This is a genomic window from Bradyrhizobium sp. BR 10289 (assembly GCF_019455385.1).
Classification (GTDB): domain Bacteria; phylum Pseudomonadota; class Alphaproteobacteria; order Rhizobiales; family Xanthobacteraceae; genus Bradyrhizobium.
On the sequence record NZ_JACOFR010000007.1, the window covers coordinates 173015 to 230363 of the forward strand.

At 65.3% G+C, this 57349-nt stretch carries 50 protein-coding genes (2 of these 50 cut by a window edge); 23 read left to right on the forward strand and 27 right to left on the reverse strand.

Annotated elements, in window-relative coordinates; translation table 11 throughout:
- Window positions 1–435, forward strand: the 3' portion of a protein-coding gene (locus tag HYH08_RS14855) for an enoyl-CoA hydratase-related protein (RefSeq protein ID WP_220010556.1). 345 nt of this gene lie to the left of the window's left edge; 435 of the gene's 780 nt are visible here — the last part of the coding sequence; its start codon lies off the left edge, out of view; the stop codon is at window positions 433–435.
- Between the two features lie 168 nt (window positions 436–603).
- Here the strand turns inward: HYH08_RS14855 and HYH08_RS14860 are convergent, their stop codons facing one another.
- Genes HYH08_RS14860 through HYH08_RS14870 form a run of 3 tightly spaced genes read right to left on the reverse strand, consistent with a single transcriptional unit; the run spans window position 604 to window position 2756 of the window.
- A complete protein-coding gene (locus HYH08_RS14860) occupies window positions 604–981 on the reverse strand; it encodes a DUF6285 domain-containing protein (protein ID WP_220010557.1) in 378 nt (125 codons plus the stop codon).
- Window positions 982–984: 3 nt separating this feature from the next.
- The gene (locus HYH08_RS14865; RefSeq protein ID WP_220010558.1) at window positions 985–1971 is read right to left on the reverse strand and encodes a phosphotransferase family protein; all 987 of its coding nucleotides are present in this window, start codon (window positions 1969–1971) and stop codon (window positions 985–987) included.
- Window positions 1968–2756 carry an enoyl-CoA hydratase/isomerase gene (locus tag HYH08_RS14870; RefSeq protein WP_220010559.1) on the reverse strand — a complete coding sequence of 263 codons (789 nt, stop codon included), beginning with the start codon at window positions 2754–2756 and terminating at the stop codon, window positions 1968–1970. Before HYH08_RS14870 ends, HYH08_RS14865 begins: the two co-directional genes overlap by 4 nt.
- 193 nt (window positions 2757–2949) lie before the next feature.
- Here HYH08_RS14870 and HYH08_RS14875 point away from each other — a divergent pair, with 193 nt between their 5' ends.
- The 3 genes from HYH08_RS14875 to HYH08_RS14885 all read left to right on the forward strand — a co-directional run bounded on the left by HYH08_RS14875 (window position 2950) and on the right by HYH08_RS14885 (window position 5794).
- Entirely contained in the window at window positions 2950–3729 is a 780-nt protein-coding gene (locus HYH08_RS14875; protein WP_220010560.1) for an SDR family NAD(P)-dependent oxidoreductase, read from the forward strand.
- 108 nt (window positions 3730–3837) lie between these two features.
- The gene (locus HYH08_RS14880; protein WP_220010561.1) at window positions 3838–4218 is read left to right on the forward strand and encodes a VOC family protein; all 381 of its coding nucleotides are present in this window, start codon (window positions 3838–3840) and stop codon (window positions 4216–4218) included.
- A 298-nt stretch (window positions 4219–4516) separates the two neighbouring features.
- Window positions 4517–5794, forward strand: a complete 1278-nt coding sequence (locus HYH08_RS14885) for an acyl-CoA dehydrogenase family protein (RefSeq protein WP_220010562.1) — start codon at window positions 4517–4519, stop codon at window positions 5792–5794.
- A gap of 196 nt (window positions 5795–5990) precedes the next feature.
- Here the strand turns inward: HYH08_RS14885 and yghU are convergent, their stop codons facing one another.
- Both yghU and HYH08_RS14895 read right to left on the reverse strand, forming a co-directional pair.
- Complete coding sequence (gene yghU / locus HYH08_RS14890) at window positions 5991–6866, reverse strand: glutathione-dependent disulfide-bond oxidoreductase (protein ID WP_220010563.1); 876 nt, start codon at window positions 6864–6866, stop codon at window positions 5991–5993.
- A 101-nt stretch (window positions 6867–6967) separates the two neighbouring features.
- Window positions 6968–8635: a flavin-containing monooxygenase gene (locus HYH08_RS14895; RefSeq protein ID WP_220010564.1), complete on the reverse strand. Its 1668-nt coding sequence runs from the start codon at window positions 8633–8635 to the stop codon at window positions 6968–6970.
- Window positions 8636–8857: 222 nt separating this feature from the next.
- Between HYH08_RS14895 and HYH08_RS14900 the strand changes: the two genes are divergently transcribed.
- Together HYH08_RS14900 and HYH08_RS14905 are read left to right on the forward strand one after the other, a co-directional pair.
- On the forward strand, window positions 8858–9991 hold the full coding sequence (locus tag HYH08_RS14900) for a nitronate monooxygenase (RefSeq protein ID WP_220010565.1): 1134 nt from the start codon (window positions 8858–8860) through the stop codon (window positions 9989–9991).
- A gap of 202 nt (window positions 9992–10193) precedes the next feature.
- Entirely contained in the window at window positions 10194–11708 is a 1515-nt protein-coding gene (locus tag HYH08_RS14905; RefSeq protein ID WP_220010566.1) for an acetyl-CoA acetyltransferase, read from the forward strand.
- A 151-nt stretch (window positions 11709–11859) separates the two neighbouring features.
- On the opposite strand, the gene HYH08_RS14910 is transcribed toward HYH08_RS14905, so the two are convergent.
- From HYH08_RS14910 to ltnD, 8 genes are all read right to left on the reverse strand, one after another.
- Entirely contained in the window at window positions 11860–13062 is a 1203-nt protein-coding gene (locus tag HYH08_RS14910; protein ID WP_220010567.1) for an efflux RND transporter periplasmic adaptor subunit, read from the reverse strand.
- The gene (locus tag HYH08_RS14915; RefSeq protein ID WP_220010568.1) at window positions 13049–16228 is read right to left on the reverse strand and encodes an efflux RND transporter permease subunit; all 3180 of its coding nucleotides are present in this window, start codon (window positions 16226–16228) and stop codon (window positions 13049–13051) included. The genes HYH08_RS14910 and HYH08_RS14915 overlap by 14 nt, the downstream gene beginning before the upstream one ends.
- A 166-nt stretch (window positions 16229–16394) precedes the next feature.
- Entirely contained in the window at window positions 16395–18089 is a 1695-nt protein-coding gene (locus HYH08_RS14920) for a methyl-accepting chemotaxis protein (RefSeq protein WP_220010569.1), read from the reverse strand.
- Window positions 18090–18324: 235 nt separating this feature from the next.
- Window positions 18325–20013, reverse strand: a complete 1689-nt coding sequence (locus HYH08_RS14925) for a methyl-accepting chemotaxis protein (RefSeq protein ID WP_220010570.1) — start codon at window positions 20011–20013, stop codon at window positions 18325–18327.
- 371 nt (window positions 20014–20384) lie between these two features.
- Window positions 20385–22076 (reverse strand): methyl-accepting chemotaxis protein, encoded by a 1692-nt coding sequence (locus tag HYH08_RS14930; RefSeq protein WP_220010571.1) that lies wholly within the window; start codon window positions 22074–22076, stop codon window positions 20385–20387.
- 167 nt (window positions 22077–22243) lie between these two features.
- A complete protein-coding gene (gene otnK / locus HYH08_RS14935; protein ID WP_220010572.1) occupies window positions 22244–23518 on the reverse strand; it encodes a 3-oxo-tetronate kinase in 1275 nt (424 codons plus the stop codon).
- Window positions 23515–24297 (reverse strand): 2-oxo-tetronate isomerase, encoded by a 783-nt coding sequence (otnI, locus tag HYH08_RS14940; RefSeq protein WP_220010573.1) that lies wholly within the window; start codon window positions 24295–24297, stop codon window positions 23515–23517. The genes otnK and otnI overlap by 4 nt, the downstream gene beginning before the upstream one ends.
- A gap of 11 nt (window positions 24298–24308) precedes the next feature.
- The gene (gene ltnD / locus HYH08_RS14945; RefSeq protein WP_220010574.1) at window positions 24309–25226 is read right to left on the reverse strand and encodes an L-threonate dehydrogenase; all 918 of its coding nucleotides are present in this window, start codon (window positions 25224–25226) and stop codon (window positions 24309–24311) included.
- Between the two features lie 105 nt (window positions 25227–25331).
- Between ltnD and otnC the strand changes: the two genes are divergently transcribed.
- The gene (gene otnC, locus HYH08_RS14950; protein ID WP_220010575.1) at window positions 25332–26012 is read left to right on the forward strand and encodes a 3-oxo-tetronate 4-phosphate decarboxylase; all 681 of its coding nucleotides are present in this window, start codon (window positions 25332–25334) and stop codon (window positions 26010–26012) included.
- 165 nt (window positions 26013–26177) lie between these two features.
- Here otnC and HYH08_RS14955 read toward each other — a convergent pair whose 3' ends face one another.
- The 6 genes from HYH08_RS14955 to HYH08_RS14980 form a co-directional block, all read right to left on the reverse strand.
- Complete coding sequence (locus tag HYH08_RS14955; RefSeq protein ID WP_220010576.1) at window positions 26178–26882, reverse strand: ABC transporter ATP-binding protein; 705 nt, start codon at window positions 26880–26882, stop codon at window positions 26178–26180.
- Window positions 26866–27597: an ABC transporter ATP-binding protein gene (locus tag HYH08_RS14960; protein ID WP_220010577.1), complete on the reverse strand. Its 732-nt coding sequence runs from the start codon at window positions 27595–27597 to the stop codon at window positions 26866–26868. Before HYH08_RS14960 ends, HYH08_RS14955 begins: the two co-directional genes overlap by 17 nt.
- Window positions 27594–28577: a branched-chain amino acid ABC transporter permease gene (locus HYH08_RS14965; RefSeq protein ID WP_220010578.1), complete on the reverse strand. Its 984-nt coding sequence runs from the start codon at window positions 28575–28577 to the stop codon at window positions 27594–27596. Before HYH08_RS14965 ends, HYH08_RS14960 begins: the two co-directional genes overlap by 4 nt.
- Entirely contained in the window at window positions 28577–29455 is an 879-nt protein-coding gene (locus HYH08_RS14970; protein WP_220010657.1) for a branched-chain amino acid ABC transporter permease, read from the reverse strand. The genes HYH08_RS14965 and HYH08_RS14970 overlap by 1 nt, the downstream gene beginning before the upstream one ends.
- 147 nt (window positions 29456–29602) lie before the next feature.
- Window positions 29603–30847 carry an ABC transporter substrate-binding protein gene (locus HYH08_RS14975; protein WP_220010579.1) on the reverse strand — a complete coding sequence of 415 codons (1245 nt, stop codon included), beginning with the start codon at window positions 30845–30847 and terminating at the stop codon, window positions 29603–29605.
- A gap of 91 nt (window positions 30848–30938) precedes the next feature.
- A complete protein-coding gene (locus HYH08_RS14980; protein WP_220010580.1) occupies window positions 30939–31754 on the reverse strand; it encodes a putative hydro-lyase in 816 nt (271 codons plus the stop codon).
- 120 nt (window positions 31755–31874) lie between these two features.
- Between HYH08_RS14980 and HYH08_RS14985 the strand changes: the two genes are divergently transcribed.
- Genes HYH08_RS14985 through HYH08_RS15000 form a run of 4 tightly spaced genes read left to right on the forward strand, consistent with a single transcriptional unit; the run spans window position 31875 to window position 36098 of the window.
- On the forward strand, window positions 31875–32792 hold the full coding sequence (locus tag HYH08_RS14985) for a LysR family transcriptional regulator (RefSeq protein WP_220010581.1): 918 nt from the start codon (window positions 31875–31877) through the stop codon (window positions 32790–32792).
- A gap of 46 nt (window positions 32793–32838) precedes the next feature.
- On the forward strand, window positions 32839–34089 hold the full coding sequence (locus HYH08_RS14990) for a Zn-dependent hydrolase (RefSeq protein WP_220010582.1): 1251 nt from the start codon (window positions 32839–32841) through the stop codon (window positions 34087–34089).
- Between the two features lie 12 nt (window positions 34090–34101).
- Window positions 34102–35013 (forward strand): NAD(P)-dependent oxidoreductase, encoded by a 912-nt coding sequence (locus HYH08_RS14995; protein ID WP_220010583.1) that lies wholly within the window; start codon window positions 34102–34104, stop codon window positions 35011–35013.
- Between the two features lie 11 nt (window positions 35014–35024).
- Window positions 35025–36098, forward strand: coding sequence for a malate/lactate/ureidoglycolate dehydrogenase (locus tag HYH08_RS15000; protein WP_220010584.1), 1074 nt, complete (start codon window positions 35025–35027; stop codon window positions 36096–36098).
- A gap of 207 nt (window positions 36099–36305) precedes the next feature.
- Here HYH08_RS15000 and HYH08_RS15005 read toward each other — a convergent pair whose 3' ends face one another.
- Window positions 36306–37379: a tartrate dehydrogenase gene (locus HYH08_RS15005; protein WP_220010585.1), complete on the reverse strand. Its 1074-nt coding sequence runs from the start codon at window positions 37377–37379 to the stop codon at window positions 36306–36308.
- A 160-nt stretch (window positions 37380–37539) separates the two neighbouring features.
- On the opposite strand from HYH08_RS15005, the gene HYH08_RS15010 reads away from it, so the two are divergent.
- Together HYH08_RS15010 and HYH08_RS15015 are read left to right on the forward strand one after the other, a co-directional pair.
- Complete coding sequence (locus HYH08_RS15010; RefSeq protein ID WP_220010586.1) at window positions 37540–38316, forward strand: SDR family oxidoreductase; 777 nt, start codon at window positions 37540–37542, stop codon at window positions 38314–38316.
- Between the two features lie 147 nt (window positions 38317–38463).
- A complete protein-coding gene (locus HYH08_RS15015; protein WP_228747837.1) occupies window positions 38464–39882 on the forward strand; it encodes an amidase in 1419 nt (472 codons plus the stop codon).
- A gap of 143 nt (window positions 39883–40025) precedes the next feature.
- On the opposite strand, the gene HYH08_RS15020 is transcribed toward HYH08_RS15015, so the two are convergent.
- Window positions 40026–41132 carry an amino acid ABC transporter permease gene (locus tag HYH08_RS15020; RefSeq protein ID WP_220010588.1) on the reverse strand — a complete coding sequence of 369 codons (1107 nt, stop codon included), beginning with the start codon at window positions 41130–41132 and terminating at the stop codon, window positions 40026–40028.
- Between the two features lie 2 nt (window positions 41133–41134).
- On the reverse strand, window positions 41135–42319 hold the full coding sequence (locus HYH08_RS15025; protein ID WP_220010589.1) for an amino acid ABC transporter permease: 1185 nt from the start codon (window positions 42317–42319) through the stop codon (window positions 41135–41137).
- A gap of 88 nt (window positions 42320–42407) precedes the next feature.
- On the opposite strand from HYH08_RS15025, the gene HYH08_RS15030 reads away from it, so the two are divergent.
- The 4 genes from HYH08_RS15030 to HYH08_RS15045 all read left to right on the forward strand — a co-directional run bounded on the left by HYH08_RS15030 (window position 42408) and on the right by HYH08_RS15045 (window position 46478).
- Window positions 42408–43280: a MurR/RpiR family transcriptional regulator gene (locus HYH08_RS15030; protein ID WP_220010590.1), complete on the forward strand. Its 873-nt coding sequence runs from the start codon at window positions 42408–42410 to the stop codon at window positions 43278–43280.
- A 4-nt stretch (window positions 43281–43284) separates the two neighbouring features.
- Complete coding sequence (locus HYH08_RS15035; RefSeq protein WP_220010591.1) at window positions 43285–44634, forward strand: aspartate aminotransferase family protein; 1350 nt, start codon at window positions 43285–43287, stop codon at window positions 44632–44634.
- Window positions 44635–44644: 10 nt separating this feature from the next.
- Entirely contained in the window at window positions 44645–45658 is a 1014-nt protein-coding gene (locus HYH08_RS15040) for an amino acid ABC transporter substrate-binding protein (RefSeq protein ID WP_220010658.1), read from the forward strand.
- Window positions 45659–45827: 169 nt separating this feature from the next.
- Window positions 45828–46478: an aspartate/glutamate racemase family protein gene (locus tag HYH08_RS15045; protein WP_220010592.1), complete on the forward strand. Its 651-nt coding sequence runs from the start codon at window positions 45828–45830 to the stop codon at window positions 46476–46478.
- A gap of 44 nt (window positions 46479–46522) precedes the next feature.
- On the opposite strand, the gene HYH08_RS15050 is transcribed toward HYH08_RS15045, so the two are convergent.
- Window positions 46523–47170 carry a TetR/AcrR family transcriptional regulator gene (locus HYH08_RS15050; protein WP_220010593.1) on the reverse strand — a complete coding sequence of 216 codons (648 nt, stop codon included), beginning with the start codon at window positions 47168–47170 and terminating at the stop codon, window positions 46523–46525.
- Window positions 47171–47305: 135 nt separating this feature from the next.
- On the opposite strand from HYH08_RS15050, the gene HYH08_RS15055 reads away from it, so the two are divergent.
- The 5 genes from HYH08_RS15055 to HYH08_RS15075 are packed head-to-tail and all read left to right on the forward strand — an operon-like array spanning window position 47306 to window position 52073.
- Complete coding sequence (locus tag HYH08_RS15055) at window positions 47306–47515, forward strand: ferredoxin (RefSeq protein WP_063196194.1); 210 nt, start codon at window positions 47306–47308, stop codon at window positions 47513–47515.
- 58 nt (window positions 47516–47573) lie between these two features.
- Window positions 47574–48794, forward strand: a complete 1221-nt coding sequence (locus tag HYH08_RS15060) for a cytochrome P450 (RefSeq protein WP_220010594.1) — start codon at window positions 47574–47576, stop codon at window positions 48792–48794.
- Window positions 48795–48822: 28 nt separating this feature from the next.
- On the forward strand, window positions 48823–50145 hold the full coding sequence (locus HYH08_RS15065; protein WP_220010595.1) for an MFS transporter: 1323 nt from the start codon (window positions 48823–48825) through the stop codon (window positions 50143–50145).
- 18 nt (window positions 50146–50163) lie between these two features.
- Entirely contained in the window at window positions 50164–50823 is a 660-nt protein-coding gene (locus tag HYH08_RS15070; RefSeq protein ID WP_220010596.1) for a sulfite oxidase-like oxidoreductase, read from the forward strand.
- Between the two features lie 26 nt (window positions 50824–50849).
- Window positions 50850–52073, forward strand: a complete 1224-nt coding sequence (locus HYH08_RS15075; RefSeq protein WP_220010597.1) for a bifunctional alpha/beta hydrolase/OsmC family protein — start codon at window positions 50850–50852, stop codon at window positions 52071–52073.
- A 10-nt stretch (window positions 52074–52083) separates the two neighbouring features.
- On the opposite strand, the gene pdxR is transcribed toward HYH08_RS15075, so the two are convergent.
- Complete coding sequence (pdxR, locus tag HYH08_RS15080; RefSeq protein WP_220010660.1) at window positions 52084–53514, reverse strand: MocR-like pyridoxine biosynthesis transcription factor PdxR; 1431 nt, start codon at window positions 53512–53514, stop codon at window positions 52084–52086.
- 100 nt (window positions 53515–53614) lie between these two features.
- Here pdxR and HYH08_RS15085 point away from each other — a divergent pair, with 100 nt between their 5' ends.
- The gene (locus tag HYH08_RS15085; protein WP_220010598.1) at window positions 53615–54529 is read left to right on the forward strand and encodes a DMT family transporter; all 915 of its coding nucleotides are present in this window, start codon (window positions 53615–53617) and stop codon (window positions 54527–54529) included.
- Here the strand turns inward: HYH08_RS15085 and HYH08_RS15090 are convergent.
- The 3 genes from HYH08_RS15090 to paaK all read right to left on the reverse strand — a co-directional run.
- Window positions 54508–55563, reverse strand: coding sequence for a YeeE/YedE family protein (locus tag HYH08_RS15090; RefSeq protein ID WP_220010659.1), 1056 nt, complete (start codon window positions 55561–55563; stop codon window positions 54508–54510). The two genes, HYH08_RS15085 and HYH08_RS15090, sit on opposite strands and share 22 nt — an antisense overlap.
- Before the next feature lie 2 nt (window positions 55564–55565).
- Window positions 55566–56570 (reverse strand): quinone oxidoreductase family protein, encoded by a 1005-nt coding sequence (locus tag HYH08_RS15095; RefSeq protein ID WP_220010599.1) that lies wholly within the window; start codon window positions 56568–56570, stop codon window positions 55566–55568.
- 230 nt (window positions 56571–56800) lie between these two features.
- Window positions 56801–57349 carry the 3' end of a phenylacetate--CoA ligase PaaK gene (gene paaK, locus HYH08_RS15100; protein ID WP_220010600.1) on the reverse strand. Its footprint extends 783 nt past the window's final position, so only the last 549 of its 1332 coding nucleotides appear in the window; its start codon lies beyond the right edge, outside the window; it ends in the stop codon at window positions 56801–56803.

Below are 57349 nucleotides of genomic sequence, written 5' to 3' on the forward strand. Positions count from 1 at the left end.
TGCGACCTCATCATCGCCGCGGAGAATGCGACCTTCGCCCTGCCCGAGCCGCGCGTTGGCCTGGCGGCGCTCGCCGGCGGCCTGCACCGGCTGCCGCGCCAGATCGGGCTGAAGCGCGCCATGGGCATGATCCTCACCGCGCGCCATGTCGGCGCCAAGGAAGGCTTTGAGCTTGGCTTCGTCAACGAGGTGGTGCCGCAGGGCGAGGCGCTGTCGGGCGCGCTGCGCTGGGCCGAGATGATCACCAAGAACTCGCCGATGTCGATCCGCGCCTCCAAGCAGACCATCCAGAAGGGGCTTGCCGTGTCGCTGGAGCAGGCGATCGCGGAGCAGCGGGACTATCCGGCGGTGAAGGCGATGGTGGCCTCGCAGGATTACATCGAGGGGCCGAAGGCGTTCTCGGAGAAGCGGCCGCCGAAATGGGTGGGGAAGTAAGGGCGGTCTCTCCGTTTCGCAAGCGAGACGCCGCAACACCACCGGTGTCATGCCCCGGCTTGACCGGGGCATCCAGTACGCCGCAGCTTCTCCGTATCTCACTACGGCCTCTGGGATACTGGATCGCCCGCCTTCGCGGGCGATGACAGCGGAGAGTAAGGCGTCAGCCTACCCCTCTCGCCCCAGCTCTCGCTTGTACGAGGCATAATTCGGCTGGTCCACGGCGAGCTTGTCCATCGTGGTTGCCCACAGGTGCTCGGCAAGGCCTGGCGTGGCCAGATCGACCTCGCCCTTGGCGATACGGTCCGCCAGCGCGCGGTTCAGCTCGGTGACTGAGCCGTCCATCCCGAGCAACGCGCGCAGCCGTTCCACCTCCCTCGCATCACTCCCCTCCTCCTGCGTCAATTGCCGCGTGACGAGGTCGAGGATGTTGATGGCGACGCGCAGCTTGAAGGACTGATGGCCCGAGATCAGCGGCGTGATGTCGTTCCGGAGGAAGTCGGCCACCGCCTTGGTCAGCTCGACCGGTGTCGGTTCGTCCTGCATGTGTCAGCTCCCGCGCGGCGACAGCAGCCGCAACAGATCGATCTCGGTTTCGCTGGCGCGCCGGCCGATCATGGCGCGTTCCATGGAGTGATCGGGGCTCTCGCGAAAACGCTGCATCATGCCGCCGCACATGATGCCCCAGCGCAGCGTCCCCATCACTTCCCAGAACTTGACGCGCGCGGGATCGACCTTGCGGCCGGCGGCCTCGTAGCCCGCGAACAGTTCATCGCGCGTGCCAAAACCGCCGACGGGCTTGTCGATCTCGCCAAAGCGCCAGGAGTTGACGCAGACCCAGCCGAGATCCTCCATGGGGTCGCCGAGATGAGCGAGCTCCCAGTCGAGCACAGCGCGCACGCCGTCCGGACCGATGATGAGATTGCCGTTGCGGAAATCGCCGTGCACCAGCGTGGTCTCGACTGAGGGGCCGGGATCGTGATCGCGCAGCCAGCGCAAGGCCAGCTCGAACACGGGCTTTGGCCAGTTCAGGCTGCGGTAGTCGCGGTCGAACTCGGAGATCTCCTGGGTCGCTCCGCGACTCCGCAGCTCCGGCAATTTGTCTTGCGGCAGCCTGTGCAAGCCCGCGAGAATGCCGCCGATCTGCCGCGCGAGCAGTGGCCGCGCCGCCGCAAACTCCTCATCGCGAAGAATCTTGCGCGCGATGGTCTCGCCTTCCACCCGCTGCATGATGAAGCCGGTGCCGAGATCATCCTCAGCGCTCAGCACATGCATCACGCGCGGCGACGGCACGCCCGCCTCGAAGGCGAGCTGCATCAATTGCGCTTCGGCGGCAAGGCCCGCCGCACGCGTTGGTGCTGCACCATATCCCTTCGGCGAGCGCCGCAGGATCGCGCCGATCGGCCCGTCGGGATGGGTGATGTCGAAGCGCCACGTCTCCTGGCTGGCGCCGCCGGACAGCTTTGCCGCACCAGTGACGCCGGTCGCGCCCGGACACCAGCGCTGAACGCTGCGCGAAAGCTCCGCCTCGATCATTTTCCTTGGAACTGCGCGGGCCGCTTCTCCAGGAAGGCGCCGACACCCTCGCGGAAATCCTGGGTGTCACCGGCGCGAAGCTGGCACTGGAATTCGAGATTGAGCTGGTCCTCGAAGGAATTTTCCGGGCTATCCCAATAGAGCTTGCGAATCAGCGACAGCGCCACCGTCGGACCGCTGGCGAGATCACGCGCGAGCTTCATCGCCTCCTCCATCAGCACGCCGTCGTCATAGACGCGATTGACGAGGCCCCATTCCAGCGCCTTCTCGGCCGGCAGCCGCTCGCCCATCAGCGACAATTCGATCGAACGGGCGCGGCCGACCAGGCGCGGCAGCAGCCAGGTCGAGCCGCAATCCGGCACGAGACCGATGCGGCGGAACGCCTGCAGGAAGTAAGAGGAACGCGCGCACAAGATCATGTCGCCGAGCAGCGCGAAGCTCATGCCGGCGCCCGCCGCCGGGCCATTGACCGCGGTGATGATCGGGCAATGCAGATTGCGGATGCGGCGCAGGAACGGATGAAAGCCGGTTTCCAGTGTCAGGCCGGCCTTTGTCTTCTTCGATTGATTGTTGCGACCTTGCAGATTCGCACCCGTGCAGAACGCCCGCCCCGCGCCGGTCAGCACGACGCAGCGCACCTCGTCCTTCTTTTCCTCGATCGTGTCGAGCGCCTCGGCGAGGCCGCCGAGCATGTCCACGGAAACCGCGTTCATCACCTCCTGATGGTCCAGCCGGAGGATCGCGACCGAGCCATCGAAATCGAGCGTGACATGTTTGAACTGCATGGTTTCCTCGTCGGTTGCGGCCGGCGATGTTTCGCAGACCGGAATTTAGTTTTGCCGGCCCGCATATTTGATTTTTGGCGCGGTCTTGTCCATGGTGGGACAAGCATACCCCACCGTCATATCGCATGATCTTGCGCGCACCGGCTGATGCGCGGCATACGAAAAGCCTCACCAAAAACACGGGAGACGCGCCATGAACCTTTTCGATCTCTCCGGCCGCGTCGCCGTGGTCACCGGCGGCAATGGTGGCATCGGGCTCGGCATCGCGCAGGCCCTCGCCGGCCAGGGCTGCAACGTCTCGATCTGGGGCCGCAATGCTGACAAGAACAAGACTGCTGCCGCGAGCATGGCGGGGCTTTCAGGCAAGGTCGAGACCCGCGTCTGCGACGTCACCGATCCCGCCTCCGTCAACGCGGCCATGAAGGCAACGATCGATGCCTTCGGCCGGGTCGACGGCTGCTTCGCCAATGCCGGCATCGGCGGCGGCGGACGGCGCTCCTTCATCGACCGCACCGAGGAGGAATGGAGCTCGATGTTCGCGACCAATCTGGACGGTGTGTTTCACGCGTTCCAGGCGGCCGCGCGACATATGGTCGACCGGGCCGGCGCCGGCGATCCCTTCGGCCGGCTGGTTGCGACTTCGAGCCTCGCCTCGATCTTCGGCACCGCGCGCAACGAGCATTATGCGGCGACCAAGGCCGCGATCAACGCGCTGGTGCGCGCGCTCGGCGTCGAGCTGGCGCGCCACGGCGTCACCGCGAATGCGATCCTGCCCGGCTGGATCAAGAGCGACATGACCGCGGGTCTCATGGGCAACGAGAAATTCGTCGCCAACGTGATGCCGCGCATTCCGCAGCGCCGCTTCGGTGAGCCGAGCGATTTCGGCGGCATCGCGGTGTATCTGATGAGCAAGGCCTCGTCGTATCACACCGCCGATACGTTCGTGATCGACGGCGGCTATACGGCGTTCTGATTCTTGTAGCCCGGATGGAGCGCAGCGCAATCCGGGGCTTTCTGTAAGTAAGCAAGACCCGGATTTCGCTACGCTCCATCCGGGCTACAGAATGAGGGGAATGGGCAAATGTTCTCACACGTCATGATCGGCACCAACGACCTCGACAAGGCCAAGACGTTCTACGACCAGCTGCTGAGCACGCTCGAAGTTCGCCCGGCCAAAGTCGACGGCCACCGCATCTTCTACATCACCAGGACCGGTGTGTTCTCGGTGACGAAACCGATCAACGGCGAGCCGGCAACCTGCGCGAACGGCGGTACCATCGGCTTCGCCGCCAACTCGCCCGAGCAGGTCGACAGATGGCACGCCGCGGGCGTTGCCGCCGGCGGAACGCCGATCGAAAATCCGCCCGGCATCCGCGAGGGCGCGGGCAACAAGCTGTATCTCGCCTATTTGCGCGACCTCGACGGCAACAAGATCTGCGCGATGCACCGGATGGCGAACTAGCTGAGCGGCAACCACCGCTGTCATGCCCCGGCCTGACCGGGGCATCCAGTACGCCGAGACCTATCGGCTCAATCGCTGCTGTCTCGGAGTACTGGATCGCCCGGTCTTCGCCGGGCGATGACAGCGGAGAATGCGGCCCGAACGCCGCGTCCCTTCATCACCATTCAAACAACATTTCAAACGCCTCGCGAAATTCCATCGCATGGCATGGCTCGCGCGGGAAAATACGCGCTCGCACTTTCGTGGCGCTGCGACTATTCTCACCTTCAACGCGATCTCAGTGCCCCCGGGAGGAACAATGACAAAACACGCCTACATTCCCCGCACCACCAACTACACCCTCAACCCCGGCGACGAGCTCAACGACCTCAGGATGTCGGACCAGGTCCGGCCGCTCTACGACCACGTAAAAAAATTCATCCGCGACACCGTCGAGCCGATGTCGATCGAGTTCGCCAAGGCGGGCGAAGGCAAGCAGGATCGCTGGAGCTTCACGCCGAAGCAGCTGGAGGTGCTCGAGGTCGCCAAGAACAAGGCCAAGAAGGAAGGTCTCTGGAACTTCTTCCTGCCCGACGACGAGACCGGCCAGGGCCTGAAGAATCTCGACTATGCCTATATCGCCGCCGAGCTCGGCAAGAGCCCACTGGCCTCCGAGACCATGAACTGCTCGGCGCCTGATACCGGCAACATGGAGGTGCTGGAGCGTGTCGGCACCAAGGAGCAGAAGGATAAGTGGCTGAAGCCGCTGCTCAACGGCGAGATCCGCTCCGCCTATGTCATGACCGAGCCGAACGTCGCCTCCTCGGACGCCAAGAACATCTCGACCACCGCAAAGCTGGTCGGCGACGAATGGGTCATCAACGGCGAGAAGTACTACATCTCCGGCGTCGGCGATCCCCGCTGTAAGATCCTCATCGTGATGGTGAAGACCAATCCGGACGCGCCGCCGAGCAAGCAGCAATCGCAGATCCTGGTGCCGCGCGATACGCCGGGCGTCGAGGTGCTCGGGCCGATGTACGTGTTCGGCCAGGATCATGCGCCGCGCGGCCACATGCACATGCGCTTCAACAATGTGCGCGTGCCGAAGGAGAACATGCTGCTCGGCGAAGGTCGCGGCTTCGAGATCTCGCAGCTCCGCCTCGGCCCGGGCCGCATCCATCACTGCATGCGCACCATCGGCAAGGCCGAGAAGGCGCTCGACCTGATGGTGCAGCGTGGCCTCACCCGCGAAGCCTTCGGCAAGAAGATCGCCCATCTCGGCGGCAACATGCAGATCATCGCGCAGGCGCGCTGCGAGATCGAGGCGATGCGGCTGATGGTGCTGAAGGCGGCGAAGGCCATGGACGTGCTCGGCAACAAGGAGGCCCGCGTCTGGGTCTCCATGGTCAAGGCCATGGTGCCCGAGCGGGCCTGCAAGATCATCGACCAGTCGATCCAGATGCACGGCGCCACCGGCATCTCGCACTGGACCCCGCTCGCCGAGATGTACCAGGACGTGCGGCATCTGCGCTTTGCCGACGGTCCGGACGAGGTGCACTGGATGGTGGTGGGACGCCATGAGCTGAGCATGGCGTGAGGCTTCGCCTCTTCCCTGCTCGGGAGGATCGGTAGGGTGGGCAAAGGCGCGTTTGCGCCGTGCCCACCAATCTTGCCAGGTCACATGATTTTCGTGGGCACGCTTCGCTTTGCCCACCCTGCGATATCTGCTCCCCCTCACCCGCCGCACGCGCGCGCGTCGGCCTCTCTCCGCAAGCGGGGAGCGGCGAAAGCAATTACGTCGCGGGCGCGATCTTGTCCTGGGTCTTCGTCTCGAAATCGGAGGCGTCGTGGCGCTCGTGGAGCTGGCTGGCGGGATCGCCGGAGATGCGGTTGACCATGCGGCCGCGCTTCACGGCGGGGCGCTGCGCGATCTGGTCGGTCCAGCGCTGCACGTTCTTGTAATCCTGCACCGACAGGAATTCGCCGGCGCCGTAGACCAGCCCCTTGGCGAGCGCGCCGTACCACGGCCACACCGCCATGTCGGCGATCGTGTAGTCCTTGCCGGCGAGGTACTCGTTGTCGGCGAGGCGACGGTCGAGCACGTCGAGCTGGCGCTTGACCTCCATCGCGAAGCGATCGATGGCGTATTCGATCTTGAACGGCGCGTAGGCGTAGAAATGGCCAAAGCCGCCGCCGAGATAGGGCGCGCTGCCCATCTGCCAGAACAGCCAGGACATGGCCTCCGTGCGGGCCTTGATCTCCTTCGGCAGGAAGGCGCCGAACTTCTCGGCGAGGTAGAACAGGATCGAGCCGGATTCGAATACCCGGATCGGCTCCGGCCCCGAACGATCCATCAGCGCGGGGATTTTCGAGTTCGGGTTGATCTCGACAAAGCCGCTGCCGAACTGGTCGCCGTTGCCGATCTTGATCAGCCAGGCGTCGTATTCGGCCCCCTTGTGGCCGAGCGCCAGCAGCTCCTCCAGCATCACCGTCACCTTCACGCCGTTCGGCGTCGCCAGCGAATAGAGCTGGAGGGGATGCTTGCCGACCGGCAGCTCCTTGTCGTGGGTGGGGCCGGCGATGGGGCGGTTGATGCTGGCGAACTGCCCGCCATTCTCCTTGTTCCAGGTCCAGACTTTGGGCGGCACGTAGGCGGGGGCGTCGGTCATGCGGGGGCTCCGGCGGAAAGATGCGTCTGCATTAATTAGCCCGCCAGCGGAAGATGGCAAGCCCCGCCGGCTCTGCGTCCGGCGCGGGCCTGAAGGCGGCGTCATGCAACCTGGCCTGTGGCCAGCCGGAGCGGCGGCGCCTCGGCCTCCATCACAAACCCCTCATATCCCTTGGCGGCGACCTCGTTGCAGATCCGGCGGTAGACGCCGACGCCGCCGATATAGGGCATGAAGATGCGTGGCTTGCCGGGGATGTTGGCGCCCATGTACCAGGAATTGGCCTGCGGATAGAGCGTGCCGCTGGCGACCTCGTTGACATGCGCCACCCACTTCTCCTCGGCCTCCCGGCCCGCCTCCATCGTGGCAAGGCCGTTCTGGCGCATATGGAGAAGGCAGTCGGCGATCCAGTCGACATGCTGCTCGATCGAGACGATCATGTTCGACAGCACCGACGGGCTGCCGGGGCCGGTGATGATGAAGAGGTTGGGAAAGCCCGCACTCATCAGGCCGAGATAGGTCTTTGGCCCCTCCTCCCATTTCCGGTTCAGCGTTAGCCCGCCGCGGCCGGTGATGTCGATCTTGGCGACCGAGCCGGTCATGGCGTCAAAACCCGTCGCCATCACCAGCGCATCGACCTCGTGGTCCACGCCTGCAACGCGGACGGCATTCGCAGTGATCTCCTCGATCGGATTTGCCTTGATGTCGACCAGCGAGACGTTCGGGCGGTTGAAGGTCGCGAAATAATCGGTGTCGACGCAGATGCGCTTGGTGCCGATCGGATGGCTGTTCGGCTGCAGCAGCTTTGCGGTTGCGGGATCCTTCACGATCTCCGCGATCTTGCCGCGCACGAAGTTGGCCGCCGTGTCGTTCGCGGTCCGGTCGAGGCCGAGATTGTTGTAGACATACATGAAGGTCAGCCCGCCGCGCTCCCAGCGCGCCGCGTACTTGCCGGCCCTGACATCGTCACTGTCGTCGAGCGCGCCGCGATCGGGCTGCTCGGCATAGATGCCGTTGCGCGCGACCTCGCGCGCGAACCGGCGGATCTCCGGATATTTCTTGCGGAATGTCTCGCGCTCCTCGTCGGTCAACGCGGCGTTGCGGGCGGGGATCGAGAAATTCGCCGTGCGCTGGAACACCGTGAGATGCTTTGCCTGCCCGGCGATGACGGGCGCAGACTGGATGCCCGACGATCCCGTGCCGATCAGGCCGACGCGCAAGCCCGTGAAGTCGACGTCTTCGTGCGGCCAGTTGCCGGTGTGATAGACGGGGCCCTTGAATTTCTCGAGGCCCTTGATGTCGGGCTTGCGCGCGTTGGACAGGCAGCCGGTGGCGAGCACGACGAATTGCGCCTGCACCGTCTTGCCGCCGGATGTTGTCACCGACCAGCGTTTTGCATGTTCATCGAACATCGCGCGCTCCACGCGCGTGTCGAACTGGATGTCGCGGCGGAGATCGAAACGGTCGGCGACGTGGTTGGCGTATTTCAAGATCTCCGGTTGCGGCGCGTAGCGCTCGCTCCAGTCCCATTCCTGCTGGAGCTCCTCCGAGAACGAGTAGGAATATTGCATGCTCTCGACGTCGCAGCGCGCACCCGGATAGCGATTCCAGTACCAGGTGCCGCCGACGCCGCCGCCCTGCTCGTAGACGCGCGCCGAAAAGCCGAGACCGCGCAGGCGGTGCAGCATGTACATGCCGGCAAACCCTGCGCCGACGACGACCACGTCGTAGGCTTCGGTGGCCTCGGACCGACCCGCTTGTGCTGGCGACATCGCTTGGCGCTCCCTTTTCTGCTTTCTGTTGTTGGATGCGAGCATTCTCTCAAGGCTGCGAAAGCGCAAGAGGCAAATCGGACGAGGTCCGCCGGCTTATTTTGTGCAGCGGAATGGCTGGTTGCCGCGTGGCGTCTACACGCAAGATGCACGGCCGAATCCGGCGTGGCATCGCGGATGACGATGGACTAGCGTCGTCGCAACGGCCGCCGGGAGAGAGCCATGAAATCGCCGATCTGCGACATGCTGGGCATCGAGTTCCCGCTGCTCGCCTTCAGCCATTGCCGCGACGTCGTTGCCGCGGTCAGCCGCGCCGGCGGATTTGGTGTGCTGGGCGCCACCGCGCACACGCCCGATACGCTCGAACGCGAATTGAAATGGATCGACGACCACGTCGACGGAAAACCGTACGGCATCGACGTGCTGATCCCCGAGAACATCTCGACCGCGGGCGAGAAGGACGTCACTTGGAAGAGCCTGGAAGCGCGGGTGCCGCAGCAGCACCGCGACTACACGCGAGATCTCCTCAAGAAGTACGATATCGAGCTGACCACCACTGAAGTGGCCGATAACCAGCCGCAGCCGTTCGATGCCAAGACGGCGCTGGAGCTGCTCGAGGTCTCCTTCAATCATCCGATCCGCCTGATCGCCAATGCGCTGGGCGTGCCGCCGAAGGCGATGATCGAGATGGGGAAAAAGCACAACGTACCGGTGGCTGCGCTAGTCGGCGCCAAGGAGCACGCGCTGCGCCAGGTCGCGGCCGGCGTCGACATCCTCGTGGTGCAAGGCACCGAGGCCGGCGGCCATTGCGGCGAGGTCTCGACCATGGTGCTGGTGCCGGAGGTGATCAAGGCGATCAAGCCGATCCGCGACGTGCCGGTGCTGGCCGCCGGCGGCATCATGACCGGGCGGCAGATGGCGGCCTGCATGGCGATGGGCGCGGCCGGTGCCTGGACCGGCTCGGTATGGCTCGCCACCGTCGAGGCCGAGACCACGGAGATTTTTCGCGAGAAGATGATCGCGGCGTCCTCGCGCGATGCGATCCGCTCGAAGGGCCGCACCGGCAAGCCGGCGCGGCAGCTCCGTTCGGTCTGGACCGATGCCTGGGACCGCGCGCCCGACAGCCCCGGCGCGCTGCCGATGCCGCTGCAAAGCATCATCAGCCGCGACGCCTTCCACGCGATCGATCGTGCGGCCGCAAGCGGCAACGCGAGGGCGCGCGACCTCGTCGGCTACTTCGTGGGCCAGGGCGTCGGGCTCATTGACAGCGTGAAGTCGGCCGGCGCGGTGGTGCAGGAATTCAAGGAGGAGTTCGCCGAAGCCGTCGAGCACATGAATGCGCTGGTGGCGGAGTGACTGTGTGTGTGGCTGGCGGCGTGTTCGCGGCCCATCCTTCGAGGCTCGCCAAGCGCCGCAAGCGTGGCTCGGCTCGCACCTCAGGATGACGTTTACTCCGTAGCCGTCATCCTGAGGTGCGAGCAGCGCGGTGCATAGCACGGCGCAGCGAGCCTCGAAGGACGACGGCGTGGCTGAGGTTCAAATCGTAAAGCAAGAAGCAATGACCAAGACCAAAATCCCCGAAGACCGCATCCCCGTCATCGTTGGAATCGGCGAGATCGTCGACCGCCCCACGGAGATCACCATCGGCCTCGAGCCGCTCGATCTGCTCGAACAGGCCTTACTGCGTGCCGAGGCAGACGCGGGCGCAAAGCTGCTCGGCGAGGTGCAGTCGCTCGACGTCGTCAACTTCCTCAGCTGGCGCTATCGCGATCCGGAGAAGCTGCTGGCGCAGCGCCTCGGCGTCACGCCGGCGCATTGCTATTACGGCCCGGTCGGCGGCGAGAGCCCGATCCGCTACATCCACGAAGCCGCAAAACGCATCGCGCGCGGCGAATGCAGCGTCGCGGCGGTCTGCGGCGCCGAGGCGCAGTCGACCGCGACCAAGGCCGAGCGCACCGGCACCAAGCTGCCATGGACGCCGTTCGCCCATGACGTCGAGGAGCCCAAGCGCGGCGCGGCGTTCCAGAAGCCCCTCGCCGTGAAGCTCGGCGTGTTCCGGCCCGTCACGGTCTATCCGTTCTATGAGGCCGCCTCCTCCGCGCATTGGGGCCAGACGCCGCGCGAAGCCATGGCGGAATCAGGCATGCTGTGGTCGCGCTATTCGGACGCCGCCGCGCGAAATCCAAACGCCTGGCTGAAGCGGCGTTACGCGCCGGAGGAGATCACGACGCCGACGGCGGACAACCGGCTGATCGCATGGCCCTACAACAAGCTGATGGTCGCCAACCCCAGCGTCAACATGGGCGGCGCGCTGCTGCTCACGAGCCTCGCCAAGGCGCGCGCGCTCGGCATTGCCGAGGAGAAGGTGGTCTATCCGCTCGGCGGCGCCTCGGCGGAGGAGCCGCGCGACTACCTCTTGCGCGACCAGTTTTACGAGAGCCACGCGCAGAACGCGGTGCTGAAGGCCGTGATGGATCTCGCCGGCGGCGATGGCAAGATATTCGATGCGATCGAACTCTACAGCTGCTTTCCTTGCGTGCCCAAGATGGCACGGCGGACGCTCGGCCTTTCCGCCGACGTGCAGCCGACGGTGACCGGCGGCCTCACCTTCTTCGGCGCGCCGCTCAACACCTACATGACGCATGCGGCCTGCGCGATGGTGCGGCGGGTGCGTGGTGGCGACAAGCTCGGCCTGCTCTACGGACAGGGCGGCTTCGTCACCAAGCACCATGCGCTGGTTGTGTCGAAGGCGCCGCCGCGCGAGGCGCTGGCGCAGGAGACGAGCGTGCAAGGCGAGGCTGATCGTAACAAGCGCGCGGCGCCGGAGTTCGTTGACGAGGCCTCGGGCAAGGGCAAGGTGGAGAGCTTTACCGTGCTCTATGGCCGTGGCGGCGATGTCGAGCACGGCGTGGTGATGCTGCGCACGGAAGCCGACCAGCGGACGCTGGCGCGGATTCCGGCGGGCGATAGTGCGACGCTGGCGCACCTGCTGAACATGGATCGCACGCCGGTGGGCTCGCTCGGCGAGATCGCGATGGCCGCGGACGGCGTGCCGGAGTGGCGGGTGGCGTAGCTCGCTACTCGTGTCCCGGACGCGATGCGGCATGCAATGCCGCTTCGCAGAGCCGGGACCCAGAAAGCTATAGGATTCAGCGAGGAGAGATGGGCCCCGGCTCAGCAGCGCATCACTTCGTGCCGCGCTGCGTCCGGGGCACGAGAGCGCTCTAGCTCTTCGGCGGCTGCTTCTCCGACGCGGTCGCGGGCTTGCCCTTGGTACCGGGGCCAACCACACGCACCGCATCGCCGTCGGAGAGGCCGTCCGGCGGGGCGGAGATGACGCGGTCATCGGGCGCAATGCCGGAAGCAAGCTCGATTTCCTTGCCGAGGTCGCGGGCGATCGTCACGGTCTTGAACAGCACCTTGTCGTCGGCACCGACGGTGGCAACGCGCAGGCCGCTGCCGTTAAAGATCAACGCACTGGCGGGAATGCTGAGCGGCGCGGAGTCGCGTTGCAGGTTGAGCTTCACGCTGGCATAGCCGCCGGGCATCAGCTCGCCATTTGAATTGTCCAGGACAAGCTGCATCCGGGTGGTGCCGGAGGCGACGTCCACAGCTTGTGAAGACGCCTCCACCGTCGCCTGGAAATTCCGGTTCGGATATTCCGGCAGCGTGATGGTGGCCTTGGCGCCCATCTTGATGGCGGGCACGTAGTTCTGGGGCACGTTGATGTAGACGCGCAGCTTGGTGATGTCGGAGACCACGAACATCGCCGGGCCCGAGCCGCCGCCGGAATTGATCAGCGCGCCGACGTCGGTGTCGCGCGCGGTGACGACGCCGTCGAACGGCGCGGTGATCTTCTTGTAGCCGGCGAGTGCCTCCAGCCGCTCGACATTGGCCTGGCCCGAGCGGACCGCGGCGTTCTTGTTGGAGAGATCGGCGGTGCGCTCGTCGATCTCCTGGGCGGAGACGAAATTGGAGGCGACCAGCGTCTTGCGGCGATTGAGGGTCGCTTCCGACAGCCGCGCGCTGGCCTGCTGGCTGGCGAGGTCGGCTCTAGCCTGCAACAGCTGCTGGTCGAGGTCCGGCGCCTCGATCTCGGCGATCACCTGGCCGGCCTTGACGCGGGCGCCGATATCGGCGCTCCAGCTTTTGAGATAGCCGGGAACGCGGGCGAAGATCGGCGCGCGATAATAGGCCTCGAGCCGCCCCGGCAGGTCGATGGTCGAGTTGAGCGCCTTGGCGTTGGGCTGGGTCACTGCGACGCTGGGAACGGCTTGGTCGTCGGTCCATTCCTTCAGCTTGGAGCCCTGCTCCTCGCGGGCCCGGATGCCGGTGCCGACGACGAGGCCTGCCGCAATCAGCGCCACCACGCCGAAAATGCCCAGTTTCCGGTGCGACACCGGGACGCGGGATTCAGTGGGCGACATGCGGAGTCTCCAATAAGGCGGCACCTTTGGCGCCCTGTTTCTTGTGGACCATGCTGAACACCACGGGAACAAACATCAGCGTGGCGAAGGTTGCAAAGATCAGGCCGCCGATCACGGCGCGGCCGAGCGGTGCGTTCTGCTCGCCGCCCTCGCCCAGCCCCAAGGCCATCGGCGCCATGCCGATGATCATGGCGAGCGCGGTCATCAGCACCGGGCGGAACCGGACGAAGCCGGCTTCGAGCGCCGCGGCAATGGGATCGCCGAGTTCCTCGTAACGCTCGCGGGCAAACGAGATCACCAGCACGCTGTTGGCGGTGGCAACGCCCATGCACATGATGGCGCCGGTCAGCGCGGGCACCGAGAGCGTGGTCTGGGTGGTGAAGAGCATCCAGACGATGCCGGCGAGCGCCGCCGGCAATGCGCTGATGATCACGAACGGATCGGACCAGGACTGGAAGTTCACGACGATCAGCAAGTAGATCAGCACGACGGCGCCGAGCAGGCCGAACAGAAGGCCGGTGAAGGCGCTGTTCATGGTCTGCACCTGGCCCAGCAGCACCACGGACGAGCCCTTCGGCACCTCTTTGGCGGTGTCGGCGATCAGCTGGCGGATGTCGTTGGAGACGGCACCGAGATCGCGGCCCGAGGTCGTGGCAAAGATCTGCACCATCGACTGGATGTCGTATTGCGACACCACGGCGCTCGAGATCGAGCGCTTGATGTCGGCGATGCCGCCGAGGATCGGCGACTGGGCATTGCCTGCCGCCGTGATCGGCAGCGTCTGCAGCGCGCTGAGCGAATCGATCTGGTATTGCGGCGTCTGCATCACGATCGAGTAGGACACGCCGTTATCCGGATTGAGATAATAGGTGGGCGCGACCTGCGAGGAGCCCGCGAGATTGACCACGAGGCTGTTGGTAACGTCGCGCTCGGTCAGGCCGACATATTGCGCGCGGGTGCGGTCGACATCGATGTTGAAGGTCGGATTGCTCGGCGATTGCTGGATGCGCGCGTCGGCGACGCCGGGAATGCGCCGGACCTTTGCCAGCAGATTGTTGGCGTAAGCGAAGTTCGCGCTGATGTTGGCGCCGCGGATCTGAAGGTCGATCGGCGCCGGCGCGCCGAAATTCAGGATCTGGCTGACGATGTCGGCGGGGAGGAACGAGAAGCTGACGCCCGGGAACAGCCGCGGCAGCTGCTCGCGCAGCACCTTCACGTGCTCCTCAGTCGGCTTGTGGCCTTCCTTCAGCTTGATTTGGATGTCGCCGTCCTGCGGGCCGATCACGCCGGTGTTGTTGTAGGTCATGTTGATGCCGGAGATCGGCATGCCGATGTTGTCGGTCATGGTCTCGATCTCGCCCGGGACGAGCTTGCGCACCGCCTTCTGCACGTCGGCAAGCTGGTTGGCGGTCTCCTCGACGCGCGTGCCCACTTGCGTGCGGACATGCATCAGGATGTTGCCGGCATCGACCGCGGGGAAGAAGTTGCGCCCGAGAAACGGCACCAGCGCGAACGACGCGCCGACCACGCAGAGGAATCCGATCACGAAGATTCCGCGGTGCGCCAGCGCCAGCCCGAGAAAATCATGATAGCCGCCGCGAATGCGCTCGAACCGCTTCTCGAAGCCGCGCTGGAACCAGACCAAGGGATTGCGCGATTTCGGCGGCTCGCCCTCGTGATGGACGTGCGGCTGCAGCAGATATTTCGCCATGGTCGGCACCAGCGTGCGCGACAGGATGAACGACCAGATCATCGCGAACATCACCGCTTCCGCCATCGGCACGAACAGGAAGCGCGCAACGCCGGTGAGGAAGAACATCGGCACGAACACGATGCAGATGCAGAGCAGCGAGACGAAGGCCGGCGTCACGATCTGGTTGGCGCCGTCGAGGATCGACTGCTCGACCGGCTTGCCCTGCTCGAGATGGTAGTTGATGTTCTCGATCGTCACGGTGGCGTCGTCGACGAGGATGCCGACCGCCAGCGCAAGGCCGCCGAGCGTCATGATGTTCAGCGTCTCGCCGATCGCTGACAGCATGATGATGGCCCCTAGCACCGAGAGCGGGATCGAGACCGCGATGATGATGGTCGAGCGCCAGCTGCCGAGGAACAGGAGGATCATGACGCTGGTCAGCAGCGCCGCGATCACGCCTTCGAAGGCAACACCCTGGATCGCGCCGCGGACGAACACCGACTGGTCGCCGATGAAGCCGATCTTCAGCGCATCCGGCATCTGGTCCTTGACGTCGATGACCTTTTGCTTGATGCCGGCGATGATATCGAGCGTCGAGGTCGCGCCCGCTTTCAGCACCATCATCAGCACCGAACGATTGCCGTCGACGTGGACGATATTGGTTTGCGGCGGATTGCCGTCACGCACGGTCGCGACGTCGCGCACATAGACCATGGCGCCGTTGACGGTCCTGATCGGCAGATTGCCGAGCTCGTCGATCCGAAGCGGCGAGTTGTTGAGCTGGATGTTGTATTCGAACTGGCCGATCTTCTGGGTGCCGACCGGCGTGATCAGGTTCTGCGCGGCCAGCGCATTGGCAACGTCCTGGCCGGACAGGCCGCGGGCCTGGAGCGCGGTGGGGTCAAGGTCGATCTGGACCTGGCGCTGCTTGCCGCCGAACGGATAGGGGATCGCAGCTCCCGGTACGGTGACCAGCGGCGTGCGCAGCTGGTTGATGCCGATGTCGGCGAGGTTCTGCTCGGTCAGCCCCTCGCCCGACAGCGCCACTTGGATGATCGGCACGGTCGAGGCGGAGTAGTTCAGGATCAAGGGCGGCGTCGCGCCGGGCGGCAGCTGCTTCAAGAGCGTCTGCGAGATCGCGGTGACCTGGGCGTTGGCGGTACGGATGTCGACGGTCGGCTGGAAGAAGATCTTGACGATGCCAAAGCCGTTGTAGGAATTGGCCGTGATGTGCTCGATGTCGTTGACCGTGGTCGTCAGCGAGCGCTCGAACGGCGTGGTGATGCGGCCCGACATCTGGTCCGGCGGCAAGCCGGTATACTGCCAGACCACGCCGATCACGGGGATGCGGATCTCGGGAAAGATGTCCGTCGGCGTCCGCAGCGCCGCCAGCGGTCCGATGATCAGGAGCAGCAGCGCGAGCACGACAAACGTGTAGGGCCGGCTCAGGGCAATACGGACCAGAGCAATCATTCGTCAGGCAATTCCAGCTCAGGCAGGGATACGGAATCCGCCCCCACGGGGATCCTGTTTCCCCTTTACCCGAGCACCGCAGGAAAGGCTAATAACCAGAACTATCCTGCATTCAATTCCCTGCTACCGCACTGCAAAACCGACATCGCAGCCATGCGAACGGCCGCTAGGCCGCCCGGACCGAATTCAGGAACTTGCCGACCTCGAGCTTGAGCCGGTCGGAATCGCGCGACAGCATCTGCGCTGCCGACAGCACCTGCGAGGAGGCCGAGCCGGTCTCGGACGCGCCACGCTGGACGTCGCCGACATTGGACGACACCTGTTGGGTGCCCTGGGCGGCCTGCTGCACGTTGCGGGCAATCTCCTGGGTGGCCGCGCCCTGCTCTTCCACCGCTGCCGCGATCGCCGAGGAGATCTCGGACAGACGCGCGATCGTGCCGCTGATCTCGCTGATGGCGCTGACCGACTCCTCGGTCGCCGCCTGGATGCCGCCGACCTGCTGGCCGATCTCGCCGGTGGCCTTGGCGGTCTGCTCGGCGAGCGCCTTCACCTCGGAGGCAACCACCGCGAAGCCGCGGCCGGCTTCGCCGGCCCGCGCCGCTTCGATGGTCGCGTTCAGCGCCAGCAGGTTGGTCTGGCCGGCGATGGCGTTGATGAGCTCGACGACGTCGCCGATCCGGGATGCTGCTCGCGACAATTCGCTGACGCGTTCGGTGGTGGCGTGCGCCTGATTGACCGCCTCACTGGCGATCCGGGACGAATCCTGCACCTGCCGGCTTATCTCGCGCACCGAAGACGACATCTCCTCGGCCGCCGACGCCACCGAATGCACGTTGGCAGAAGCCTCCTCGGACCCCGATGCCACCACCGTGGCCAGTTCCTGCGCCCGGCCTGCGGTCGAGGACAGGGTCGAGGCCGACGCTTCGAGCTCGGTCGCGGCCGACGAAACGGTCTCGACGATCTCGCCGATCGCGGCCTCGAAGCCGTCGGCGAGCCTGGTCATGTCGGCCTTGCGCTGGGTCTCGGCGCGGCGCTGGACCGCCTGCACCTCGTCGCGGCTGAAGCGGACGATGGTTTGCACGGTCTGGAGGTTGCGCAACGCTTCCCCGATCTCGTCGTCGCGCTCGATGACGATGCGATTGTCGAGCTTGTCCTGCACGAGGTTGACCAGCGTGTCATTGAGCTGCTGCATCGGGCCCTGGATCGCCCGCATGGTGGCAAGGCCGGCAAAGCCGACCATGGCCGCGCCGACGAGGGCCAGCAGCGCCAGCGTCAAGCTGGTCGAACCGGAGGTGAACAGCGCACCGCCGACGCCGAGCGCCAGCATGAACAGCGCCTGGAGCGCCATCGTTGTGACGAGACGCGCCCTCAGCGTCTTGGTGAAGACGCCGAAGCGGTCGAGCCACGAGCGGCGGCGGATGATGCCGGCATCGATGCGATAGCCGTGCGACTTCTTCTCGCGGATCGCCGCGTAGACTTCTTCAGCGAGCTTGCGCTGGTCGGCCGGCAGCCTGGTGCGGATCGAGGTATAGCCCTTGACCTCGCCGTTCTCGCGGATCGGCGAGGCCGTCGCCAGCACCCAGTAGAAGTCGCCGTTCTTGCGGCGGTTCTTCACCGCGCCGAGCCAGGGCTTCCCCGCCTTCAGCGTGTCCCAGAGATTGTCGAACGCCTCCGGCGGCATGTCGGGATGACGGACGATGTTGTGCGGCTGGCCCATCAGCTCGTCCGAGGTGAAGCCGGCGGCGGCGAGGAAGTCCTCGTTGAAATAGGTGAGCTTGCCCTTGAGGTCGGTGCGGGAGACGATCAGCGTCTCGTCGCTGACAGGATATTCAACCTGGGTAACAGGGAAATTCTTGCGCATTGGGGCCTCCCAAATGAATTGACTACGTGTTCATTCCAATTCGGACGGCCGCTGTTCGAGTCGTCTTTGCGCCATTCTCATAAAGTGAATTTAACTATCCATGAAACCGGGTTCCCGTAGCTATACGGGTACTTCCCCATGATGCTACCTGTAAGGGACACCCCGATACCGAGGCCGAAAATAAAAGAGCGGCGCTTTTGGCGCCGCTCTTCGTGAGGGATGGCTCTGCGGATGGCTACGCCGCTCGGACGTTGGTCAGGAATTTGCTGACCTCGGTCTTCAGGCGCGTGCTGTCGTTCGACAGCATCTGCGCCGCCGAAAGCACCTGCGAGGACGCCGTGCCGGTCTCGGTCGCGCCGCGCTGCACGTCGGTGATGTTGGAGGAGACCTGTTGCGTGCCCTGCGCGGCCTGCTGAACGTTGCGGGCGATCTCCTGGGTCGCGGCGCCCTGCTCTTCCACCGCCGCGGCGATCGCCGAGGAGATTTCCGACAGACGCTCGATGGTCGAGGAGATCTCCTTGATGGCGCCGACCGAGTCGTTGGTCGCAAGCTGGATACCAGAGATCTGCTGGCCGATCTCGCCGGTGGCTTTCGCGGTCTGCTCGGCGAGCGCCTTCACCTCGGAGGCGACCACCGCGAAACCACGCCCGGCTTCACCGGCGCGCGCCGCCTCGATGGTGGCGTTCAGCGCCAGGAGGTTGGTCTGGCCGGCGATGGTGTTGATCAGTTCGACCACATCGCCGATGCGTGCGGCAGCCTTGGACAGCTCGCTGACGCGCTCGGTGGTGGCGCGGGCCTGACCGACGGCGTCGCCGGCCATGCGGGCCGATTCCTGCACCTGACGGCTGATCTCACCGACGGAGGAGGCCATCTCCTCGGTGGCCGAGGCCACCGACTGCACGTTGGTCGAGGCTTCCTCGGAGGCGGCAGCAACCGTGGTGGCCAGCTGCTGGGAGCGTTCGGCCGTACCAGTCAGCGTGCCGGCGGAAGCTTCCAGCTGGCTCGACGCGGACGATACCGTTCCGATGATCTGGCCGACAGCTCCTTCGAAATCATCGGCGAGGCGGATCATGTCCGCCTTTCGCTGTTCAGCGTTGCGGCGCTCGGTGGCCTCTTGCTCGGCCTTGAGGCGTTCGACCTCAATGGCATTCGTCTTGAAGACTTGAACCGCCGCAGCCATGTGCCCGATCTCGTCCAATCGGCCGACGCCTGAGATCTCCACGCTTGTGTCGCCCTTGGCGAGAACGCCCATCTCGCCGGTGATCCGCTGGATTGGGCGGGCAACCATGCCGACCATGCCGAACGCGCCCAGGACTGACAGCGCGACGGTCACCAGCCCTCCGATGACCATCGTCCAGGTCGCCCGAACACTGGCAGCGTTCGACGCCTCGGCACGGACGGAGAGCAGCGAGCGCTCATCCTGGTCCATTTCCTGCACGACCTTGCGGAGACCGTCCATCGCCTTCTTGCCGGCGCCGGAGGCTTCCAGCTCGCGCGCCTTCGCCTGCGTCGCCGGATCCTTCATCAAGGCGATTTCGCGCTGTGCGACGTTTGAGAACCAGTCGCTCGCGTGCTCCTTGACGTATTGAATGCGCTTCTGCTGGACCGCGTTGTCCGACGTCAGGGATCCGACGGCCGAGACAGCCGCGCTGAATTCCTTTTGTCCGTTTTCCCAGGGGGCCAGAAAACTGGTATCGCCGGAGACCAGATAGCCGCGCACGCCTGTTTCCGAATTGACCATGCCGCTGACGACATTCTGGAGCTGCTCCAACACCTCGTAGGTGTGCACCGTCATCTTGTTGGTGGAGTCGATGGTATTGAGGGAGCTGTAGACGCTCGCGCTGCTGATGCCGATCACGGCACAAATAGCGGCGAAGACGACGGCGAGCTTGGTGACAATTCGCGCGTTATTAATCCGGGACATCCAATGATTCCAACATTTGTTAAGTCACGGAACCATTAGCCGCGAGAAACTTACCTGTTCTATTAATCATATCGCCCGTAGGACTACGGAACGCGGAACGGTTGCAGATTGCGCAAGTACAAGCCGCCGCGAGGAGACATTTCCAAACGTAAAGGGCGTGAGGTTCTGTCTGAGGCGGGATCCGCGGGGCCTGTCGCAACCGGCCTGGAGGGCGATCGCCGTTCCGCTTCGGAGCACGGCTCTCAGTTCTTGTTTCGCGCATCTACGCGAAACGGCATCTGCTTCGCTCGGAAGCGCTCCGTGGAGCAAGTTACGGGCAGGGGTGGCGGCGCATCCATGGGGCGCGCCGCCCGATGCTCAGCTGATGTGACTCATGCTGCGCGGACGTTGGTCAGGAATTTGCTGACCTCGGTCTTCAGGCGCGTGCTGTCGTTGGACAGCATCTGCGCCGCCGAAAGCACCTGCGAGGACGCCGTGCCGGTCTCGGTCGCGCCGCGCTGCACGTCGGTGATGTTCGAGGAGACCTGCTGCGTCCCCTGGGCCGCCTGCTGCACGTTGCGGGCGATCTCCTGGGTCGCCGCGCCCTGCTCTTCCACCGCCGCGGCGATCGCCGAGGAGATTTCCGAGAGCCGCTCGATGGTCGAGGAGATCTCCTTGATGGCACCGACGGAGTCGTTGGTCGCGGCCTGGATGCCGGAGATCTGCTGGCCGATCTCGCCCGTTGCCTTGGCCGTCTGCTCCGCGAGCGCCTTTACCTCGGAAGCAACAACCGCGAAGCCGCGACCGGCTTCACCGGCGCGCGCCGCCTCGATGGTGGCGTTGAGCGCCAGGAGGTTGGTCTGACCGGCAATGGTGTTGATCAGCTCGACGACGTCGCCGATGCGCGAGGCCGCCTTGGAGAGTTCGCTGACGCGCTCGGTGGTGGAGCGGGCCTGGCCGACGGCATCGCCCGCCATGCGCGCCGATTCCTGCACCTGACGGCTGATCTCGCTCACCGAGGAAGCCATCTCCTCGGTCGCCGAAGCGACCGACTGCACGTTGGTCGAGGCTTCCTCGGACGCGCCGGCCACCGTGGTCGCCAGCCGCTGCGAGCGATCGGCGGTCGAGGTCAGCGTCGAGGCGGAAGCCTCCAGCTGGGTCGAAGCCGACGACACGGTCTGCACGATCTCGCCGATCATCGTCTCGAATTCGCGGGTGATGTTGTCGACGCGGCGGCCACGCTCGATCTTGGCTTCGGCGTCGGCCGCGGCAGCCTCGTCGGCGGCCTTCTTGGCAATCAGCGCCTCCTTGAAGATCTGAAGCACGTCGGCCATGGCGCCGATCTCGGTCTTCTCGCCGCGGTGCGGCACCTCGGCGGAGAGGTCGCCCTTGCCCAGCGCCTGCATCGGCTCGATGATCGAGTTGATGCCGCTGGAAACGTCCTGGACCAGGTAGAAGCCGACACCGAGCCCGATGATGACGGCTGCGCCGAGAATGATCGAGACCAGCATGAAGGCGTAATAATAGGTGTCGCCGGCGTCGGCGGCGGCCTGGTCGCCGCCCTTGGTGTTGAGCTCGATGTCCTTGGCCAGGATGGTGTCGGCCTCAAGCCCGATCTTGTTGACCGTCTTGGTGTTCAGCTCATGGGCTTCGTGCGGGATCTTGTTGGCATCGCGGCGCGACAGCGCCATGACTTCCTGCGTGCCCTTCTTGTAGTCTTCCCAAACCTTGGACCACTTGTCATACAGAGCACGCTCTTCGGGCGAGGTGATCATCCCTTCATAGGATTTGCGGAACTTGGTGTTCGCCTCGATCACGGTTGCCAGCGTCTTTTCGACTGCCAGCTTTTCTTCCATCGTCTCCGACAGCATGTGTTCGCGAATGACGTTACGGTAGGTGATCACGCCGGCCCGCAGGTCGCCGAGCACGCGCACGCTCGGCATCCAGTTCGTGGTGATGTCGACCGTATTGGCGTTGATCGCTCGCATCTTCATGACGGCGAGCAGGCCCATGCCGGCCATCGCGACCAGCAGGAACGCCACGACGCTGATGATCTTGGCGCGGATGGAAATCTTGGCGAACATAATCGGTCTCTTTGCGTTAGCGCGGCGGCGCGTCCGGAAATGATGGATCAACGAAAGGGCGCGGCGCCAACATCCAACAACAAAGCAACTGAACAGTTGTTAACTACGACTCCGCACAAGTACGGAAACCCGAAAGGCATGAACGAGGCACTAAGAATGCCCTGCGCTCAGCGCATGAGCCCAAGCGCGTTCGAGAAAAATTCCGGCCCACCGAAGTTGCCGGACTTCAGAGCGAGCAGCATGTCGCCTCCCGCGCCGACCGCGCGCAGCACCGGAACGCCCGCGGCGATTTCCACTCCTACGAGAAATCCGGGAATCCTCAACCGATCGACGACCGCGCCCGAGGTCTCGCCGCCGGCGACGACCAATCGCCGAACGCCTGATTTCACAAGGCCTTCCGCGATATCGGCCATGGCCTGCTCGATCGCATGGCCGGCCGCGTCACGGCCGTGACGTGCCTGGAGCGCTGCGACCTGATCCGGGGTCGCGCTCGATGCAATCAGCACCGGACCATCAGTCAATCGCTGCTTCGCCCAGTCCAGTGCACGCTGCGATTCGCCTGCCCCCGTAAGAATACGGTCGGGGTCGAGATGAAGCACCGGCATGACCTTTTCGGCCTTCGCGATCTGCTTGAGCGTCGCCTGCGAGCAGCTTCCGGCAAGGCACGCCGCCGCTCCGCCGACCGCAGCGGAGGTGTCGCCGCCCGCCGCGGCCGACTTGACCTTGCCCGTCGAGACCAGCGCGCGCGCCAGCCCGAGGCCGATGCCGGAGGCGCCGACCGACAGAAGATGTTCAGCGGCCACGAGCCCGATGGTCTCGAGGTCGCGGTCGAACACGGCGTCGATGATCGCGGCCCCAATCCCCTGGCCTGCGAGCTCGGCCAGCCGCGCCCGCACCGCATCTGCGCCGCGGGTGACGGTGGCGAGGTCGACGAGGCCAATCTGCGTCCTGCTCTGGCGCGCCAGCACCCGCACCAGATTGGAATCGTGCATCGGGTTGAGCGGGTGGTCCTTCAGCGGGCTCTCGTTCAGCGGTACGGCGCCGACGAAGAGGTTGCCCTGGTAGACGGTGCGTCCGGTCTCCGGGAAGGCCGGGGTCACCAGCACGGCGCCCTCGCCGCAATCGGCGCGCAAGGCATCCATGACAGGGCCGATGTTGCCGGCATCGGTGGAATCGAAGGTCGAGCAGATCTTGAACAGCACGTGACCGGCACCGCGACCGCGCAGCCATTTGTCCGCCGCGCGTGCGCGCGACACGGCAAGGCCAGCCTCGATCGAGCGGCTCTTCAGGGACACCACGACGGCATCGACCTCGGGCAGCGCGATATCATCGGCGGGGATGCCGATGGTCTGCACAGTGCGCAAGCCCGCGCGCGTCAGCGTGTTGGCGAGATCGGAGGCGCCGGTGTAGTCGTCGGCGATGCAGCCCAATGCGAGGGTCACGGCTTCACTCCCGCATAGGGCTTGAACCAGGCGAGGCCATCGGTGGTCTTGCCGCGCGGATTGTATTCGCAGCCGACGAAGCCGGCATAGCCGAGCCGGTCGAGCTCTTCGAACAGGAACGCATAGTTCAGCTCCTCGCCGTCGGGCTCGTTGCGCGAGGGAATGCTGGCGATCTGGACGTGCCCGACGATCGGCATCATCTCGCGCAGCCGCATGGTGACGTCACCATGGATGATCTGGCAGTGATAGATGTCGAACTGCAGCTTCAGGTTCGGCAGCCTGAGCTCCTGGATCAGGTCGCGGGCGAAGCCGAAATCGTTGAGGAAGTAGCCGGGCACGTTGCGCGGATTGATCGGCTCGAGCACGATATCGATGCCGTGGGGCGCGAAGAATTCCGCCGCCCATGCCACTGATTTGTAAAAGGCTTCGATCGCGACGCGCTCGCCGCGATTGGCGATGCCCGCCATCAGGTGCAGCCGCTTGACGCCGGTCGCCTTGGCATAGGGCAGCGCGGTCTCGAGGCTCGCCTTGAGATCGTTGAACCGCGCCGGCAGCGCGGCAAAACCCTTCTCGCCGGCATTCCAATCGCCCGGCGGCAGGTTGAACAACGCCTGGGTCAGGCCGTTGCGCTTGAGCCGCTCGCCGACGGCCTCGGCTGGATGCTCGTACGGAAAGAGGAATTCGACGGCGGTGAAGCCGGCTGAAGCTGCGGCTTCGAAGCGGTCGAGGAACGGCACCTCGGTGAACATCATCGAGAGGTTGGCGGCGAAACGGGGCATTGGAAATCCTCTTACTTGTCGCCGGGGAGCTTCACGCCGGTGACCTGCGCATACATGCGCGCCACCGAGGCGTCGTCATCGCGGCCCATGCCGGCGGCCGATGTCATCAAAAACATCTGGAGCGCTGCGGCCGAGACCGGCACCGGAAAGCGGGCGCTGCGCGCCATGTCCTGAATTATGCCGAGATCCTTGACGAAAATCTCGACCGCGCTGCGCGGCGAGTAGTCGCCGTCGAGCACGTGCGGCATGCGGTTCTCGAACATCCACGAATTGCCGGCCGAGGCCGTGATGACCTCATAGACCTTGCGGATGTCGAGCCCCTGCTTGGCCGCGAACGCCATCGCTTCGCTGGCCGCGGCGATGTGCACGCCGGCCAGCAACTGGTTGATCATCTTGAAGGCCGCGCCCTGCCCCGCGGCATCGCCGAGCTCGTAGAGCTTTGCAGCCATCGCATCGAGCGCCGGGCGTGCCTTCGCGAAGGCCGCAGCGCTGCCGGACGCGAGGATCGTCAGTTCGCCTTGCGCGGCGCGCTGCGCGCCACCGGAGATCGGCGCATCCAGATAATGCCGGCCGGTCGCCTCCAGCTGTTTTGCCAGACGCCGCGCCACCTCGGGATCCATGGTGGCCGACGAAATGAAGACGCTGTCCTTCGGCAGCGTCTCGGCGACGCCGTCCTTGCCGAACAGGATCGTCTCGGTTTGCGCGGCATTGACGACGACGCTGACGACGATGTCGGCGCCCTTGGCCGCCTCGGATGGCGTCTTCGCGCCGGCGCCACCATCCTTCACGAAGCGCGCCACGGCATCGGCCGAAACGTCGCAGCCGGTCACGGCATGGCCGGCGCGCTTCAGCGAGGTTGCCATGCCGTATCCCATCGAGCCGAGCCCGATGACGGCGATGCGCTGGTTTTGTGAGGTGGAGGCGGCCATGCAACTAACCCTTGCGAACGTTTCCCGGACGGCCAGCCTTGGCGGCGGCTCGGAGCACCGCATAACACGGCTTGGCCGCGCTGCCAAAGCGTGAGACAAGCAGGCATGACGGCCATGAAAACCGAAACGAGCAACGAAACAAGGCTGCGTGAGGATATCAGCCGCTTCGGACGGTCCCTGTTCGAGCGCGGGCTGACGCCCGGCTCCTCGGGCAATATCAGCGTGAGGCTGGATGACGGCGGCTGGCTGGTGACGCCGACCAACGCCTCGCTCGGCTTCCTCGATCCCGCAAAGCTGTCGCGGCTGGACAGCCAGGGCCGGCTGGTCTCGGGCGATGCACCGACCAAGGAAGTTCCGCTGCACACTGCGCTCTATGACACGCGCGGTACCGCACGCGCGATCGTGCATCTGCACTCGACCCATTCGGTGGCGCTCTCGATGCTGCCCGAGATCGACCCGCGCGCCGCGCTGCCGCCGATGACGGCCTATTATTTGATGAAATGCGGTGCCACCGCGCTCGTGCCCTATTACCGCCCCGGCGATCCCGCGGTGGCGGACGCGATCAAGGGACTGGCGGGGAAATATTCCTCCGTGCTGCTCGCCAATCACGGCCCGGTCGTCGCCGGCGACACGCTGGAAGCCGCGGTGTTCGCGACCGAGGAGCTGGAGGAGACGGCGAAGCTGTACCTGCTGCTGCGCGGGATGAACCCGCGATATTTGTCACCGGAGCAGGTGCAGGATCTGGTGAAGGTATTCGGGGTGACGCTGCCGGAGCATGGGCATTAGCGCGATAGTATCGCAGCATTCACCGCTGTCATTCCCCGCGGAGGCGGGGAATCCAGTACGCCGCAGCCTATCCGTATCTCTCCGACGTCTCGGAGTACTGGATCGCCCGATCAAGTCGGGCGATGACACCACGTATGTTGCGCGCGTGCGCCCAACACGTCTCGCCTACAGCCCCAGATACGCCTTCCTCACGTCGGGATTGCCCTTGATCTCCGCGGCCGGACCCTGCATCAGCACGCGGCCGGTTTGCAGGATGTAGGCGCGGTCGGCGATCTCGAGGCACTCGGCCATGCGCTGCTCGACGATCAGAACGGTCATGCCGGCCTCGCGGATGCGCAGCACCGCCTGAAAGATCTCGTCGACGAGCTTCGGCATGATGCCCTGCGAAGGCTCGTCCAGCATCAAGAGCCGCGGGCGTGTCATCAGCGCGCGGCCGATCGCGAGCATCTGCTGCTCGCCGCCGGAGAGCGTTTCGGCGCGCTGGTCGAGCCGTTCGGACAGACGCGGGAACAGCTTGAAGACGAGATCGAGCGGCTCTTCGCGATTGGCTTCGCTGCGGTAGAGATAACTGCCGAGGCGGAGGTTGTCGCGCACCGACAGGCGCGGGAACAGGCGGCGGTTCTCCGGCACATAGGCGATGCCGGCCGCCGTGATGTGGTGCTGCGCCATGCCGTTGAGCCGCTTGCCGTCGAAGGTCACCGTGCCCGAGCGCGGCCGCTCGGCCCCGGCGATCGACTTCAGCAGCGTCGACTTGCCGGCACCGTTGGCACCGGCGACACAGACGATCTCGCCCTTGGTGACCTCGATGCTGACCGCGGAGATCGCAACCAGGCCCTGATAGGCGGTCGTGACTTCATGCACCGACAGCATGACGATCTCCCAGATATGCCTTGATCACCTTGGGATCGCGGACGACGTCGTTGGGCTTGCCCTCGACCAGCACCTTGCCGAGATCGAGCACGATGGCGCGGTCGACCAGCGGCATCACGATCTCCATGACGTGCTCGACCATCAGCACGGTGATGCCGGCATCGCGCACCTTGCGCACCAGCGCCACGCCGGTCTGCGCCTCGGTCGGCGTGAGGCCGGTGAGGACTTCGTCGAGCAGCAGCAGTTTCGGCTCGGTGGCGAGCGCACGCGCAACTTCGAGGCGGCGCTTCTCGGCCGGCACGAGGTCGCTCGCGAGCACGTCGGCGCGTGCGGCCAGACCCGTGAACTCCAGCACCTCATGCGCCTTGCGGCGCGCCTCGCGCATCACGGTGTTGCGCACCAGCGCACCGACGATGACGTTGTCGATGACGGTCATGGTCTCGAAGCTCTTGACCACCTGGAAGGTGCGGCCGACGCCGCGCTGGCAGCGCGCCGCCGCCGGCATTTTGGTGACGTCCTCGCCGTCGAACCAGATCGAGCCCTGCGTCGGCGGCAGCACGCCGGCGATGAGGTTGAACAGCGTCGACTTGCCGGCGCCGTTGGGACCGATCAGGCCGACGATCTCGCCGCGGCCGACCGAGATCGAGACGTCGGAGTTGGCGACCAGGCCGCCGAACCGCTGCCAGACGCCGCGGGTTTCAAGAAGCGCGGTCATCGCGTGGCCCCCGTCTTCTTCGGGCGTGAGAACAGGCTCACCAGGCCTCGCGGCAAGGCCAGTGAAATCAGGACGATCAGCGTGCCGTAGATGATGAGGTCGACACCACTCCCCGAGCCGCCGAACTTGAAGCGCGTGATTTCGGTCAGCGGGATCAGAATGGCGGCCCCTAACACCGGCCCCCACAGGGTGCCGATACCACCCAGCACGGCGGGCAATGCCATCAGCAGCGAGAACTGGAAGCCCATGACGCTTTCGGGATCGATGTAGGAGACGAACTGGGCGTAGAAGCTGCCGCCGACGGCAACCAGGAAAGCCGAGACCGCGGCCGCGCCCATCTTCGAATTGAAGACGTCGACGCCGAGGCTCTCGGCCGCATCCGGATTGTCCTTGACCGCACGCCACCAGAATCCCCATTTGGAATCCTCCAGCCACCAGGTGACGAGCCAGGCGATGCAGCACAGCACCAGCGCGAAGTAGAAGTATGGCACCTTGCTGCGGGCGAACTGGAATTTCAGCCAGCTGTCGCCGCGGATCGGAATGGTGATGCCCATCGCGGCCCCGGCCCATTCCCAATTGTGGAACAGCAGCAACCCGATCTCGGCGATGACGATGGTCGCGATGACGAAGTAATGACCACGGAGGCGGAAGAAGGGATAGCCGAGCCCCATTGCGATCAGCGCCGACACCGTGCCGCCCGCCAGCATGCCGAACCAGGGCAGCACGCCGAACTTGGTGAAGAGCAGCTCGGTGGTGTAGGCGCCGAGGCCGAAATAGAGCGCATGGCCGAGCGAGATCTGCCCGCAATAGCCGGACAGGATGTTCCAGCTCTGCGACAATCCCGCATACATCAGCGTCAGGATCAGGACGTTCTGGACGACGACGTCCTTCACGAACAACGGCGTCAGCGCAGCAATCGCGGCCAGAACCGCGGCGATGATGAGGTCGCGGCGGCGCCGCGCGGCGAAATTCTTGTCCATCACATCGACCCGAACAGGCCACGCGGCCGGATGAAGACGACGAGCAGGTACACGGCGTAGATGCCGACCGATTTCAGCGACGGCGGCAACACCAGTGCGGTGACCGCCTCGACCAGGCCGACGATGATGCCGCCGGCGAAGGCGCCGAATACGCTGCCGAAGCCGCCGAGCGCCACCGTGACATAGGCGATCAGCGCAAAGGACGCGCCGACGTCGGGATAGATGTAGAAGAACACCGCCATGATCGCACCGGCAAGACCGACCAGCGCGGCGCCGAGGCCCCAGCCGAAGGCGAACACGCGGTTCTTGTCGATCCCGACGAGCGCGACCGCGCCAGGATCCTCGCGGGTCGCTTCCAGCGCCCGCCCGAAATCGGTGCGATGGATGAAGAGGTAGAGACCGGCGAAAGCCGCGATCGAGACCAGCGCACCGACCAGTTGCGGCTCCGGCAGGAAGATGCCGCCAATCGAAACGGTTTTGCCGCCGAGCCAGGACTGCGGAATGCTGCGATAGTCCGGCGTGAAAAAGTACTGCGCGAGGCCGCGCATGACGATCGCAAGACCAAAGGTGGTGAAGATCTGCACCATGCCGGCATTGGCCTTGGCCCGCATGGCGAAGCGGACAAGCAGCAGATAGACCACCGCGCCGAACACGAAGAGCGCGGCGGCGACCAATGGCGCCGACAGCAAGGGATCGATGGCGAAGAACGCGAATAGGAAGAAGGACAAGTACATCGCGATCATCAGGAACTCGCCATGGGCGAAGTTCGTGACGTCCATCAGGCCGAAGATCAGCGCGAGGCCGACGGCGATCAGTCCGTACAGCAGCCCCATCAGGAGGCCGCTTGCGAGACTTTGGACAATGGTTTCGACTGTCAGCAACTTGTCCCCCAGAAATAGTCCTCACCCCGAGGGGCGTGATCGAGCGCATGTCGCAAGGGAGACGCCCGCCTCGAACGTCTGCGACGCGGGCTTCGTCCCTTTCTCAGGAAAGAGGTCGGGAGCCACGAGGCTCCCGCATGCCTCTTACTTCATCGGCCAGATGGCTTCGGCGACCGCGGCCTGCGCCGGCGAGACGGTGACGAACTTGCCGCCGACATATTGCAGCAGCACCGGATCGGCGTCGTTGTTCTGACCCATGTCGTCGAACTTGACGCGCTTCCAGGGCATGATGGTTTGCTCGCCCGGCGTGTCGGTTGCGGCGAGCGCGTCGCGGATCTTCTCGCCGTCGGTCGACTTGGCGCGATTGATGGCGTCCGCCATCACGATCAGCGCCATGAACTCGCGCGAGGTGTTGTCGTTGAGGTCCTTGCCGGACTTCTCCTTGAACATGTCGTTGATCTTGCCGACCATCGGCCGCTTGGCGGCGAGATCGAGCGAGAAGCTGCCGCGCGTGATCACGCCCTCGAGCTTGTCGCCGACGGCATCGTAGAGCGCCTTCTCGGAGAAGCCGGCAGCCTGCGCCAGGATCGCCTTCGGCTTGTAGCCGAGCTCGGCCATGGTCTTGACCAGCAGAATGCCGTCGGTGGTATAGCTCGACGGCATCAGCACGTCGGCGTTGGCGGCCTTCAGTTGCTGCACTTCCGCCGACAGCGACGGCGAGTTGTTGCGATATTTGATGTCGGCGACGACCTTGTAGCCGCGATCTGCCGCCAGCTTCAGCTGGGTGTTGGCAGAGTCGGTGCCGAAGATCGTATCCTCGTGGAACAGCGCCAGCGTCTCGACCTTGTTGCCCTTCTTCTTGAGCGCGTCGAGGAAATCGAACATCGCCGCCGAGAACATCTCGTCGTGCGGCGACGGACGGAAATAGTATTTGAGGCCGCGGCGATGCAGGCTGGGCGAGGAATTGTCCGCCGAGATGAACGGAATCTGATAGCGCTCGCAGGTCTGGCTGACCGTGACCGCGACCGCGCTCTGATAGGTGCCGATAATGGCGCAGACCTTCTCCTGCGTGATCAGGCGCTCGGCTTCGGCGCGGCCCTTCTGCGGATCGCCCTGATGGTCGGCGTAGACGAGACGGATCTTGGCGCCGCCGAGGCCCGGCAGGCCCTCACCCTTGGCGAGCGGAAGGTCGAAATCGTAGTTCTTGTTGATGATGTCGGCCGCCGTCTCGTAGGCGCGCTGCGCGTCGACGCCGATCTGGGCGTTGGCACCCGACATCGGATAGGTCAGGCCGATCACCACTTCGGACGTCTGCGCGCGCGCCGCGAGCGGCATCAACGCGGCAGTGGCGGCGGCACCTAACAGAACGTCGCGGCGAGAGATCGTCATGGATCTAGTTCCTTGTTACTGAATTTTGCGCGTATCGAATGAAACGGTTGGCAGATAGCGTAAAGCCTGAAGAAGCAGCAAACGCTGCCCATTAAATCACGGCCATGGTCCTGTTCTTGAGATCGGTGACCAGCATCAGGCCGGGCGAATGTGTGATCGCGAACGGCACCTTCGCCGCGTTGATCACCGATTGCGGCGTCACGCCACAAGCCCAGAACACCGGGATCTCGTCATCGGCGACGGGTACGGGGTCACCATAGTCGGGCTTGGCGATGTCCTTGATGCCGATCAGATGCGGATGGCCGAGATGCACGGGGGCGCCGTGCACGGCGGGATAGCGCGAGGTGATCTGCACCGCGCGGATCGCATCGGCCGGCTTGAACGGACGCATCGACACCACCATGGGGCCTGCGAACGGGCCGGCCTCGCCGCAAGCGATGTTGGTGCGGTACATCGGCACCCGCACGTTCTGCTCGATGTGGCGGATCGGCATGCCCTCGTCGAGCAGCGCCTCTTCGAAGGAGAAGGAGCAGCCGAGCACGAAGGTGACGAGATCGTCGCGCCAGTAGCTCTTCACGTCGGTCGGCTCGTCCACGACCTCGCCGTCGCGCCAGACGCGGTAGCGCGGCACGTCGGTGCGGATATCGAGGTCGGCGCCGAGCGCGGGAATGTGCGGGCTGCCGACGTCGGACATGCCGATGATCGGGCACGGTTTTGGATTGAGCTGGCAGAAGCGGTGAAAGGCGCTGGCGTATTCCGCCGGCAGGATCGCCAGATTGCCCTGGACGAAGCCGGGGGCGACGCCGGCGGTGGAACCGACCTCACCGCCACGATAGGCGAGCCGGGCCTGACGGCTCGGGAGGGTGTCGGGCGTTTCAGTTTGCTGCGTTGCCACCAAAACAGTCATATGATCGACCTGCCTATAAACTCGACAAAGACAGCCAACACCAAGCGTGGTATAAAGTCTAATCTTCCTTTCTAATCGATCTCGATAAATCTCTTTTATCGGTCGGGAAAATCTTTCCAAATGTTGGACTTCAGATCGATCGAAACCTTCCTCTGGGTTGTAAAGCTCGGCAGCTTTCGCGGCGCCGCAGCACGGCTCAACACCACCCAGCCGGCGATCTCCCAGCGCATCGCCCAGCTCGAGCGCGAGATGGGCGTAAAACTCCTGAACCGCGATCATCGCGTGGCCTCGCCGACGCCCAGCGGCCGGCAGATGATGGTCTATGCGGAGAAGCTGATCGGCCTGCGCGCCCAGATGATGGCCGAGATCGGCGACCGCTCTGCGATGCGGGGCGTGATGCGGCTCGGCGTCGCCGAGACCATCGTGCACACCTGGCTGCCCCGCCTCGTGAAGAGCGTGAACGAGGTCTATCCGAACCTGTCGCTGGAGATCGAGGTCGACATCACGCCGAACCTCACCGCGCGCCTGCTCGCGCAGGAGATCGAGCTCGCCTTCGTCGTCGGGCCACTGTCGACCTCCGGCGTGCACAATCGCGTGCTCGCCGATTATCCGATCGGATTTCTCGCAAGCCCCTCGCTCGGCCTCGGCAACGGTCCGGTGACGCCGGCGGAGCTGGCGCGGTTTCCCATCATCACGTTCCCGCGCAAGACCAAGCCTTACGAGGTCGTGCGCGAGGTGTTCGACCGGCCGGAGCTGCCGCCGATCCGGCTGCACGCCTCGGCGTCGCTGGCGACCGTGATCCACATGGCGGTGGAAGGCCTCGGCATCGCCGTGATCCCGGATGCCATCGTCGAGAACGAATTGGCCGACGGGCGGCTGCAGCTGCTCGACACCGATCTTGCGATCGCGCCGCTGACCTTCACGGCGAGCTGGCTCGCCTCGCCCGACGTCGTGGCGGTGCAGCGTGTCGCCGAGCTTGCATCTCGGATTGCGCAGAGCAGCCTCGCGGTTGACGCGCCCGCGCTGGCGGGTCATTGAAACAGGCGCCGGACAACCAAGAGTACGATTGCGAGAGACCGACCGCATGAGCCGAGCCGCCACCAACCTGCAAATCGATTCCGCCCGCCTCTGGGGCTCCATCCATGAGACCGCGCAGTTCGGCGCAACGGCCAAGGGCGGCGTGAAGCGGCTGACGCTGAGCAGCGAAGACAAGCAGGTGCGCGACTGGTTCCGCAAGGCGTGCGAGGAGGCCGGCCTCGAGGTGCACACCGACGCCCTCGGCTCGCAGTTCGGCCTGCGCAAGGGCCGCGACATGACAAAACTGCCCGTCGGCATCGGCTCGCATCTCGACACCCAGCCGACCGGCGGCAAGTATGACGGCATTTTGGGGACGCTCGGCGCACTCGAAGTGATCCGCACGCTGAACGACGCCGGCATCGAGACTGAAGCACCGATCTGCATCGTCAACTGGACCAACGAGGAAGGCTCGCGCTTCGCGCCCGCGATGATGGCGTCCGCCGCCTACGTCGGCGATTTCACCACCGACGATATCCTCTCGCGCAAGGACATCGACGGCACCACCGTCGGCCAGGCGCTCGACCGCATCGGCTATCGCGGCGACAAGCCGGTCGGCTTCCAGAAGCTCGGTTGTTTCGTCGAATTGCACATCGAGCAGGGGCCGATTTTGGAAGCCGAAGGCAAGACCATCGGCGTGGTCGATTCCGGCCAGGGCGTGCTCTGGTACGACGGTAAGATCTCCGGCTTCGAGAGCCATGCGGGCTCGACACCAATGCCGCTGCGGCGCGATGCGCTGGCGACACTGTCCGAGATCGTGCTGGCGATGGAAGCCATTGCGAAGAAGCACGGGCCGAACGCGGTCGGCACCATTGGCGAGGCCGTGATCGCCAATCCCTCCCGCAACGTCATTCCCGGCGAAATCGCCTTCACCATGGATTGCCGCAGCGCCGACGGCGCCATCATGGATGCGCTCGACCGCGATCTGCGCGCTGCCATTGCCGAGATCGCCGCGCGCCGCAAGGTCGACGTCAAGATCGACCTGGTCTGGCGCAAGCCGCCGACGCATTTCGACCCAAAACTGATCGCAGCTGTCGAGAACGCCGCGAAGACGCTCGGCTATTCCTCCCGCCGCATCACCTCCGGCGCCGGTCACGATGCCTGCAACCTCAACACCGTGATGCCGGCAGCGATGGTGTTCGTGCCCTGCAAGGACGGCATCAGCCACAACGAGCTGGAAGACGCCACGCAGGGCGACTGCGCCGCCGGCACCAACGTCCTCATGCACACCGTGCTGGCGATCGCCGGCGTTGCGTCCTGACCGGAGACAGCCATGCGCGGAGTTTTCGTCGACGCCAACGAGGCGCTCGCCGTGATCATGGAGCGGCTGGAGCAGCCCGGCGATCCCAAGGTGCGGATCCACCGGGATCCCGACATCAAGCCGGAGCAATATCCCGAAATCCTCGACGGCGCCGAGATCGCGATCGTCGATCACACCGCGCTTCCGACCGAGGTTGCCAAGAAGTGTACGGGCCTCAAGCACGTCGTGTTCCTCGGCACCGGCGCGCGCAGCTACATGAACCCCGAAGAACTCGCCGAGCTCGGCATTTCGGTGCATCTGATCAAGGGCTACGGCGACACCGCCGTCGCTGAATCCGCGATCGCGCTGATGTGGGCCTCGGCCCGCGTCATCGCGATGATGGACCGCGAGATGCGCGCCGGCAGCTGGCTGCGCGAGGACGGCATGCAGCTCACCGGCAAGACGCTGGGCCTGATCGGCTTCGGCGGCATCGCCGCCGAGGTCGCGCGCATCGCCTCGGGCAGCGGCATGAAGGTGATTGCCTGGAATCGCTCGCCAAAGAGCCATCCCGGCGTCGAATTCACCGACCTCGACACGCTGTTGGCCAAGAGCGATGTGGTGTCGCTGCATCTGCTGCTCAATGACGAGACGCGCGGCATGATCACGCGCGAGAAGATATTTGCGATGAAGCCCGGGGTCATCTTCGTGAACACCGCCCGTGCTGCGATCGTCGACGAAGCCGCGATGATCGACGCGCTGAAATCGGGCCATATCCGCCACGCCGGCCTCGATGTCTTCAACATCGAGCCGCTGCCCGGCGATCACCCGCTGACGAAGATTCCGAACGTGACGCTGTCGGCGCATTCCGCCTTCCGCACGCCGGAAGCCAGCGAAAACCTGATTGAAGCGGCGTGGGTCCACTGCCGCAGGATCGTGAAAGGATAAGAGCAACAACAATGGCCGACACTCGCATCATCAAGGCTGAGCCGCTTACCAACGCCATCCGCGCCATCGTCAAGGCCGGCGGCTCCTCGGACCGCGAGGCCGAGCTCGTCGCCACCAACCTCGTCGAGGCCAACCTCAAGGGACATGACTCCCACGGCGTCGGCATGATCCCGCGCTATGTCCAGAGCGTCGTCAACGGCGGCCTTGCCGTGAACGCGCACGTCAAGATCGTGCTCGATACCGGCCCGCTGCTTACCCTCGACGGCCTCACCGGCTACGGCCAGGTGATCGGCCATGAAGCGATGGAGCTGGCGGCCGCGCGCGCCAAGCAGAACGGCGTCTGCCTCGTCGGTCTCTCCAACTCGCACCATATCGGCCGCATCGGCCACTGGGCCGAGCAGTGCATCGACCACGGGCTGGTCTCGATCCATTTCGTCAACGTGATCTCGCGCCCGATCGTGGCGCCCTGGGGCGGCAGCGATGCACGCCACGGTACCAACCCGTTCTGCGTCGGCATCCCGCGCCGGGGCAAGCCCCCGATCGTGCTCGATCTCGCCACCAGCAAGATCGCGCAAGGCAAGACCCGCGTCGCCCACAACAAGGGCGTCGAGCTCGAGCCCGGCACCATCATCGACAACGAAGGCAAGCCGACCGTCAACCCGCGCTACACCGTGATCCCGCCGTACGGCGCCATCCTGCCGTTCGGCGAGCACAAGGGTTCGGGGCTCGCGCTGGTGTGCGAAATCCTCGGTGGCGCGCTCTCCGGCGGCCAGGTGGTCAAGGGCCCATCCGACGGCAAATACAACGTGCTCAACGGCATGCTCTCGATCATCATCGATCCGAACAAGCTTGGCACCGGCGAGAACCTCGCGAGCGAAGTCGAGAGCTTCGTTGCCTGGCACACCGGCTCGCCGCCCGCCCCGGGCGTCGACAAGGTGAAGATCGCCGGCGATCCCGAGCGCGAGACCAAGCAGAAGCGCCTTGCGGAAGGCATTCCGGTCGATCCGACCACCTGGCAGGAGATTCTCGAGGCCGGGAAGAAGTTCGGGCTGGACCCGGCGGTGATCGAGAAGATCGCGGGGTGAGTCATCACAACCAGCGTCGTCCCGGACAAGCGCGCCCTCAGCGCGCGCCGATCCGGGACCCATAACCACAGGAAGTGGTTCGACGAAGACTGGGAGCAACCACCAGCACGCCCCAAAACTCCTCCCTGTGGTTATGGGTCCCTGCGTTCGCAGGGACGACGGGAGAGTTCGTGGCGCTGCCGGAGCTAGTTTCGCTAACGCACCGCCTCAGTCCACCATATCCGCCACCGCCTTGCCGCAGGCCGTGGTGTCGGCGTTGCCGCCGAGATCCTTGGTGCGCAGCGTGCGTTCGGCGAGCGTCCGCTCGATCGCCTCGACGATCGACTTGCCGGCTTCCTTCTCACCGAGATGCTCGAACATCATCGCGCCGGACCAGATCGCGCCGATCGGGTTGGCGATGCCCTGCCCCGCAATGTCGGGCGCGGAGCCGTGCACCGGCTCGAACACCGAGGGGAAGTCGCCTTCCGGATTGATGTTGCCTGACGGTGCGATGCCGATGGTGCCGGTGCAGGCCGGACCCAGGTCGGAGAGAATGTCGCCGAACAGATTCGAGCCGACCACGACGTCGAACCAGTCGGGATGCAGCACGAAGTTCGCGGTCAGGATGTCGATGTGATATTTGTCCCACTTCACGCCCGGATACTTCTTGGCCATCGCCTCCACGCGCTCGTCCCAATAAGGCATGGTGATGGAGATGCCGTTCGACTTGGTCGCTGAGGTCAAATGCTTCTTCGGCCGCGACTGGGCGAGCTCGAAGGCGAACTTCAGGATGCGGTCAACGCCGGTGCGGGTCATCACCGTCTGCTGCGTCACGAACTCGCGATCGGTGTCCGGGAACATGCGGCCGCCGACCGAGGAATATTCGCCCTCGGTGTTCTCGCGCACCACCCAGAAATCGATGTCGCCGGGCTTGCGGCCCGCCAGCGGCGACGGCACGCCGGGCATCAGCCGCACCGGGCGCAGATTGACATACTGGTCGAACTCGCGGCGAAACTTGATCAGCGAGCCCCACAGCGAGACGTGATCCGGAATCTTGGCCGGCCAGCCGACCGCGCCGAAATAGATGGCGTCGTGCTTGCCGATCTTCTCCTTCCAGTCATCGGGCATCATCTGCCCGTGCTTCTCGTAATAGTCCCAGGAGGAGAAGTCGAAATGATCGAAATGCACGGACACGCCGTGCTTCTTGGCCGCGGCCTCCAGAACGCGCAGGCCCTCGGGCATCACTTCCTTGCCGATGCCGTCGCCAGGAATGACCGCGATCCGGTATTGTTTCTTGCTCATGGAGAACGTCCCTTTTTGGTCCGGCAGCCGCCGCCTTTTTGACCGCACTGCAATGGACCAAACTCGGCGGCAGTGCAACGCTGCACTGCAATGTTGACCCTAGCGCCGCTGGGCGCCTACTGATTTCATCCTGCTGTTCCCACCAAGCGAGTACCCCCTCATGGATCTCCATCTGCGTGGCAAGCGCGTCCTGATCACGGGCGCGTCCAAAGGCATTGGCGCGGCCGCTGCCGAGGCGTTTGCCGAAGAAGGCGCAAACCTCCTGCTCGCCGCCCGTAATGGCGAGCAGCTCAAGGCGCTGGCCGAGCGTTTGCGCGCCGCGCATCAAATCGATGCCAGGATAAGCGTCGTGGATTTGCGCAAGGCCGAGGATCTGGCGCGGCTCGCCGGAGAGGCCGCCGACATCGACATCCTCGTCAACAATGCCGGCGACATCCCGGGCGGCTCGATCGACAAGATCGACGAGGCGACCTGGCGGCACGCCTGGGACTTGAAAGTGTTCGGCTACATCAACCTGACGCGGCAGATCTACGCGCAGATGAAGGCGAAGGGCGGCGGCGTCATCGTCAACGACATCGGCGCGGCCGGCGAGAAATTCGACGCCAACTACATCTGCGGCAGCGCCGGCAACGCCGCGCTGATGGCGTTTACCCGCGCGCTCGGCAGCAAGAGCCTCGCCGACAACATCCGCGTCGTCGGCATCAATCCCGGCCCTGTTGGCACCGACCGCCACGTCACGCTGCTCAAGACGCGCGCCAAGCACCAGTTCGGCGACGAGAGCCGCTACAAGGAATTCCAGAAGAGCCTGCCGCTCGGCCGTCCCGCGCATGCGCGCGAGATCGGCGATCTCATGGCGTTCCTGGCATCGGATCGCGCCGGCTATACATCGGGCGTGATCTATACCGTGGATGGCGGCATCAGCGCCGGCTGGGGTTAATTCCATCCGCGTCATTGCGAGCGCAGCGAGGCAATCCGGGAATGCATCCGCTCTGGCGGGCTGGATTGCTTCCGCCTTCGCTAAAGCTTCGGCGGACAAGTCGCTGCGCTCGCAATGACGAACACAATAAGCATCGGAGTAAAATACTTGTCTCAAGACCTGATCCGCGAAACCGCCTGCGCCGTCGTCGACAGACTGCGTTCCGGCGACGTCTCTCCGCTCGAACTGCTGGATGTCGTGGAGAAGCGCGTCAAGGAGGTCGACGGCAAGGTCAACGCGCTGCCGACATTGTGCTTCGATCGCGCGCGGGACAGCGCCAAGGCACTGATGCGGAAGCCGGCCGGCGCGCGTGGGCTGCTGGCGGGCCTGCCGGTGCCGATCAAGGATCTCACCGACGTCTCGGGCGTGCTGAACACGCAGGGCTCGCCGATCTTCAAGGACAACATCCCCGCCAAGTCCGACCTGATGGTCGAGAATCTCGAGGCCAACGGCGCGCTGGTCTACGCCAAATCCAACACGCCCGAATTCGGTGCCGGCGCCAACACCTTCAACGAGGTGTTTGGCGCAACGCTCAATCCCTGGGATACGACGAAATCGGCGGCCGGCTCCTCCGGCGGCGCGGCGGTGGCGCTGGCGACCGGCATGGCCTGGCTCGCGCAGGGCTCCGACATGGGCGGCTCCTTGCGCAGCCCCGCGGCGTTCTGCGGCGTCGTCGGCATGCGGCCGAGCATCGGTCGTGTCGCGCACACGCCCAAATCGGGTATCGACCGCAATCTCGGCGTGGTCGGGCCGATGGCGCGCAATGTCGAGGATCTCGCGCTGCTGCTGGACGCCATGAGCGGCGACTATGCCGATGATCCGCTGTCGCTGCCGTCGCCTGTAACCTCGTTCCTGTCGGCGGCGCAGTCTCCCAAGAAGCCCAGGCGCATCGCCTATTCGCCCGATCTCGGCATCACCCCCGTCGATCCCGAGGTCAAGGCGATCACGCGCAAGGCGGCCGAGCGTTTCGCCGAAGCCGGCGCCGTCGTCGAGGAGGCGCATCCCGACTGGCGCGAAGCGCATGAATGCTTCCACGTGCTGCGCGCCTTCGATTTCGCGATCACCAAGGCCAATCTGCTCAAGACCAAGCGCGACCTGCTCAAGCCCGAGGTGATCTGGAACATCGAGGAAGGCCTCAAGCTGACGGTCGAGCAGCTCGCGCGCGCCGAGGCGCAGCGCGTCGGCATGACCGCGCGTGCGGTCGAGTTCTTCAGGACCTACGACCTGCTGTTGACGCCGACCACGATCGTGCCTCCCTTCCCGATCCAGCACCGCTATGTCGCGGAATGCGCGGGCAAGAAATTCGAGAACTATGTCGAATGGCTCGGCATCGTCTACGCGATCACGCTCGCCTGCTGCCCCTCGCTGTCGTTGCCCTGCGGCTTCACCGCCTCGGGCCTGCCGGTCGGCGTGCAGGTGGTCGGCGCGCCGCGCGCGGATGCGCAGGTGATCGCAGGCGCGAAGGTGCTGGAGGATATTTTGGGCCTGCGCGGGCAGACGCCGATCGATCCCAGGGTGACGAAGTAACATCTCGTGCCCCGGACGCAGCGCAGCGCGCCTTCGCGGTGCGCTGCGTCCGGGGCACATATCTCCGATACCTCCCGTGTACCTCTGGGTCCCGGCTCTGCGCAGCAGCGCTTGAGCGCTGCAGCGCGTCCGGGACACGAGACTCATCTCGTGGCCGTCGCCTCCAGGCTGCGGCTGTAGCGCGACATCGCGAAGCAGAACACGAAGTAGATCGCGGCGACGAAGATATAGACCTCGACCGAAAACTGCTGCCAGGCGGGATCGATGATCGCGGTCTTGGCCGTCGTCAGCAGATCGAAGATGCCGATGATCAGGACGAGACTGGTGTCCTTGAAGAAGGCGATGAACGTGTTGACCAGCGGCGGGATGACGTGGCGGATCGCCTGCGGCAGGACGACCAGCCGGTGCTTGCGCCAGTAGGACAGCCCGAGCGCATCGGCTGCTTCATATTGCCCGCGCGGCACGGCCTGAAGGCCGCCGCGGATGACCTCGGCAAGATAAGCACCCGCAAACAGGATGATCGCGATCTGCGCGCGCAGGAGCTTGTCGATGTTGAATCCGGCAGGCATGAACAGCGGAAACATCACGCTCGCCATGAACAGCAGGCTCACCAGCGGCACGCCGCGGATCAGCTCGACATAGAGCACGGAGAGCGAGCGGATCGCCGGCAACTTCGAGCGCCGGCCGAGCGCGACCAGGATGCCGAGCGGGAAGCCGAAGGCCAATCCGAACGTCGCCAGGATCAGCGTCACCGGCAAGCCACCCCAGCGGTCCTGCGAGACGAAGGACAGGCCGAACACGCCGCCCCACATCAGCACGCTGATCAGCGCCAGTGCGCCGATCCAGAGATAGACCAGCTCGCGCCGCCAGAAGGCGCGACGGGCCGAGAGATAGAACAGCGCGATGAACAGCACGACCGACAGCGCCGGCCGCCATTGCTCGTCGAATGGATAAGTGCCGAACAGGATGAAGCGGTACTTTTCGGGGATGATGGCCCAGCAGGCACCTAAGCCGCGGGCCGCCTTGCACGCACTGGAATCATTCGCCGGCGTCAACCAGACCGCGTTGGCGATGCCCCATTGCAAGAAGCTGAAAAGGCCCTTGGCCAGGATCGCCAGCAACGCGACCGTGATGATGGCGTTGGGGATCGACGAGAACAGATTGGTGCGCAGCCAGTGCAGCACCGGATTGCCGATCTGCGGCCGGCGGGCGGCGCGCGGTGCCTCGGGGATATCGGCGATCACAGTCATGATCAGCGCTCCACCAGCGCGATACGCGCATTGTACCAATTCATGAAGAAGCTGATGCCGAGGCTGATGGTCAGGAACACCGCCATGATCAGCGCAATCGCCTCGATCGCCTGCCCGGTCTGGTTCAGCGTCGTGTTGGCGACCGACACCACGTCCTGATAGCCGATCGCGACCGCCAGCGACGAGTTCTTGGTCAGATTGAGATACTGGCTCGTCATCGGCGGCACGATGACGCGCAGCGCCTGCGGCAGGATGATCTGGCGCAGCATGAGGCTGCGGCGCAGGCCCAGCGCACTGGCGGCATCCCACTGGCCGCGCGGCACGGACTGGATCCCACTGCGCACGATCTCGGCGATGAAGGCCGAGGTGTAGGTGACGAGCGCGATCAGCAGCGCAAAATATTCCGGCGCAAGCGTCAGCCCGCCGACGAAGTTGAAGCCGCGCAGCTGCGGCCATTCGATCGACCAGGACACGCCAAGCGCCATGGAGACGGCCGCCGGCAGCGCGAGGACGAGACCGATCGCAAAGGGCCAGGCCGGCCGCGGCTTGCCATCGCGCATCTGCTGCGCGATCAGCCAGCGCCGGATCAGAAAGAACGCGGCAAGTCCGAGCGCGGCCGTGCCCAGCACAACGAGCTGCGGCGAGCCAACTGGAATGGCCGGCAGGATCAGGCCCCGGTTGGACAGGAACACGCCCTCGACCGGCCGCCAGGCCGCGCGCGCGGCCGGCAGCGCCTGCATCAGCACGTACCAGAACAGCAGCTGGAGCAGCAGCGGGATGTCGCGGAGCGTTTCGACATAGACGGCGGCAAGCCGCGACAGCAGCCAGTTGGACGAAAGCCTGGAGATGCCGATCAGGGTGCCCAGGATCGTCGCGAGCACGATGCCGATCACCGCGACACGCAAGGTATTGGAGATGCCGACGACGAAGGCCCACAGATAGGAATCTCTCGGATTGTACGAGAGAAGGCTGTCGGCGATCGGCATGCCGGCTTCGCGGCCGAGGAAGGCGAAGCCGGTGGTGATGCGGCGGGCCGACAGGTTGGTGACGGTGTTCGACCACAGGAAGACGATCACCGCGAGCACGATTCCGACGACCAGGACCTGCCAGAACAGACCCTTCAATTCGTTGCGGCCGAGCTCGAAGAAGCGGCGGCTTGGCGGCGGTCTGGGATGATCGGCGGTCACGGCACAAAAATCCTTCTCGAAATGCAGCGATTTCCGGCGGCGCACGTCAACTGTTGCATCAAACCTCGATTCATGCAACAAATGTTTCATGGCCGTACCAGCGAAATCCTCGCCCCTGAGCGACCTGCGCATCGCATTGCCATCGCTCCCCCTGCGTCTGCAGGAGGTTGGCCGCTTCGTCGCCGCCAATGACTACGACGCCACCACCCGTTCGATGCGCGATCTCGCCGCGGAGGCCGGCGCCGACCCCGCCGCCTTCACGCGGCTTGCCAAGGCGATCGGCTATTCCGGCTGGGACGAGCTGCGCGCGGCGCTGACCGAGGCGCGGCGGCCGTCGCAGACCTCGCCCTTCTCCGGCCGCGCCAAGGGCCGCCGGCACGGCCCACAGGCGGATGTCGCGCTGGTCGCGGACAAGCTCGAGGCCGAAGCCGCCGGCCTGCCGCGTATCGCAGCGCAGCCGATCGTGGAAGCGGCCCGCGCGCTGCATGATGCAAAACGGATCTGGATCACCGGCTATCGCAGCTGCCGCAGCGTCGCGGAGTTGCTGAACTACGAGCTCCGCCTGTTCCGTCCCGAACAGGTGCAGCTCGTCGGTGCATCCGGCCCCGACGATCTCGATCTCGGCGCCTTCCGCCCCGGCGAGGCCGTCATCGTCATCGGTTTCCTGCCTTACACCCATGCGAGCGTCCGGGTCGCGCAAGCCGCTCACCGCGCGGGCGCCACGCTGATCGCGATCGCGGACAGCCTCTCGGCACCGATGGCCGAGGGCGCCGACCACGTTCTGCTGTTCGAGGCCGCCTCCTCCCCCGGCTTTTTTCCGAGCCTCACCGGCGCGATCGCGATCGCCCAGTCGCTCGCCGCGGTGACGTTCTCGCTCGGCGGCACGGCCGCGAAGAAGCGTCTGGAAAATACCGAGGCGCGGCTTGCCGCGGCCTCGACCTACGTCTCAGAGAAAGGTTGATCCCATGGCCGCTCGCACCAGCCGCGTGCTGCATCGCTCGTTGCGTGAAACGCCACTCAAGGCGATCGGCGGCGAAGGCGTCTATCTCTTCGCCGAGGACGGCCGCCCCGTCATCGACGCCTCCGGCGGCGCGGCCGTGTCGTGTCTCGGTCATCAGCATCCGCGCGTGCTCGCGGCGATGGCGAAGCAGGCCTCGACGCTGGCCTATGCGCACACCGCCTTCTTCTCGTCCGAGCCCGCGGAGGCACTGGCCGAGCGGCTGGTCGGGCACGAGCCCGGCGGTCTTGCCTACGCCTATTTCGTCAGCGGCGGATCGGAAGCGATCGAGGCCAGCATCAAGCTCGCCCGGCAATACTTCATCGAGCGGGGCGAGCCGCAGCGCCAGCACTTCATCGCGCGCCGGCAGAGTTATCACGGCAACACGCTGGGCGCGCTCGCCGCCGGCGGCAATGCCTGGCGCCGCGCGCCCTATGCGCCGCTGCTCTCGGCTGCCTTCAGCCATGTCACGCCGGCCTTTGCCTATCACGAGAAGCGCGAGGGCGAGTCGGATGCGCAGTTCGTGGCGAGGCTCGCGGCCGAGCTTGAAGCCGAGTTTGAGCGGCTTGGTCCCAACACGGTTGCCGCATTCCTCGCCGAGCCCGTCGTTGGTGCCACTGCCGGCGCGGTAACCGCCCCGGACGGCTACTTCAAGGCGGTGCGCGAGATCTGCGACCGCCACGGCGCGCTGCTGATCCTCGACGAGGTCATGTGCGGCATGGGCCGCACCGGCACCACGCACGCCTGGGAGCAGGAAGGCGTCGCACCCGACATCCAGGCGATCGCCAAGGGGCTCGGCGGCGGCTACCAGCCGATCGGCGCGATGCTCGCGAGCGGCAAGATTATCGACACGATCCGCTCAGGCTCGGGCGCATTCCAGCACGGCCATACTTATCTGGCCCATCCCCTCGCCTGCGCCGCCGCGCTCGCGGTGCAGGACGTGATCCGCGACGACAATCTGCTTGCGCAAGTGCAGCAGCGCGGTAAGCAGCTCGAGCAGCGGCTGACCGAGCGCTTCGGCAATCACCGCCATATCGGCGACATCAGGGGCCGCGGCCTGTTCTGGGCGATCGAGCTGGTCGCCGACCGCTCAACCCGCACCTCGTTCGATCCCGCGCTCAAGCTCAACCAGAAGATCAAGGCGGAGGCGTTCGCAGGCGGGCTCGGCTGCTACCCCGGCGGCGGCACCGTGGACGGCGTCCGCGGCGACCACGTGCTGCTGGCGCCGCCCTATATCGCCTCCGCGGACGAGATCGACCAGATCGTCGACAAGCTCGGCACGGCCGTCGACAACGTATTGCGTAGTGTCAATCACTGAGGGGAGTTGCATCATGAGGAAAGTGGTTATCGCAGCAGGCTTGCTGGCTGCATCAACGGTGGTGGCGCAGGCGGCGACGCTCGACACGGTGAAGAGCCGTGGCACGCTGGTGTGCGGCGTCAGCGCCGGCTTTGCCGGCTTCTCGGCACCGGACTCGCAAGGTAATTACAAGGGCCTCGACGTCGACTATTGCCGCGCGCTCGCAGCCGGCGTGCTCGGCGATGCGACGAAAGTGAAGTACGTCTCGCTGACCGCGCAGAACCGCTTCACCGCGCTGCAGTCGGGCGAGATCGACGTGCTCTACCGCAATTCGACGCAGACCTACTTGCGCGGCGTCACGCTGGGCCTGCGCCAGGGCCCGATCAACTTCTATGACGGCCAGGGTTTTGTCGTGAAGAAGGACCTCGGCGTGAAGGAGATCAAGGACCTGAAAGGCGCGACCGTCTGCGTCGCGCAGGGCACCACGCACGAGGTCACGCTCGGCGATTACGGCCGCGCCAACGGCATCGACTGGAAGCCGCTGGTGTTCGACCGCGTCGACACCATGTACCAGACCTTCTTCGGCGGCCGCTGCGATGCCATGACCCAGGACGCCTCCGCGCTCGCCGGCGCGGTGACGACCGCGGCGCCGAACCCGGCCGATTACGTCGTGCTACCGCAGACCATCAGCAAGGAGCCGCTCGGCCCGTTCACCCGCAACGGCGACGAGGTCTGGAGCGACATCATCACCTGGCTGCACTACGGCCTGATCGAAGCCGAGGAGCTCGGCGTCACGCAAGCCAATGTCGAGGAGATGGCGAAGTCGCAAGTACCCGCGATCCAGCGTCTGTTAGGAGCCTCCGGCGATCTCGGCTCGCGGCTCGGGCTCGACAACAAATGGCTGGTCACGGCGATCAAGGCCACCGGCAATTACGGCGAGATCTACGAGCGCAATGTCGGCAAGGCGAGCCCGCTCAAGCTCGAGCGCGGCCTCAACGGCCTCTGGAGCAAGGGCGGCCTGATGTACGCGGTGCCGTTCAAGTAAACGGTTCTCGTGTCCCGGACACGCTGCAGCGTGCAACGCTGCGGCGCAGAGGCGGGATCCAGGAAGCCACGGCTTCCGATGCTCTAAAAAAATGGGCCCCGGCTCTGCAGCGCAATACTTTGCATTGCGTTGCGTCCGGGGCACGAGACCTGTCAGGTAGCCCTGTTCAATGACGACTCCCCCACGCATCGCCCTGATCCATGCCCTCAAGCACTCCATCGCCCCGATCGAGGCTGCGTTCGCACTCACATGGCCACAGGCGCGGCTGATGAACCTGCTCGACGACAGCCTGTCGGCGGATCTCGCGCGCGATGGCAAGCTCAACGACGCCATGACTGACCGCTTCCTCGCGCTCGGCGACTATGCCGCAGCGACGGGAGCAGACGCGATCCTGTTCACCTGCTCGGCCTTCGGCCTCTGCATTGAGGCGGTGGCGCGGGCGCATGCGCCGATGCCGGTGCTGAAGCCGAACGAAGCGATGATCGAACGCGCCGTGACCATAGGAAAGCGGATCGGCCTGCTCTCGACCTTCCCGCCAACACTGGCCTCGATGCCACCGGAATTTCCGGCCTTGGTCCAGATCGTGCCGAAACTTGCCGAGGGCGCGCTGGCCGCGCTCGATCGCGGCGACCGCGCGACGCACGACCGGCTGATCGTCGAGGCCTCCAAGGATTTGCGCGATTGCGACGTCATTGCGCTCGCGCAGTTCAGCATCGCATCCACCGCGCCGATGGTCGCGGAAGCCACGGGCCGTCCGGTCGTTACGACGCCGGACAGTGCGGTCGAGAAGCTGATGACATTGCTGAAGGCGAAAGCCTAGAGTTTTCTTGACGCGAACCGGTATCCACTTCGCTCGAAAACGCTCTAAGCGTCCGTCTTTTTCCGGCGCTGCGCATCCTTGATGGCCGCCGCGAGCGCGGCCTTGGTCTCATTGACGAAATCCTCAACGAGCTCCTCACGCGTGGTGTGCGCGGCCTCGCCCGTGAGCAACCCCTGCTCGGCCAGCATCACGACGCCGTGCAGCGCTGCCCAGATCTTGAGGGCCTGCCGCTCGCGCAGGAAACCGACCGCGGGCGCCTCCAGCGCTTCGATCACGAGTCCAAACGTCTCGTGCGTCGCCTGATGGAGCTCGCTCCCTTTGGCCGCGCATGACACGGTGCGGGACGCGAACATCAGGCGATAGATGCCGTTGCGGCGCAGGCCGAAATCGAGCGTCGCCTGCGCCAGCCGCGACAGCTTCGATTGCTTCGACGGCTTCGCCATCGCCTCGCGTAGAAGTGCACTGAGCTGCCGGAACGCCTCCGCCGTCACCGCCGTTAGCAGCGCGTCACGATCGGCGAAATGCCGATAGGGCGCCGGCTGCGAGACGCCAAGCTGCTTTGCCAGCGCCTTGATGCTGATCGCTTCCGCCCCGCCCTGCTCCGCCTCACGCAGCGCGGCCTTGATCAGGGCGTCGCGGAGATCGCCATGGTGGTAGGTGTTGACCGGCTTACGGGCAAGTTGTGAACGCATGCTGCGCCGAGCCTATAAGTTTGCGCTTGACAGGGGAAGCCTGTCGCGAATGTAATAGGATATAACTTAGAATATAATCCAGGTGAGGAACGCGCCGCCCTCCGGGCCTGAGCGCATACGACCAGGGAAGCCGCCATGACAGAGCGACTGAGGGTTCGGGTCGATCCCGACAAGTGCCAGGGCCACGCACGCTGCAAGGCGCTGGCGCCGGAGCTGTTCGAGCTCGACGAATACGGCAACGCCCATGAGGCCGGTGACGGCATCGTTCCGCCGGGTCTCGAAGACAAGGCATGGCTTGCCAAATCCAACTGCCCGGAAATCGCGATCGATGTGATCGAGGAGTAACGCGGCCCCTGCCGCTCCCAGCGTGCTTTCAGCGAACACGAGCCTCAAGGGATTCGACATGTCCGACGTCAGCCAGCCCGCCGCCCATCCGCCCGTGACCGACTGGGTCCACGATTTCGACCACACCGATCCGCAATGGACGGACGATCCCTTCCCGATCTGGGATCAGCTGCGCGCCGCAAGCCCGGTGGTGCACACCGAACGCTTCCTCGGCTGCTACATGCCGACCACCTATGAGGCGGTGCGCGAAATCGCAAACGACACCGAACACTTCTCCTCGCGCCGCATCATCGTCCGCGATGTCCGCCCCGAAGTCGCCCGGAACGCGGCGCCGCCGATCACGTCCGATCCGCCCGTGCACAAGCCGGCGAAACAGCTGCTGCTGCCGCCCTTCACGCCGGACGCGATGAAGAAGCTGGAACCGCGGATGCGCGCGATCTGCAACGAGCTGATCGACGGGTTCATCGCCGACGGCAAGGTCGACGCGGCCGCGCGCTATGCCAAATACATTCCGGTTCAGGCCATCGCGCACATGCTCGGCATTCCCGAGAGCGACAGCGACCTCTTCATCAACTGGATCCACATGATCCTCGAGCTCGGCATCAAGGACGAGAGCAAGCTGCTCCAGGCCGTGCAGGAGATGAGCGCCTATTTCACGACGCATATCGAGCAGCGCAAGAACAAGCCGACCGACGACCTGATCTCCTACCTAATGAACGCCAAGGACAAGGAGGGCCAGCCGCTGGAAGAGTCCCACGTGCTGGGCTCGCTGCGGCTGCTGCTGATCGCCGGCATCGACACCACCTGGAGCGCGATCGGCTCCTCGCTCTGGCATCTCGCCAGGACGCCTGTTGACCGCGAGCGGCTGATCGCCGAGCCTGCGCTGATCCCGACCGCGGTGGAGGAACTGCTGCGCGCCTATTCGCCGGTGACCATGGCGCGCGAGGTGGTCAAGGACACCACGGTCTCGGGCTGTCCGGTCAAGGCGGGCAACATGGTGCTGCTGTCCTTCCCGGCCGCCAACCGCGACCCCAAGATGTTTCCGGAGGCTGACAAAGTCGTGATCGACCGCCGGGAGAACCGCCACGCCGCCTTCGGTCTTGGCATCCATCGTTGCGTCGGTTCCAACCTGGCACGGATGGAGATGCAGGTGGCGCTGGAGGAATGGCTGAAGCGGATCCCGGACTTCGCCCTCGATCCGGCAGGCACCGTGACCTGGTCGCAGGGCACGGTGAGAGGCCCGCGCCAGTTGCCAATTCTGCTGGGAAAGGCGATGTAAGCCTTTCCAAACAGCGGAAAGGCCGGACGTGACTGAGCAAACAACCCAAACGGCCTCCGACCATATCGACATCGCCGACGCCGAGCGGCGGATCAAGGCGATCCTGATCGGCTCGATCGGCAATCTCGTCGAGTGGTACGATTTCTACGCCTATACGGCGTTTGCGCTCTATTTCGCCCCTGCCTTCTTCCCCGGCAACGATCCGGTGGTGCAGCAACTGAACGTCGCCGTGGTCTTCGCGGCGACCTTCCTGATGCGCCCGCTCGGCGGCTGGCTGTTCGGCTATATCGCCGACCGTTTCGGCCGTCGCCTCTCGCTGACGCTGTCAGTCGTCTTCATGTGCTTCGGTTCGCTGATCATTGCGCTGACGCCGACCTATGCCACGATCGGCTTTGCCGCGCCGGTGATCCTGGCGCTCGCCCGCGTCATCGAGGGCCTTAGCCTGGGCGGCGAATACGGCGCCAGCGCCACGTATCTCAGCGAGGTCGCCGATCCCAGGCATCGCGGGTTCTACTCGAGCTTCCAATACGTCACCCTGATCGGCGGCCAGCTCACCGCGATCATCGTCCTGCTGCTTCTGCAAAAGGTGTTCCTGACGCCTGAGGAGCTCAAATCCTGGGGCTGGCGCATCCCGTTTGCGATCGGCGCCGCGCTTGCGATCTTTGCCGCGGTGATGCGGCGCAATCTGCACGAGACCGAGGCGTTCGAGGAAGCCAAGAAGGTGGTGAAACCAACCGGCTCGATCGCCAATCTCTTGCGCTATCCGCGCGAGCTGCTGCTGGTGGTCGGCCTCACCGCCGGCGGCACCGCGGCGTTCTACACCTTCACCACCTACATGCAGACCTTCGTCAAGCTGTCGGTCGGGCTGACCGAAGACCAGACCACGTTCGTGATCTTCGGCACGCTGATCTTCGCGACCCTCCTGCAGCCGATCTACGGCGCCATCTCCGACAAGATCGGGCGCAAGCCGCTGCTGATCTTCTTCGGCGTCGCCGGCACGCTCGCGACCGTGCCGCTGCTGATGACGCTGAAGGAGACCAAGTCGCCATTCACAGCGTTCATCCTGATTTGCTGCGCCTGGATGTTCGTCGCCGGCTACACCTCGATCAACGCGGTGGTGAAGGCGGAGCTGTTCCCCACCAACGTCCGCGCCCTCGGCGTCGGCCTGCCCTATGCCATCACGGTCTCGGTCTTCGGCGGCACGGCGCCTGCGATCGCGCTCTATTTCAAGAGCATCGGGCACGAGGAATGGTTCTACTACTACCTCGCCGGAGTCATCTGCCTGTCGCTGATCATCTATTCCACCATGCGCGACACCAAGCACGCCTCCGCAATGCATCGCCACGAATAGCTCATTGACGAGTGGATCATGACCGACGAGACGCCATCCGACAGCAAGCTGACGCGAACCAAGGAGAAATGGGCGCGCGAAGGCCGCTTCCTCACGGGCAAGATCACACGTCCGGAAGACCAGCGCCTGCCGCCGGGCCAGCACCTGACGAAGGACTGGCCGGTGCTCGATCTCGGCGTGATGCCGCCGGTGTCGCGCGAGCGCTGGCGGCTCGACGTCTACGGCGCGGTCGAAAATCCCGTGTTCTGGACCTTTGCCGAGTTCATGGCGCAGAAGCAGGACCAGTTCACCTCCGACATCCACTGCGTGACGACCTGGTCACGCTACGACAATGAGTGGGAAGGCCTCGCCACGCGCGAGCTGCTCGCGGCCTGCCGGCCGCGGGAGGACGCGCGCTTCGTGGTGCTGCATTCCTACGACGGTTACACCACCAACCTTCCGCTGGACGACTTCGCCGCCGAGGACGCCCTGCTCGCCCATAGCTGGTCGGGCCAGCCGCTGACGGCAGAGCACGGCGGCCCGGTGCGGCTGGTCGTTCCGCATCTCTATTTCTGGAAGAGCGCGAAATGGCTGCAGGCCATCGAGTTCGTGACCGAGGACGCACCTGGCTTCTGGGAAGTCCGCGGCTATCATAACCGCGGCGATCCCTGGGCCGAGCAGCGCTATTCAGGCGATTAGGATTCACGCAGACACGGGGGAAGCCCATGCCGACGGAGCGCTTTCAATTCACCGGCGAAGGTGGCCATCAGCTCGCCGCCGCGCTGGAACTGCCCGACGGCGAGCCCGCGGCCTATGCGCTGTTCGCGCATTGCTTCACCTGCGGCAAGGACACGCTGGCGGCCAAGCGCATCTCGGTCGCGCTCGCCGCCAAGGGAATCGCGGTGCTGCGCTTCGATTTCACCGGACTGGGTTCCAGCGAGGGTGATTTCGCCAACTCGACCTTCTCTTCCAATGTCGCCGATCTCGTGCGCGCCGCGGATCACCTGCGCGAGACCCGCAAGGCGCCGTCGCTCTTGATCGGCCACAGCCTCGGCGGCGCCGCGATCCTGGCGGCGGCCGGAAAGATTCCCGAGGCCAGCGCGGTCGCGACCCTCGCGGCCCCCTCCGACCCCGCCCATGTCACCGGCCTGTTCAAGGAGCACATCGACGACATCCGCACCCAAGGTGAGGTCGAAGTTTCGCTGGCGGGGCGCCCGTTCCGGATCAAGCGCGAATTCCTCGACGACATCGCCGAGCACGAGCTGATGAAGGACATCACGGGCTTGCACAAGGCGCTGCTGGTTATGCACTCGCCGGTCGACGATACCGTCGGCATCGACAATGCGACGAAGATCTTCGTTTCGGCAAAACACCCCAAGAGTTTTGTCTCGCTCGACCATGCCGATCATCTGCTGAGCAAGCCCGCCGACGCGCTCTACGCGGCGGATGTGATCACCGCCTGGGCCAGCCGCTACATCGACACGGCAAAACCTGCGAAGGCGATGGATCTGGTCGAAGAACCACGAAAAGTCGTGGTGCAGGAGACCCGCAAGAGCAAGTTCAACCAGATCATCACGGTCGGGCCGCATCATCTCGTCGCGGACGAACCGAAAGCCGCCGGCGGCGAGGATGCCGGCCCCGGCCCCTATGATTTCCTGCTCGCCGGTCTCGGCGCCTGCACCTCCATGACCATGCGCCTCTATGCCGACCGCAAGTCGCTGCCGCTGGATCGCGTCACCGTCACGTTGAAGCATTCGAAGATCTACGCCAAGGACTGCGCGGAGTGCGAGACGCGCGACGGCATGCTCGACCAGATCGAGCGCGATATCGCGATCGACGGCGCGCTCGATGCCGAGCAGCGCAAGAAGCTGATGGAGATCGCCGACAAGTGCCCGGTGCACCGGACACTCACCTCGGAGATCCGGATCGTGACGAAGGCGGTGGACTAACCGGCTTACCCTAGAAGCACGACGCCATCGTTCGCAGGGCCGCGCTGATCTCGCCCTCGCGCCAGGCGGCGAAGCCGAGCAGCAGGCCGTGATCGCGCGGCTTTCCGAGTGACAGGCCGGACAGCGCGCGCGTCACGACGCCTGCCTCGGCCAACCGCTTGACCGCTGCCCGATCGGCGGCGCCGCGCTTCAGGCGCGCGACGAGCTGGATGCCGCCTGAGGGAACTTCGGCCGTCAGCACCTCGCCGAGATGGCGCTCCAGCCCCTCGGCCAGATGATCGCGGCGCGCGTGATAGAGCCGGCGCATCCGGCGCAGATGCGCGAGGAAATGCCCGTCGGTGATGAACTCGGCGAGCGCCTCCTGGATGTGGCTGGACGCGATCAGGCCGATATGCCGCTGCGCGATATCGAGCGTGCCGACCAGGGCCGGCGGCACGACGAGATAGCCGAGCCGGATATCCGAGGTCATCGCCTTCGTGAACGTGCCGACATAGAACACGCGGCCATCGGTATCCAATCCCTGCAAGGCTGGCACCGGCCGGCTGTCGTAGTGGAATTCGCCGTCGTAATCGTCTTCCACGATCCAGGTCTTGCCGGGCTTGCCGAGCTTTAGAAACGCGATGCGGCGGGTGAGCGACATCAACCGCCCGGTCGGGTGCTGGTGCGAGGGCGTCATGAAGATCAGCGTCGGGGCCGCGCCGCCCGGCATCCGCTGCATGCCTTCCTCGTCCAGCCTGATGCCGCTCACGCGCGCACCGGAGGCGCGGAACGCGGCCACCGCACCGGGATAGCCGGGATCCTCCACCCAGACGTCATCGCCGGGCGTGATCAGCACGGCTGCAATCAGGGTCAGCGCCGCCTGCGCGCTCGGCAGGATCAGGATCTGGTCTGCGCCGGCGCGAACGCCTCGGCTGGCCGCCAGATATTGCGCCAGCGCCTCGCGCAGGCGCGGCCGGTTGACGGGGCCGAGCTCGCGCCTGCCTGCGCGCACCGCGCTACGGCGCAGGCAGCGGGCCCAGATCTCGCTCGGAAACTCCCGTGCATCGCCATGCCCGGGACGCAGCGGCTTCATCGGCGCCTGATAGGACATCGGCCAATCTGCCCGCGCGAGCTTCGAGGCCCAGGGAGAGAGCCGCGGCGTGCCGGAGCGCACCTGCGACGCTATGGCGCCTGCCCGCACGATGCGCTCGCCGCTGTCGACCGTCACGACCGGGCGCCGCCCGTGCGACGCAGCCAGATATCCTTCGGCGGCAAGCTGCTCGAATGCGTAGGTGACGGTGTTGCGGGAGACGCCGAGATCGCTCGCGAGCCGGCGGCTCGACGGCAATGCGCGGCCCCTGCCGATGCGGCCGCTTCCGATCAGCTCCCTGAGCCGGCTCGCCAGCTGGGCCACGAGCCCTTCCTCGCCGGTCCGCTTCAGCTCGATCAGCGCAGCGATCATGTCGTCGGAAACTGGCACCTTATTCCTTCTCGATCTGGCGCTTTTTCAAGGACCAGGCCGGATGCTACCTGCGGTGCCGGACTGCTTCAAGGATGTTGCGATGAACTCCCTGTCACCCCGCGCGGCCGTCGGCCTGTTTCTCATCGTCGTGCTGGCCTGGGGCGTAAACTGGTCGGTGACGAAACAGCTCGTCCAGTTTCTCCCGCCACTCTGGACGTCGGCGATCCGGAGCTGGATCGCGCTGGCCGGATTGTTCGTGATCCTCGGGCTCAGCAACAATCTGGTGATCCCGGAGCGGCGCGACATTCCGGTGATCCTGAGCGTCGCACTGCTGCACATGACGATCTTCTCGGTGCTGGTTGCGGCCGGCGTGCGCTTCCTGCCCGCGGGCAAGGCCATCGTACTCGGCTACACCACGCCGCTCTGGGTCGCGATCGCCGCGCCGCTGCTCGGCAAGGACACGCTGACGGCGCCGAAGCTCGCCGGTGCGCTGCTGGGGCTGATCGGCCTCGCCGTGATCCTGAACCCGACGTCGATCGACTGGACCAATGGCAACGTCGTGCTCGGCGCCGGCATGGTGATTCTCGCCGCGATCTCCTGGGCCGCGAACATCATCTATATCCGCGCCCATCGCTGGATCGCCTCGCCGTTGCAACTGCTGATCTGGCAGGTGTTCGTCGCAACCATCATCCTGACGGGATCGGCGGCCGTCACGGATGGCCTGCCGCACGCGGAATGGTCGTGGAAGCTCGTGCTGCTGTTCCTGTATTCCGGTCTGATCGGAACGGCGCTGGCCTATTGGGCGATGTCGATGGTCAACAAGAGCATCTCGGCGCTGACGACCTCGCTCGGCACCACCGGAACGCCGCTCGTCGGCATCGCCAGCGCTGCGATCCTGCTGGGCGAGCCGATCGACATGAGCCTTGCCGTCGCGGCGGCGCTGATCGTCACCGGCATCGGCCTTGCGACGCTGGGCGACCGGCTCAAGCGCCGTCAGGCCACCGCGAGCGGCTGAACGCGCAAGGCTCCGCGCAGGCCCGCCGTCGTGCCGAGCAGGATGCCGGCGAGTGCGACGAACGAGCCGAACGCAAGCGTCGAGACGCCCGTGAGGCCCTGCCCGATCGAGCAGCCGAATGCCATCACGCCGCCGATCCCCATCAGCGCGGCACCACCGGCCGAGCGCAGCATGTGACGCGGAGACGAATAGCCTTCGAGGTGGAAGCGCCCCGTCGCGAGCGCGGTGACGAGGCTGCCGGCGAAGACGCCGGCCACGGTCGCAATGCCAAAATTCAGCGCCAGGCCGGTCGAGAGCATGACATATTGCAGGGTGTCCGCGATTGGCGCGACAAAAGTGAGCGACGTCACCGGCACCGGGTTGAAATCATCGGCGCCGAGATAGCCGGTAACGAACCAGCCGGCGGCAACGAGCAGGCCGACAATGAAGCCCGCTGCGATCTGACCCGACGAGCGGCGGAAGGGTGGATGCGCGAACGCGAACAGCACCAGCGCGATGACGATGACGGCGGCAGCGATCGCGCGCGCGCTCACTTCGGTGAAACCGAGCGTCGCCAGCATCGACGGCAGCGAATTGGCGCTGAAAGTGGTTTGCGAGGCCTGCACCAGTGCGATGCGTGCCGGCGCGATCAAGCCCTTGAGCGTCATCTGCGCGGCGATGGCAAGCACGATCACGACGACGAAGGAGCGGAGATTGCCGCGGCCGAGCAGCACCAGCGCGCGCGAGCCGCAACCGTTCGACAGCACCATGCCGTAGCCGAACAGCAGACCGCCGAGGAAGAGCACCGGCACCGAGAAGGATTGCTGCAGGTAGATCGACTTGCCGAGATCGGCCATGCCATTGCCCGCAAGGAACTGGCTGGCGGCAATCGCAACCGCAATCGCCAGCGCATAAGAGCGCACCAGCCGGCTGTCTCCCTTCGCCAAAAAGCCGCGCATGCTGCTCATCAGGCAGAAACCGCTGAGCAGGCCAACGGCGCCGTAGATGAGGCCGATGGCAAGGCCGGCGAGGATGACGAGCTGGGGGGATTCCATCATTACGGCTTCAGGATCACGCGGTCCCGCGAGGAGCCGGCGACCGCGACATAGGCCTCCTTCGCGCGCTCCAGCGGATAGACGGCGTTTGCCTTGATCGGAAACGGCTTCAGATGGCCGCTCACAAAGCCCGGACCGAGGTCGCGCAGCACCGCGCCCGTTGCAGCCGACGACAGGCCGAGCGTGTCGATACCGACATAGGTGTGCTGTCCGCGATAGAATTCGAGAATGTTGAACTGCACGATGCGGTCGATCGCGGCGATCAGGATCTGCCGGCCGCGCAGCGCCAACGACTTGTGCGCGGCCTGGAAGTAGGGATCGCCGACCGTGTTGAAGACGATGTCGGCGCCCTTGCCGCCGGTCAGCTCACGCACGCGCGTCGCGACATCGGTCGCGGAAGCATCGATCACCTCGACCGGCGCATTGCTGTGGCCTTCATAGGCTTCCGCCTTGCGGACCACGCCGATCACGCGCGCGCCCTGCCAAGTCGCGATCTGCACGGCGGCCTGGCCGACCTTGCCGTTGACGCCGAACACCAGCACCGTCTCACCGGGCTTTGGAATGCCGGCGCGACGAAAACCTTCCATCGCCGTGACGAAGGGCACGCCGATGCCGGCGGCCTCTTCCCAGGACACCGCCCTTGGCTTCTCCACGACGGCATCGGCCTCGACGACGAGATGGCTGGCGTGGGTGCCATCGCGGCGAATGCCGAGATCGCCGGAGGAGCCGAACACCTCGCGCCCGATCGTGCCGGCCGGCCCGTCGATCACCACACCGGCGTAATCGCGGCCGGGCGTGCGCGGGAAGACGGCATAGGGCATCAGCCCGGTCGCGGCCTTGACGTCGGACGGATTGACGGCGGCGGCCTTGACCTCGATCAGGACATCGTTCGGGCCACGCGTGAGTTTGTGGGGCTCAACGACAGGCGCAACCGCCGCGGCGTTTTCAGCCTTGGCAGTGAGGCGCACGCAACGAGCTTCGACGGTTTGGGGATCGGCAGATGACATGGAAAGGACCCGCGATGTCTCGCGGGCCTTGTCGCCTTTGGGGACGGTCGAGTCAACCGCCGCATCCTCAACTGCCGCCCGTCATCCTGAGGCGCGAGCAGTGCGGTGCGCGGCACCGCACTGAGAGCCTCGAAGGATGAACGCCCCCCGCTGCGGCATCCGGGCCGTCGCCCTTCGAGGGCCGCTGAAGAAGCGGCCACCTCAGGGTGACGGGGAGAGACTGTCCTCGCTCAATCCTTCGGCCGCTTGTCGTAGAGCCGCCTGGCCTTGCCGAGCGAGCGTTCCAGCGTGTCCGGCGGGACGATCTGAACCCTCGACGTGATCCCGATGGTGTTCTTGATATGGGTCGACACCCGATCGGCATGGTCAACGAGGCCACGGCCGTCCCAGCTCTCCGACCGGGCCTCCGCGATGATGGTCAGCTCGTCCATGCGGCCCTCGCGGGTCAGTTCGAGGATGAAATGCCCGCCGCACCAGTCGGTGGCGAGCAGCACCTCCTCGATCTGGGTCGGGAACAGATTGACGCCGCGCAGGATGATCATGTCGTCCGAGCGGCCCGTCACCTTCTCCATGCGCCGCATGCCCGGCCGCGCCGTGCCCGGCAGCAAGCGCGTCAGGTCGCGGGTGCGATAGCGGATCACCGGAAAAGCTTCCTTGGTGAGCGAGGTGAAGACCAGCTCGCCCTTCTCGCCATCCGGCAGCACCGCGCCGGTCTCGGGGTCGATCACCTCGGGATAGAAATGATCCTCCCAGATGTGCAGGCCGTCCTTGGTCTCGAT

What these genes read in the sequence shown, in the direction of transcription:
- HYH08_RS14860 (WP_220010557.1), bottom strand. Translation starts at nt 981, where the DNA reads ATGCAGGACGAACCGACACCGGTCGAGCTGACCAAGGCGGTGGCCGAC.
- HYH08_RS14865 (WP_220010558.1), bottom strand. Translation starts at nt 1,971, where the DNA reads ATGATCGAGGCGGAGCTTTCGCGCAGCGTTCAGCGCTGGTGTCCGGGC.
- HYH08_RS14870 (WP_220010559.1), bottom strand. Translation starts at nt 2,756, where the DNA reads ATGCAGTTCAAACATGTCACGCTCGATTTCGATGGCTCGGTCGCGATC.
- HYH08_RS14875 (WP_220010560.1), top strand. Translation starts at nt 2,950, where the DNA reads ATGAACCTTTTCGATCTCTCCGGCCGCGTCGCCGTGGTCACCGGCGGC.
- HYH08_RS14880 (WP_220010561.1), top strand. Translation starts at nt 3,838, where the DNA reads ATGTTCTCACACGTCATGATCGGCACCAACGACCTCGACAAGGCCAAG.
- HYH08_RS14885 (WP_220010562.1), top strand. Translation starts at nt 4,517, where the DNA reads ATGACAAAACACGCCTACATTCCCCGCACCACCAACTACACCCTCAAC.
- yghU (WP_220010563.1), bottom strand. Translation starts at nt 6,866, where the DNA reads ATGACCGACGCCCCCGCCTACGTGCCGCCCAAAGTCTGGACCTGGAAC.
- HYH08_RS14895 (WP_220010564.1), bottom strand. Translation starts at nt 8,635, where the DNA reads ATGTCGCCAGCACAAGCGGGTCGGTCCGAGGCCACCGAAGCCTACGAC.
- HYH08_RS14900 (WP_220010565.1), top strand. Translation starts at nt 8,858, where the DNA reads ATGAAATCGCCGATCTGCGACATGCTGGGCATCGAGTTCCCGCTGCTC.
- HYH08_RS14905 (WP_220010566.1), top strand. Translation starts at nt 10,194, where the DNA reads ATGACCAAGACCAAAATCCCCGAAGACCGCATCCCCGTCATCGTTGGA.
- HYH08_RS14910 (WP_220010567.1), bottom strand. Translation starts at nt 13,062, where the DNA reads ATGTCGCCCACTGAATCCCGCGTCCCGGTGTCGCACCGGAAACTGGGC.
- HYH08_RS14915 (WP_220010568.1), bottom strand. Translation starts at nt 16,228, where the DNA reads ATGATTGCTCTGGTCCGTATTGCCCTGAGCCGGCCCTACACGTTTGTC.
- HYH08_RS14920 (WP_220010569.1), bottom strand. Translation starts at nt 18,089, where the DNA reads ATGCGCAAGAATTTCCCTGTTACCCAGGTTGAATATCCTGTCAGCGAC.
- HYH08_RS14925 (WP_220010570.1), bottom strand. Translation starts at nt 20,013, where the DNA reads ATGTCCCGGATTAATAACGCGCGAATTGTCACCAAGCTCGCCGTCGTC.
- HYH08_RS14930 (WP_220010571.1), bottom strand. Translation starts at nt 22,076, where the DNA reads ATGTTCGCCAAGATTTCCATCCGCGCCAAGATCATCAGCGTCGTGGCG.
- otnI (WP_220010573.1), bottom strand. Translation starts at nt 24,297, where the DNA reads ATGCCCCGTTTCGCCGCCAACCTCTCGATGATGTTCACCGAGGTGCCG.
- ltnD (WP_220010574.1), bottom strand. Translation starts at nt 25,226, where the DNA reads ATGGCCGCCTCCACCTCACAAAACCAGCGCATCGCCGTCATCGGGCTC.
- otnC (WP_220010575.1), top strand. Translation starts at nt 25,332, where the DNA reads ATGACGGCCATGAAAACCGAAACGAGCAACGAAACAAGGCTGCGTGAG.
- HYH08_RS14955 (WP_220010576.1), bottom strand. Translation starts at nt 26,882, where the DNA reads ATGCTGTCGGTGCATGAAGTCACGACCGCCTATCAGGGCCTGGTTGCG.
- HYH08_RS14960 (WP_220010577.1), bottom strand. Translation starts at nt 27,597, where the DNA reads ATGACCGCGCTTCTTGAAACCCGCGGCGTCTGGCAGCGGTTCGGCGGC.
- HYH08_RS14965 (WP_220010578.1), bottom strand. Translation starts at nt 28,577, where the DNA reads ATGGACAAGAATTTCGCCGCGCGGCGCCGCCGCGACCTCATCATCGCC.
- HYH08_RS14975 (WP_220010579.1), bottom strand. Translation starts at nt 30,847, where the DNA reads ATGACGATCTCTCGCCGCGACGTTCTGTTAGGTGCCGCCGCCACTGCC.
- HYH08_RS14980 (WP_220010580.1), bottom strand. Translation starts at nt 31,754, where the DNA reads ATGACTGTTTTGGTGGCAACGCAGCAAACTGAAACGCCCGACACCCTC.
- HYH08_RS14985 (WP_220010581.1), top strand. Translation starts at nt 31,875, where the DNA reads ATGTTGGACTTCAGATCGATCGAAACCTTCCTCTGGGTTGTAAAGCTC.
- HYH08_RS14990 (WP_220010582.1), top strand. Translation starts at nt 32,839, where the DNA reads ATGAGCCGAGCCGCCACCAACCTGCAAATCGATTCCGCCCGCCTCTGG.
- HYH08_RS14995 (WP_220010583.1), top strand. Translation starts at nt 34,102, where the DNA reads ATGCGCGGAGTTTTCGTCGACGCCAACGAGGCGCTCGCCGTGATCATG.
- HYH08_RS15000 (WP_220010584.1), top strand. Translation starts at nt 35,025, where the DNA reads ATGGCCGACACTCGCATCATCAAGGCTGAGCCGCTTACCAACGCCATC.
- HYH08_RS15005 (WP_220010585.1), bottom strand. Translation starts at nt 37,379, where the DNA reads ATGAGCAAGAAACAATACCGGATCGCGGTCATTCCTGGCGACGGCATC.
- HYH08_RS15010 (WP_220010586.1), top strand. Translation starts at nt 37,540, where the DNA reads ATGGATCTCCATCTGCGTGGCAAGCGCGTCCTGATCACGGGCGCGTCC.
- HYH08_RS15020 (WP_220010588.1), bottom strand. Translation starts at nt 41,132, where the DNA reads ATGACTGTGATCGCCGATATCCCCGAGGCACCGCGCGCCGCCCGCCGG.
- HYH08_RS15030 (WP_220010590.1), top strand. Translation starts at nt 42,408, where the DNA reads ATGGCCGTACCAGCGAAATCCTCGCCCCTGAGCGACCTGCGCATCGCA.
- HYH08_RS15035 (WP_220010591.1), top strand. Translation starts at nt 43,285, where the DNA reads ATGGCCGCTCGCACCAGCCGCGTGCTGCATCGCTCGTTGCGTGAAACG.
- HYH08_RS15045 (WP_220010592.1), top strand. Translation starts at nt 45,828, where the DNA reads ATGACGACTCCCCCACGCATCGCCCTGATCCATGCCCTCAAGCACTCC.
- HYH08_RS15050 (WP_220010593.1), bottom strand. Translation starts at nt 47,170, where the DNA reads ATGCGTTCACAACTTGCCCGTAAGCCGGTCAACACCTACCACCATGGC.
- HYH08_RS15055 (WP_063196194.1), top strand. Translation starts at nt 47,306, where the DNA reads ATGACAGAGCGACTGAGGGTTCGGGTCGATCCCGACAAGTGCCAGGGC.
- HYH08_RS15060 (WP_220010594.1), top strand. Translation starts at nt 47,574, where the DNA reads ATGTCCGACGTCAGCCAGCCCGCCGCCCATCCGCCCGTGACCGACTGG.
- HYH08_RS15070 (WP_220010596.1), top strand. Translation starts at nt 50,164, where the DNA reads ATGACCGACGAGACGCCATCCGACAGCAAGCTGACGCGAACCAAGGAG.
- HYH08_RS15075 (WP_220010597.1), top strand. Translation starts at nt 50,850, where the DNA reads ATGCCGACGGAGCGCTTTCAATTCACCGGCGAAGGTGGCCATCAGCTC.
- pdxR (WP_220010660.1), bottom strand. Translation starts at nt 53,514, where the DNA reads ATGATCGCTGCGCTGATCGAGCTGAAGCGGACCGGCGAGGAAGGGCTC.
- HYH08_RS15085 (WP_220010598.1), top strand. Translation starts at nt 53,615, where the DNA reads ATGAACTCCCTGTCACCCCGCGCGGCCGTCGGCCTGTTTCTCATCGTC.
- HYH08_RS15090 (WP_220010659.1), bottom strand. Translation starts at nt 55,563, where the DNA reads ATGGAATCCCCCCAGCTCGTCATCCTCGCCGGCCTTGCCATCGGCCTC.
- HYH08_RS15095 (WP_220010599.1), bottom strand. Translation starts at nt 56,570, where the DNA reads ATGTCATCTGCCGATCCCCAAACCGTCGAAGCTCGTTGCGTGCGCCTC.